Below are 57,671 nucleotides of genomic sequence, written 5' to 3'. Positions count from 1 at the left end.
GATGGGCTCATAGGTCGCGTTCAGCACGAGAACAGGCGCCTGCAACAGGCTTTCACTGGCGGCCGCCATACCCATAACCTCTCAAGGGGTTACAACCCCTCTCAGCAAGAAGATCATTATGTCCAGTCACGGCCAGCTTCGTCAACACCTCCCGGCTGGGGTAAGCCTGTCGTGTCCGGGAATTGTGGCGTCGCACGCGCCATCGCCACGGCATAGACTTTTGCAGCGCCCTGCTTCTTTAGCACGGACGCGCAGGCCGACAGCGTGGCGCCTGTGGTCATCACGTCGTCCACCAGAATTACCTGACGGCCTGTTATCAGCTCCGGCTTCGCCACCGCAAAGGCGTTGCGAACGTTTTCGCTGCGGGCCTGGAATCCCAGGCCGGCCTGGGGGAGCGTCGCGCGAGTGCGAACCAGCATCCCGGTGGCGACTGCCAGCCTCTTTCCTGCCGGTGTTCGATGGAGACTGTGCTTTAATCCCTCTGCCAGCAGACGGGCCTGGTTGTATCCACGCTCACGCTCGCGGGAATGGAAGAGCGGAACCGGAACGATGAGCCGAGATTCGCCGTTGATTGCGCCAGGAATCTTTACGCAGGCATCTGCAAGCAGCGCGCCCAACCTTCTGCCCAGACTCTCCCGGCGCCGGAACTTCAACTGGAGGATCAGCAACCGGAGGTTTCCGCGATAAACTCCAAAAGCGCGGGCAAGATCGAAAGGAGGACCGTTGGCGACGCAGGCGCCGCAAAGCACCTGGGCAGCGTCGGCGGCCCGCTCGGACGCGATGGGAAGCCCGCACCGCTCACACGAGATTCCTTCCCAAGGCTCTACCCCGGACCAGCACTTGCGGCACACACCCAGGCCGCCGGCATCAGCAACTTCACCGCTGCAGATGGAGCACGTTGTGGGGAAAACAACTGCGAAGAGACCGTCGATCAGTTCTTGAACAATGCGACGCCGATGCGGAATGGAAGGCAAACACGAAATGAAAGCGATCCTCGCTCGCCGTGGACTGCAGGCCGTTACAGCAGGCCCTTCTCCTGCTTTTCCTGACATTCAATGCAGTGGCGGGCCCATGGAACAGCATCCAGGCGCTTGATCTGGACGTCCTTCTGGCATTCCACGCAAAACCCGTACGAGCCATCATCGGCCCGCCGGAGGGCTTCCTGGATAAGCTGCAATATCCGCCGGTTATCGTTGCTTTGATGGAAAAGAAATTCTTTGGTGTACGAATTCGCCGCGCGGTCGGCAAGGTCCTGTGTGATCTCGATGTCTGCCTCGCGGCCGTCATGGTCTGACCTGACAACCATTCGGCGAATTTCTTCCTGCTTGGCCAGCAACTGCTTCCGATAGTGTTCGACTTTCCGCTTATCCATGGTCCTCTAATATAAATTCCTTCAGCGGGTCAAACCGTTCATTGTAGCTTCTGGATTTCACAGGCGTCAACACCATGAGTACCCTAAAGGGCCGATCGGGCGCAGAGCGGGCTTCATTGCAGAACCAACAGAGACAGTTAGGCTGGAGAGAGAATGGGCGTACCTGGGCCTCTTTTCAGGACATCGGATTCAGAATCTATCGGCTCTCTTGCGCAGGCCGGCGCAACGGCAGATGGGCGAGACTAGCCATTCGAAATCGGGAGCTGCACAGGCTGCTCCAAGGTAAAGTCCAGGACAGTTTCACTCGGGACGTGGACCTGCTGGCCGTGCGTCATTACGGAAACGGCTGTGCCGGCGCCTGCGCCGACACCCGCGCCGATGGCGGCTCCTTTGCCGCCGCCAGCAATGGCCCCGATCACCCCGCCGGCCAGCGCGCCAATCCCGGCCCGCTTGGCCGTCTGGTGGCCGCGAGAGCTTCCTTGAACCTCATAATCACCTGTCACGATGTTGTGGGTTGAGCCATTCAACATGATGCCAGTAAGCACCAGGCGAAGCTCAGATTGCCCCTGGATGCGTCCCGCTGATTTCACCTGCTCCAGCTTCCCATAAACCGTGGTCCCTTTGGCCGCAACTTGCGTGGAGTCTACGATGAGCGGATCTTCGAGGCTTGCCTGAAAAGTGTCGCCGACCTTGTTCTGGTCCGAATTGATACCATCAATCATCCGCACCACGATGTGCGTCCCGGCAGGAACCAGAACGTTCGCGCCGGATGTCGTGCTGGCCGTTTGAGCGGGTGCTGCAGCTTCCTTAATGACAGGAGCGGGCGCGACCGCGGGCGCTGCCGCCGAGGGAGTAGCCGCAGGCCCGCCGAATACTATAGAATCGATATCAGCAATCGCATAGTGCATGAGCTGATTGTTCGTGTAGAAGGTCACTTGAGAGTCCGTGCCACCCAGGTATTTGCCTTGGACGGTCTGGCCGTTCTTGAACTTTATACTGTCGGCGTGCAAGAGAGGGACGAGGAAGCAAACAGTGATTGCCGCCGCCCAGAAGTTTCGTGTCTTGAAAAAGTTCATACACAGCCTCCTTCCTTTACCACTACTTTGAAGCCGAAATTTCAGCCGGAGAAGCCCTGTCGCAGAGCGTGGCGCACGCGACCTGGCACGCTCTGAACTGCTCCCCTCGACTCGTTGGCCCTTCACTTAAATTACTCTTCACCGGAGGGATACAGCAAGCGATTTTCCGCGCTTGCATTACTGCGACCATTCGGTAACCTGCCGAACCCAGCGGTGCCTGGCCAGTTGCGCCTGGAGTTCTGGAGGCAGCGCGCCGGCGTCGCTGGCGGCGATGTTCGACTCAACGTGTCGAAGTTTCCGCATTCCTGGAATAATGGTGCTGACTGTGGGATTGCCCAGGATAAAGCGCAGCGCCATTTCCGGCATGGTCATTCCTCGGGGCGCCAGCGGCTTCAGCGCCTCAACATGTTCCACGCTGCTCTTCAGGTTCTCCGGAACAAAATAGGTGTTGCGCCAGTCATCCTTGGGCCATTTGCTATCGAGCGTCAGGGCGCCCGTCAGCGTGCCCTCGTCAAACGGGACCCTCGCTATCACCGCGACGTCCATCTCTCGGCATGCTGGGAAAAGCTCATCCTCGGGATTCTGGTCAAAGATGTTGTAGATGACTTGCACGGCATCCACTAGGCCGCTCCTTACGGCGCGCACTCCGTTCCACGGCTCCCAACGATTGATGCTGATCCCGACCGCGCGGATAAGCCCTTGCCGCCGCAAATCGTCCATCGTTTTCGACCACCGGTCATCCGCCACCCAGGAATCTTCCCAGGTGTGGAACTGCATCAGGTCAAAACTTTCAAGCCCGGCATTCTTCATGCTGCTGTGCGTGTATTCTTCGATGTGATCGGGCGGAAAACAGTCATCGAGCGTGTACTCGCGCCGGCTGGGCCACTGCAGGTTCTTCGGCGGAATCTTCGTCGCGGTATAAAGCTTCTTGCCAGGATTGGCACGGACGATCCTGCCCAACAGTGCTTCACTGCGGCCATCGCCGTACGCCCAGGCTGTATCAAAGAAGTTGCAGCCCAGGTCCACCGCATGCTGGAGGGAGCCGAGCGATTCTTCGTCGTCTGAACCCGTCCAGCCCGCCATTCCCCACATGCCGTATCCCATCTCACTGACCGCCCAGCCCGTCCTTCCGAACTTCCGGTATTTCATCACTCCCCCTTCAGCATTCGCATTCTCTTTTGCGCGTTTTCTTTAGCTTGACTGAACCAACCGGCACAGCAAGATGGCCGGCAACCCGTCGATCATCTTTCGAGCTTTAATTCCCGCGCAAGCTTCCGCTCATCAAACGGCGAGCAGTGGAACGTCCGGCCATCAATTTCGAACGTCGGGGTCCGCTGTTTGCCTTCATTTACACTCATGACGAATTCGCAGGCCTTGGGGTCCTTCTCAATGTCGATCTCTTCGAAGGGCACATGACGCTGCTCGAGAAATTTTTTCGCTTCGGCGGAATCTTCACACCAGCACCGCGTATAAATCCGGATCATTCCTCGCCTCCAACTTCCTCTGCCTAATTTGCAAGAGCGACCGGGATTCATCCCGGAGCGGCCGGGGAGCGCAGTCATGGCCCTGCATCACCGCATCTCGGGCACAATCCTCAAGCTGTTTATGGTAATCCGTGGTGGCTTCCTGTGACAATACGCGCAGGTTGCGCAATATCGGGCGATTTCGAAACACGCGGCATGCTGTTCGTTGTAACATGCCACTTCACATGGAGAAAACCCCAGCGAACGTCGGATTCAAGTCGGGCCTGTATTTCATCGGAGTTTTCGGCGCCGTAGCGCTGGCGCATTTCCCTTTTTTGCGCTTGCCCTATTTCTGGGATGAAGCCGGATACTACATCCCGGCGGCGCTCGACTTCTTCCGTCATGGGCTCCTGATTCCACAGAGCACCCTGACGACAGGACACACGCCGCTGATTCCCGTCTATCTTGCGCTGGCGTGGCGGCTGCTGGGGTTTTCTCCGCTGATGACGCGGCTCGCCATGGCGGCGTTCGCGGCTGGGACGCTGGTCGCGCTCTACGCGCTGGGGCGCGCCGTGGCCGGCCGTGAGGTTGCGCTCTGGGCATGCATCCTGCTCGCTGTGTCGCCCCTGTTTTTCGCCCAAACCACGTTGGCCTTTTTGGACCTTCCAGCATCGTTCACCACTACTGTGGCTGTGTGGGCGCTTCTCCGGCGCCGCCTGGGTTGGTTTGCCCTGTCTGCGTCGATTGCTGTTCTGACCAAGGAGACCGCTATCGTCATCGTTCCGGTGGCAATCGTCTTCGTCTGGCGGTCCCAAAAGCACATGGACAGGAGCACCTGGATACGGCTGGCGACGCCGGTTGCTGCGCTGGCAGCCTGGGCTGTTTATTACCATCACGCCACCGGCTTCTGGACAGGAAACCCAGAGTACCTTCAGTACAATCTCTACTCTACCCTCGGACCGGTCAGGATCGCGTCCAGCTTTGCGCGCCGCCTGTACCAAGTGTTCATTGCAGGATTCAACTGGTTGCTGGTCGGAGCAGCGCTTTTGGGTTTGCGGAGGATGAAAGCAGCTCGACAACAGAACGCTGCAGAGGGCACTACGAGGAATGAGGAAGGTCCCGAAGGCGCTCGCAAAGAATTTTTCTTTCTCGCGGCAGTGCTGGTAGCGGTTTATATCGTCATGCTCAGCGTGGTGGGTGGCGCAGTGCTGGCACGTTATCTTCTGCCGATGCTTCCCTGCTTCTATCTGGCTCTCGTGCTGCTCGTAGAATTCCTCCCGCGCCCAGTGATGCGCGTGGCGTTTGTTCTTGTTGCCGCAGGTTTTGTGACGGCATGGTTCGTCAACCCAAGCTATCCCTTCGCGTATGAAAACAATCTCGCTTACGTAGACTTCATCCACTTGCACCAGCAGGCGGCGGAGTGGCTTTCTGCCCGGCCGGAGACTCCGCGCATCCTCACGGCGTGGCCCGCCACCGATGAGCTGAGCCATCCCGAACTGGGGTACGTGAAAAAGCCGTTGCGTGTGGTTGGCGTTCCGAGTTTCGCACCCCCGGACTTCAGGAATATCCCCGGCGGTTCGTTTGACCTGGTTTATTTATACTCGCGCCAATGGGACCCGCCGGACAACTGGCTCCGGCGCATGCCATGGCTCGCCCGGGCCGGTAAGTACACGCCGCCGATCCGTCCGGCTTTTCTAGCCTTCCGCTATCAGTTGCACGAAGTCGCCTCCTTCGAGCGGCGCGGGCAGTGGGTGAAAATCTACGCGAAGAGCACGAGCGCTGCTCCGGATGCCAACCCGAATTTCTGAGGAACCGATTGCGCTCCGGTGCTGGCGGCGATAGACTCATGCGTCCGCAGGCTTGGCGTAGCAAAACATCATTCTCGTCATTATCAAGGAGGAAATTTCAAGATGGACAGCAAAAGGATCTCTCGACGCAATTTCATGGGGCGTGCCGCAGGAGCGGCCGGCGGCATCCTGGCAGGACAGGCCATTCGCCTGGAGGCATCGGCGCCGGAAGCCACACCTGCACGACCCGCTGCTCCCAGTGACACAGTGCGCTTTGGCATCATCGGCGTTGGCATGCGCGGCTCCGGGCTGCTGCGCGACGCGATCTCGCTGCCGGGCGTCGAGTGCGTTGCGGCTTGCGAGCTTTACAGCGGCCGGCAGGAGCTTGCCCGGCAGATTGTCGGCAAGCCCATCGAGGTGACCGGACGCTATCAGGAGTTGCTCGAGAACAAGGATATTGATTGCATCATCGCCCCCGTACCCGACCACTGGCACCAGCGCATCGTGCTCGACTGCTGCCAGGCCGGCAAAGACGTTTACGTCGAGAAGCCCATGACCCACGAAGCGCAACAGGGCTTCCCTATGATCGAGGCGGCAAAAAAGTACAACCGCATTGTGCAGGTGGGCAGCCAGGAACCAAGTTCCGTGATTTACCAGAAGGCCCGCGAACTGCTGCGCAAGGGAGTCATCGGCGACGTCTGCCTGGTAGAATCGTCGCTCGGACGCAACAGCGCGTGCGGGGCCTGGAACTATACCATCCCGCCGGACCTCTCTGCGGAAACCCTTGACTGGGAAACATGGCTGGGGCCGGCGCCCAAGCGGCCGTTCTCGGCGCAGCGGTTTACGCGCTGGCGCAACTGGCAGGATTACGGCGAAGGCGCTTCCGGCGACCTGTTCATCCACTCGCTGACCGGCATTCATTATTCGCTGGACGTGACCGCGCCGCCCAAACGCGCTGCCACGATGGGCGGCCTCTTCCGTTGGAAAGAGGGACGGGATGTCCCCGATGTGATCACCACCGTCTATGAATACCCTAATTTCCGCGCCACGCTTCGGGTGACGCTCAACACCAGCGATGATGAGATCTACCGATTCATGGGCACGCGCGGCATCATGCAAATCCAAGGCATCGAAAATCCCAGCGGGTTCACCATTTGGCCGCAGGACGGCGAGGACCACAGCCCTTGCACACCCGCATGGCCGCAGCCAATGTCGGGTACCTACGCGAAGAAGTGGCATGCTGAGCACGACACGGCTCCTGGCGCTGCGCAGCCGATCGAGGCCACCGGCTACTACGCTCCGCCGGACTACAACGACACGCGCGAGCACCTGTGGAATTTCTTTCAGTCCGTCAAGACGCGGCGGCCCTCGGTGGAAGACGCCGAGTTCGGCAACCATGCCGCCATCGCCTGCCACATGGCCAACTATTCCTACTTCAACAATGCCATCGCCGTGTGGAACGCAGAGGAACGGAAGCTCACTTCGGCGTGATGGGACGGTAGAGGTCCGGGCTGTGAGAAGCGGAGTCTGGCAATTGATCGAGGGCCGGACGAGCTGTGAAAGATTCAAACGAGCAGCCGGCCGAGTCCGCAGGTGTGTATTTTGGCCCAGAGGGCGGGCCATTGCGGTTGGTCTCGCGCTGGTTGTTCAGTAGCCGAAATTGCCCTGCCACATTTTCCTGATCATCTGCACGTTTCGACCTCGAATTTCCCAGCTCCTGCTGGAGCCAACGTCGGGGCGTGCACATCTGCAATCAGCGAACCACAACGGGCCAACTCACAACTCGATATGGGTCCCGGGCTTTTCCCGGCAGCGGAGTGTATCGTCTGTCTATATAGGTGGCCGGTTGTCCAGTAGTCTTGCTAGCAGTCGGTTTCCGTGCGAATAATCGACAGAGAGGCATGAAGAATTTACCGTGAAATGTTTACCTCCTGTCCAGTAACTCGCTTTATATCACCAAATCAATTCTGCAATGTAATGGCAAAGTTGTTGCAGCATTCACGGAGCGCGGCGAAAATCCAAGAATCTAAAAAGGGGGCATGAATGAAATTACGAAACATTCGGTCATGGGTCCTCACCCTGGCCTTGGCCGCAGGGCTGGTTCCGTGCTCACTGGCGCTCGGGGCACAAAACCAAAATGAACGGCAGCAACCGCCCGGCGCTCAACAACAACCGCCCAGCGCTCAACAACAGCCGCCCGAAAGTCAACAGCCAAGCGAGAACCAACCCAAGACCTATACCGGCAAAATCGTGAAGACGAAAACGGGCAAATACGCTTTGTTGACGGATCCACAGGCGGGTAAAGGCTTCTTCCTGGATAATCAACAGGAAGCCCAGAAATATGAGGAGAAGAACGTAAAGATCGTGGCAACACTGGATCCGCACACGATGGTTCTTCACATCATCAATATTCAACTTGCGTCCTGACAACGCGAAGGCGCCCACGGGCGCGCAGCAACCTGCAACTTGATGGGCTTAACCTGAAAATTCCACCCGGTAAGGTTTACACATGGGCGGACTCGCGGCGGTAGATCGAAGCAGTGTTGGCTGCCGCCGCGGGTCTTCCTGCCGTGGATAAGAAAAGGGTCGCCGCACCTGCCGCAATCAGCACCGCGTAAGGGCAGGCGTTTACGTGTGCCTGGCCAAAATCGGCATGACGGCCTGTTGAATTTCACCGGTGACGCGGGCGTCCTGTTCCTCGACATACACATTCACTTCGCTGCGCACGCCAAAGTCATCGAGATAGATTCCGGGCTCGACCGAGAAACAGACGCCGGGCAACACCTGGCGGGAATCGTGGGTCTCGAAGTTGTCCATGTTGGCGCCGTTGCCATGAACGTCTTCCCCAATGGAGTGGCCGGTGCGGTGGACGAACTTATCGGCGTAGCCCGCCCGCCCGATCACACTGCGCGCCGCGTCGTCCACCTGGTAGCCGTAAAGCGCCCTTCCCTGCTGCATGGCAGCTTTCACGAGATTGACCGCCGCATCGCGCGCTTCGCGGACGATCGTGAATATCTCTACGTAACGGCTTGGGACCGTCGCGCCCACAAAACCCGTCCAGGTGACATCGAAATATACCGCCTCGGGCTTTGACTGCTTCGCCCAAACGTCGAGCAGCACAAAATCGCCTTCGCGGATGGGCAGAGCGGATCCCTTACTGGGAGCATAGTGCGGATTGGCGCTGTTGGCATTGACAGCCACGATAGGGGCCTCGTCTGTCTCAAGGCCGCTCGCCGCAAACATGCGCAGCATCTCCTGTTGCACATCAAGTTCGGTTAGGGCCTTTCCAGCACGCACGGACTCGCGGACGGCCGCAAAAGCCCGGTCGATTGCGGCGTGCACGGCCTTGCCGGCTTCGAGGTGCGAGGCCAGGGCGGCCGCGGACCAGCGTGCCTCGAACAACTGCACGAGATCCGCGGAAGAGATCACTTCGACGCCAAAGCTGCGGACAAGTTCGATGGTTCCGGCATCCACCAGACCGACGTAAGGGATATCGTTCAACGGCGAATACTGCATGGCAATGCGCCGTTTGCCGGCGAGCATCTGGCGCAGATGTTCGCGCTGTTCGATCCAGGAGGAATAAAGATGCAGCGCGCCGGGAAGACCGTCGAGATTGCCGCGCTCGATCCGGTGAACAAGGCGGCATGGCTCGCCCGATGACGGGACCAGGCAATACCATCGGCGGGTACACATAGGAGCAGCAATCTTCAGCACACGATAAGCAATAGGGTCCCGATGATGGTGATCGTAAAAAAGCCAGCCGTCGAGGTTGGCCCTGCGAAGTTCGGATTGAATGGCGTCAAGGTCCATGGTGGATTCTCCTTGGGTCCTCCTGATTCCGGCGAGGAGATCTCATCTCTTCTCAAAATATCAGAGGCAGCTCGCGCAAAGGCGCTAAGGCGCAGAGAGGCGCCGCGGCGCTTCACCGGCCTTCCGCGGTCTTGCGGAAGAACGGCTGCCACTGCTCGGGACGCGGCGGAGCAGTGAGCAGGCTGACCCCCACCAGGCTCACGACCGACGCGGAGAGCGCGGGAAAAATCATGGGCACGATTGGATCAAGGTTAAAACTTTTCCAGGCCACCGCTACCACGGTGCCAGCCGCGATCGAACTCAGGCCGCCTGCCGTGGTCGCCCGCTTCCAGAAAAACGCCGCAACCACCACCGGCGTTATGCCGGCGCCGTAAACGTCGTATGCGTAAACGGCCGTGCGCAGGATGGACGGCTGGAAGCTCTGGGCCAGCGCCAGCAGCCCCAGCAGCACCACCACAACGCGCGACATCAGCAACAGGCTGCGGTCGCTGGATTTCTTCATGACGAAACGCTCGAGGACGTCGTGCACCACGCTGGTGGCAGGCGAAAAAAGATAGTTGTTGCCGGTGGAAATCACCTTGGCGAATATCGCCGCGAGGAAGATGCCTCCAATTATGGGCAGCACACCGTATCGGGCCGTGTAGGGAATCAGGCCCCAGGCGGGAAGCTGGCCGGACTCGACCTGGCTGTGAAACATCACCCCGCCCACAATTGCCAGCAGAACAATCACCGTTTCCAGCACAACGGTGCCGATGATCCATCCCACCACGGAAAGGCGCGCGTCTCGCTCGCTGCGGGCGGAAAAGAATTTCTGGTACATCGCCTGGTTGCCGAGCATCAACGTGAAGGTAGGCAGGAAGTAGCCAAGCGCCTCGCCCCAGGTCATAGTGCCCATCGCCGTCAGATGGCTGGAGGGAAGGGCCGCGGTCACCGCAGGCCAACCGCCCGCGTGGCTGATCATGGCAGGCAGCGCAAACAGGCATCCGATGGTCACCAACAGGCCAATCACGAGATCGGTGTAGGCCACCGAAGACATCCCGGCCAGGGCCGTAAACAGGATGACAAATACCGCAAGGATAATGGTCCCCGCGGTTTCGCTCATTCCAAATGCCAACTCCAGAATCCTCCCGCCGCCGCGGAACTGATAGCTCACAATGGCCGTGTAGGAAACGATGATGCAAATCGTGCCCAACACTCGCGCCATAGGGCTGTAGCGAACTTCAAGCAAATCCGGAATCGTGTACTGCGCAAAGGATCGTGCACGGCCGGCGATGAAATAAATCACCAGCAACCCGGCCCAGCCTCCAGCCGGCAGCCACAGTGACGCCAAGCCCTGTTTGTAGGCGAATTCGGCGCCAGCAAAAAGACTTCCCGCGCCGATCCAGGAGCAAAGCAGGGTGAAAATCAGCACCCAGACCGAAAGCTGGCGGTCGGCCACCATGAAGTCGTTGTGGGTCCTCAGCTTGACCGATCGAAGGACGCTGACGACAAGCAGCGCCAGCACGATCAACGCAAGGCTGATGGCATAAATCATCGCCTAATGGCCTTTCAGTTCCGCCAATGCTTCGAAGCGCGCAACGGTAGCGAGGCCGCTGCCCACCCAGAGAAAAAATGCTTGGAAAGAAAAGGATTCAAGGATCTCTCTCGCAAAGGCGCAAAGCACAACGGGGACTATCGCTGCCGCTCGCCAAAGATGGCCGTTCCCACTCGAACGATAGTGGCTCCCTCTTCGATGGCGATTTCAAAATCGTGGCTCATGCCCATGGAGAGTTCCCGCATTTGGACACCCGGCAGTCGCTGGGCGCCAATGCGCTCGGCCAGTTCGCGCAGCCGCCGGAAATAGGGCCGGACAGCCTGCGGATCATCGAAAAACGGCGGCAGGGTCATCAGGCCCCGCAACTCGAGCGACCGCATCATCGCCATCCCCTCGGCCATCCGAACCAGATCATCCTGCTCCACTCCGAACTTGCTGGGTTCCTCTCCCAAATGAACCTCAATAAGGACGGGCATCTTGCGACCGAGCGCCGCAGCTTCGCGGTCGATTTTTTCCGCCAGGTGCAGCGAATCAACGGAATGGATCCAGTCGAACAGCCGGCAGGCGTGTTTCGCCTTGTTGGACTGCAGATGGCCGATCAGGTGCCAAACGGCGTCAATGTCTTCGAGTCTCCGGCGCTTTGCCGACGCCTCCTGCACACCGTTCTCGCCGAATTCGCGCAGACCTGCGCCATGCGCCTGGCGGATGGCCTCTGCCGGCTGGGTTTTGGAAACGGCGATCAACCTTACATCCTTAGCGTCGCGGCCTGACCGCTGGCATGCGCGGTGGATGCCCTCCTGAACGCGTTCGATGTTTTCAGCGATATTCAAAATGAAGGTCCCCAAAGACTGCTTCGCAGCGTTCCGCCAGACAAACCCTTCCGCCTGGCAATGTGTTGTGCAAAACCGTTATTTTACCATCGCCACTACGCCAAGTTTTCGCCTTGTGGTGGAGGAACGTCCGATGTTACTATTGCAATCCGCGTCCTGGCAAATCAGGATCTCATTTCCGCTTCCACGGTCACAAAGAAAGAGTATCCGGGAACACAATTCAGGGCCAGATGTTTCAAGTCGGGGGGAAGAAGGAATGTCCCACGGGATCTTTATCACTTTTGAGGGGATTGACGGGACAGGAAAAAGCACGCAAGCCCGCCGCCTTGCAGCTTACCTCCGCAAACGCGGGATCGCTGCGGTGGCGACTCGCGAACCCGGAGGAACCAAGGTAGGCGAGCAGATCCGCCGCCTGCTGCTGGATCCAAAAATCACCCGCCTGTCATCGCTGACCGAGCTGGCCCTGATGTACGCGGCCCGAGAGCAGCATCTGGAGGAAGTTGTGCGGCCGGCGCTTGCACGGGGTCAGGTGGTGATCAGCGACCGTTACAATGACGCGTCGTTCGCGTACCAGGGTTACGGACGGATGCTCGGCTCGCAAACGGTGCGGGAAATGGACCGGATCATCTGCGGAAGAACCCAACCCGAATTGACCCTGCTGCTGGACCTCGAACCGCAGTTGGCGCTGAAACGCGCGCGCAAGAGGAACAAACACCAGCGGATGAAGAATACTCGTTTTGAAAACCATGGGCTAAAATTCCAGCAGAGGGTCCGCACGGGTTATCTGGCCTTGGCACGGCAGCAGCCGCGAAGAATCAAGCTCGTCCAGGCTGATCGGTCCATCGCCGAAATCGAGGCCGAAATCCGCAAGATTGTGGATCCATTACTGGCGCGGCGCCACGTGCGCGTGAAGTCGAATGGCGGATTGCGCCGAAGGTAGAGTGGCGTGAAAAAGCGCGCCAGGCACCAATAAGAGATCATGAGATTTGATTCTTTCCTGGGGAATACCAGAGCGGTCCAGTCGGTGCGCGACATGCTGCGTCGCGGCCGCGTACCGGGATCGCTCCTGTTCACGGGGCCGGAAGGGACCGGGAAAAAGACACTTGCCCTGATGCTGGCCAAGGCATTGAACTGCGAACGGCGCGGTCCCGAGGGCGACGACTTCTGTGGCGAGTGCAGCCGTTGCCGCAAGGCCGATGAGTTTATTGCCACGAGCACAGAGGACCTGGCGCGGCGGCGCGAAATCAAAGACGCACAGAAACGGACGGAGGGCCTGGTCTACCTTGACGTTCAACTGATCGAGCCGATCACACGGTACATTCTGATCGAGCAGATCCGCCAGCTCCGCGCAACGGCCTATACGCGCCCCTTCAACTTTTCGCAACGGGTCATGATTGTGGACCAGGCGCAAGCCATCCATTGGCAAGCCGCTGACCTGCTGCTGAAAGTGCTGGAAGAGCCGCCGGAAACCACCACCATCGTGCTGATCTGTCCCAACGCCTATGAACTGCGCCCAACCCTCCGGTCGCGCTGTCTGACTCTGCAATTTGCGCCGGTGGAAGAAGCGGTGATCGAGCAAATCCTGCGGGAAGAACGCGGAATTGGGAACAAGGACCTTGCTCTGGCGCTGCGAGTGGCGAACGGAAGCATCGCGGCGGCCAGGAGCCTCGACCTGAAATCCTACGTGGAACAGCGAAGACCGTGGCTGACATTGCTGGACACGGTAGCACGGCCATCCAGCCGTAGCCTGGCGCCGCCGCAGTGGAAAGCCCTGTTTGATGCTACAAAGCAGTTGGCCGATGAGCGGGACCGTGTTGAGGAATCGCTCAGGACGGGATCTATCCTCCTGCGCGATGTCATGCATGTGCTGGTGGGCGCGGAAACCGGCGCGGTGACGAATGTCGATCTGCTGCCGCGACTCGAGAGCTGGGCGAAGGCCCTCGGCCTGACGCGCATCCAAAAACTCGAGGAGGGCATCGAACGCGCCCACAGCCTGCAGAACCGCAACGTGAACCAGCAGCTCACCTACGACGCGCTGACCGCAGAAGTGCTCAGTTCCCCGCCCCTGTCCTGAGGAAAATTGGCGAACTTCAGATGCCGCCCCTTCCGAACCGTTCCATCTGAAACACCGGGCACGTTGTGCCGGCCAGCCACTAAAGAACGCCCGCAGACGCGAAGTTGTGGTGCGGCCCTGGATGTGTTATAAATACTTCAGACGTAAGTCCCATTTCTTCTGGTCAATTTTTCAATTGCGAAGAAACCGGAACGCGAAAATTCTCATCTACTAGTACGGGACTTTACGCAATTCATCCTTTCGCAAGACGCTGAGGGGCTTGCATTATGGAACAGTTCAAGGAGTATCAAGCTGTGAATCGAAAACTAATTCGCCCATCACTCTCCGATGTTCAAGAACAAATGTCCGGGCGGGTGCAGAGAAAGAAGCCGGCGCCACCCGACCAGACCAACGCTGAAAACTTCTATTACCTGAAACAGATGCAGTCCAGGACTCCCATGGTTGTGGTGCTGGACCAGGGGGAAACCGTCCATGGCGTCATCGAATGGTACGACAGGCAGTGCATTAAAGTGCATCGCGCTAACGAACCGAACCTTCTGATTATGAAGAGTTGCATTCGTTACATGTACAAGGAGTCAGACGCCAGCAATAATGGCAATGGTTCCTACGGTGGCGATATTGAAGTGGAATAACACTTGCGTCGGATCGGGTCCTTACTCCGGGGTTGCACCATCTTCCGGTAATAGAAACTTCGCGTAAGCGGGGAATGCCAGCATTGGCTGAATGGCATCGCAGTTTTGCTTCACGGCACTATCGCTGGAAGCGCCTCTGCGTCTGGCGCACGATTGAAAACCGCTTGACACGAGGCTTTGAGCCTTCCTAGCATGTGAGGGGAGGTTGCTGCCTTGGGTAGTTCCATGAGTCATCGCAAAAGTTCGGCTCCAACCCGGGACCTGCCGCGGCACAACTTCGGGGGCGGTAAACTGCACGGAAAAAGCGCCGGCGAATGCGCGCTGGCCGCGCTGCTGGGCGTCTGTTTGTTTCTGGCCTTTCAGACGGCGCCTATTCATGCCCAGGAGCACCGGACCAAAGTCCCCATCGTCAGCAAGCTGACTACCAGCAACCGCCCGGCGGCTTACAGTGGAAAGATCCAGTCGCTTGACATGAAGCAGGGGATAATGAACGTCAATCCCATCGAGGGCCGGGGCAGCGAGATCTTCCCTTTTAAGAAGAATGTTCGCATCCAGAATCTCAACGGTGGCAGGATGGACCTGAGCGCACTGATTCCTGGAACGGCAGTGCTGATTTACTTTGACCAGAAGTCCGGCGAGCGCACGATCAAGAATATTGTTGTTCTGAGTTCCGGAAAAGAGCAGGCAAAAGACAAACCGGCGCCTGCCTCGTAGTAATCGCGCCGGAATCGGCCGACCTCCTGACACTCCATGAAAATTGGAATCACCTGTTACCCAACCTATGGCGGAAGCGGCGTAGTAGGCACGGAACTTGGCCTGGAACTGGCCGCGCGCGGCCACGATATCCACTTTATCAGTTACGCTCTTCCGGTGCGCGTTCTTGAACTCTCTGAAAACATCCATTTCCACGAAGTGGAAGTGTTGAATTATCCGCTATTTGACCATCCGCCGTACACCCTTGCGCTGGCCTCGCAGATGTACAACGTGGCGGTCAACGAGCAGCTCGACATCCTGCACGTCCATTACGCCATTCCTCATTCCGTCAGCGCTTACCTGGCCCGCGCCATGATGGACGAGCGCAGGATTCCTTTTGTCACGACGCTGCACGGCACCGACATCACGCTGGTGGGCTCAAACCGCTCGTATTTGCCCATCACACGTTTTGCCATCGAGGAGAGTGACGCGGTCACCGCCATTTCGGAATATCTCCGCCAGACAACCCTGAAGGAATTCGGCATCACGCGGCCGATTGACGTGATTCCGAACTTCGTCAACTGTGATGTGTTTCATCCGCAGGACAAACATTCTCGCCGGCAGGATTTCGCGTCGCACGGCGAAAAGGTGCTGGCGCACCTTTCCAATTTCCGCCCCGTCAAGCGAGTTATGGACGTCGTGGAGATTTTCGCCCGGGTCCGCAAGAAGATTCCGTCCAAGCTGTTGATGATCGGCGATGGTCCCGACCGCACGTCTGCGGAGTGGCTGGCGCGTGACAAGAAAATTTCAGATGATGTTCTCTTCCTTGGCAAACAGAACCAGGTGCAGGATCTGCTGTCCTGCGCTGACGTGGCTTTGCTGCCCAGTGACCTGGAGTCGTTCGGGCTGGTGGCGCTGGAGGCCATGGCGTGCGCGGTCCCTTGCATCTGCTCCAAGGTGGGCGGACTCCCTGAGGTTGTCCAGGACGGAGTGGAAGGTTTTCTGGTGCCGGCAAGGGATGTGGACACCATGGCTGCCCGTGCTTTGGATATTCTTACCGACCCCGACCTTCAGCACAAAATGGGAGAGGCGGGCAGGCGCCGTGCTCTGTCCGAGTTCTGCGCCTCGAAGATCATCCCGCAATACGAACAGCTTTACCAACGCACTCTGGAAAACAGCTAGCCGCAAGCCTCCTCCACACAACCCGATTTGAAAATTCGGCCACGCCAGTCTGCAAATGACATGCAGAAAGCATCGGATGGGAATCGCAGACCAGCGGCGATTCACGACCCTCTTAAATCACATTAAATCATATAGAGTCATATTATTTATTGCGTATTATTTGACTTATTCAGGCTATTCTTCTTATGATCGCTTTTGTCCCCGTGCGTTGGATTATCCGCATGGAAGGCTTCCCGCCTCTGGTACGGGCATCGAAAATAGGAGAGAAATGATGCGATTTTTGGCGCGATCGGGAGAAATGCCGTTAAGGACAGTTGTTCTGCTGATTTCCATCGCTGCATGCCTGGCGCTGCCGGCGCGGGCGCAGGTTACGGCTGAAGTTCTTGGGACCATTATGGACCCCTCGGGAAGAGCCGTCGCGAATGCACAGGTCAAGGCGCAAGAACAGCAAACCGGCTTCGTCCGTTCAACGGTGACGGATACGGAAGGCCGTTACGATCTCGTTGCGCTGCCAGCCGGACAATATCAGGTGACTGTCCGGAAGGAGGGCTTTCGGACTGCGGTCCACACGGGGATTGTGCTGGCCGCGGCGGAACAGACGGTGATGAATTTTTCTCTCCGGCTGGGCGAATTCCGCCAGCAACTCACCATCCAAGGCCAGGCCCCCCTGGTCAACTTGTCCGCGAACTCGAATGCGGGCATGGTGGGCACCCGAGAGATCAAGGACCTGCCCCTCAACGGCCGCAGTTATGACGAACTGCTCACGCTGAATCCCGGCATTGTGGACTATACGTCCGAAAAGCGCGGTGGCGTTGGAGGTTCGAATTCGGCCGTGGGGAACATGTTCGCGGTGCTCGGCCGCAGGCCCCAGGAAAACCTGTTCCTTCTGAACGGCGTTGAATACACCGGCGCGGCCGAGATCAACATGCAGCCAGCCGCAACCAGCGGACAGTTGCTGGGTGTCGATGCCATCCGGGAGTTCAATGTTGCCACGGGCGTCTATGGCCCCGAATACGGAAAGAGGCCAGGAGCGCAGGTAAGCATCCTTACGGACTCGGGAACCAATCAATGGCACGGAACGGTTTTCGAGTTTTTGAGAAACGGCGATCTGGATGCCCGGAGCTTTTTCGATCACGGATCCAAACCTTCTTTTCAGAGAAACCAGTTCGGCGGAGCGGTCGGCGGCCCCATCCAGAAGAACAAAACCTTCATTTTTGGCAACTACGAAGGCTACCGCCAGCATCTGCGGCTCAGCAGCGTGGGACTTGTCCCGGACGGGGGGGCACGCCAAGGCTACCTGCCCGGGTCAGACGGCACACTGGTTTACGTTGGGGTCGCGCCGGAAGCAGCGCCTTTGCTTTCACTCTGGCCGCAAGCGAATGGTCCCGAACTGGGCGGTGGAATTGCGGAGGCATTCAACCATCCTCTCCAAACCATCCGGGAGGATTTCGGCACGACGAGACTTGACCGCCAGTTTTCCGTCAAGGATTCTCTGAGCGCCATCTACACCATCGATGATAGCGACGATTTTACCCCCAGCGCCAATCCGCTCAGCGTGGACGTTGAGAGCCTGCGGGAGCAGGTCGCAAGCCTGGAAGAGACTCATCTGATTTCGCCCACGGCGTTGAACGTCGCACGTATTGGCTTTTCCCGCGCCGCTTACTTTTTTACGGGAAAGTCAGCCGTCGATCTGCCCGGCTTCATTCAGGGCAGGCCCATTGGGGCAGTCGTCATCGGGGGCGGCGCGTCGCCCAATGCCGCAACCCAGATCAGCCAGGCGGGAAGCAATATCGGAAGCAACTTGTTTATCAACCGGAACCTGTTCACCTACGAAGACCGGTTGGCCGTTCACAAAGGGCCCCACCAGATGACCGCTGGCGCCTGGTTCCAGCAGATCCAGTCGAACGACAGACTGGCGCTTTCCCAGTACGGCCAGGCGTCGTTTTCAAGCTTGCAGGATTTTCTGCAGGGAAACGTTTCGACCTTCGTTGCTGTCCCGTCCCCGACAGCGATGGCCTGGCGGTCGCTGGAAGGCGCGTGGTACGTGCAGGACAACCTGCGGCTCCGGCGGAACCTGACTGTCTCGCTGGGGTTCCGGGACGAATTCACGAACGGCTGGAACGAAGCCAGAGACCGGGCCGCAAACTTCGTTTTCGACTCCCAGGGAGTCATCGAAACCAGCCCCCGCGTCGCAAAGTCCGTCTTCACCGTCAACCGTGCCAGGTTCCTCCCGGAACCGCGCGTCGGGCTTGCCTGGGACCCATTCGGCGACGGGAAAACGGTTGTCCGCGCCGGTTTCGGATTGTACGCCCATCTTCAGGACGCTTTGAGCTATCGGCTGGACCAAAATGCTCCATTCAACACGACCCTCCACATGAAGAATGTATCTCTGGGGTCGTTTCCGCTGGTCCCCGGCGGCCCGCTGCCCGTCGCGGCCCTGGTTGAACCGGCAGGCGCACAGCCCAGCCTGCAAACACCCATGATCGAAGCCTACAGCCTCGCAATTGAACACGCCCTCGCCCGCAACACTGTCGTACGCGCAAGCTACGTGGGGTCGCACGGCTATCATGAGATCGTCAGCCTTGACGCTAACATCCCGGTCCCGGTTACGTGCCCAGCGATTCCCTGCCCGGCAACATTGCCTGCAGGGACCATTTACACGCCGCGGGGCGCTCCACTGGCCAACCCGGAACTGGCGAATACGTGGACGTGGTTTTCCGAGGGCGTCAGTTCGTATAACGCGCTGCAGGCTGAAATCCGCCAGCGGTTTTCTCGCGAGCTTGAATTCCGCGGAGCCTATACGTGGTCAAAGAGCCTCGATAATGGCGACACGCTGAATCCCAGTGCCGCCACAAACGCTCCCGGGCTCGCCATGAATCCCCAAAACCTGGCCATGGACTACGGCCTTTCCACTTTCGACGTTCGACACATTGCGGTGGTCAGCGGCAGTTATCAACTTCCGTTCGGGGAGAGCCGCCGGTTTCTCGGCGGGGAGACGGGGTGGAAGGGGAAGCTGGTAAGCGGCTGGACGCTGGATGCCATCATAACAGCGCGATCTGGCTTTCCTTTCACGCCGCAGATGAGTTTCAATCCCTCGAACAACGGGGACAGTCGGAATTCCGTTCGGCCCTCGTTTAATCCCGCGTTCGCCGGACCTGTGGTCCTGGGGGGGCCGAACCGATACTTTGGTCCCAACGCCTTCATCGTTCCGCCCAACGGAACTTATGGCAATGTCGGACGAGACACATTCATCGGACCAGGCCTCGAAACTTTTGACTCCTCCCTCATGAAGGACACGTCCCTGACGGAAAGCCTGAAAATCGAGCTGCGGGCCGAGTTCTTCAATGTCCTTAACCGGCCGAATTTTAACACCCCCAACCTGATCGTCTTCACCCAGCCGGCGGGCGTTCCGGCAACAACGGCGGGCGTCATCACCAGCACATCCACCAGCGCGAGGCAAATCCAGTTCGGGCTGAAGCTGTTGTGGTAAGATTCATGGTTTCGAAATTGCCGGCTGTTGCGGTCCTCCACATGGGATAGCCGGTAACGTCGAGACCGAATGAAATCACAATTCCCGCAATCGCGGCGTTCTCTGCCCACCGAAGTCATTCTGGTTGCTGCTCTTGGTCTCATTCCGGGAGCAATGTTCTGCCGGGCACAGGACCCGCGACCGCGTCATGACTTCCAGGCGTGGGCTGACCTGTACGGAACCCATCCACTCAATGAAAAAACCGATTTTCAGATAAGCGCCGGAATCCGCTACGGCGATGATCAGGGGCACTTGATCTACCATCGAATCGCTTCGGGCTTCGCTTTCCACTGGCACAAGCTTCTCACAATCGCGCCTTACTACCAGTATTCGGTGAGTGACACGATTTTCAGGCCTCAGCAGTCGGAAAATCGACTGGCCGTGGCCGCCACTGCTGCGGCTTCCTGGAAGCACTGGGAAATCAGCGACCGCAATCTGGGTGAAAGGCGTTTCATAGAAGCCGCGCGGGACTGGCGGTATCGCAACCGGGTGGAGTTGCGGCGGCCTGTTAAGGTGTTGCGCAAGCAGATGAGCGTTTTTGCATGGGATGAAGTTTTTTACAGCTCGACTCTGAACAAGTGGTATCGAAACCGCATTGCTCTGGGCGCGGGTCGAAGGCTGAGCACGAAGCTGTCTATCGACCTGTATTACGTCCACCAGAACGACGGGTATTCACGACCTGGCGATCTGAACTCCCTCGGCATCAGCATCAAGACACGATTTTAGGAAATCGGGCAGGAAGTGGATGGGGCGATAGAGGAGCCATCGGCTCAACTTGCCGCAGAGAAACCCGGGAGGACTTGGGCATCTCTGCGGCAAGCAGGTTGTTGCGTTGCCTTCAGTTATTCATGAATCAACCGTATAGGAACCGGGGAGCTACCGCCGGATGCGACGACAGGGGTGCCGCCGCTGCCAGGGCTGCCGCCGGCCGCCGGGCAGGGGATTACATTCATGACGGTGGCATGGACAGTCCCGCTGGTCTCATTATTGAGAAACAGTTGCAGGTATCCCACCACAAAAATGTTAGTTTGGGAGCATGATCCGCCGGGACACAGCGGCGTGCCATCGTAAAGAGGCACTGTCACGATGGAGTCAGAAGTTGAAATGGGACCGCTCAAGCCATAGGGGTTGTTCGATCCCGCTGTAATCGTCCACAAGCCACCCCCCGAGCCTGAATTGACCGCCATGGTGTCCTGTCCTGACGACCCTTGCTGATGAATGAGGCAATCAACTCCTTGCCCTGTTGGGCCAACCATGTTGCCGGTGATCGGCTGGACCGTCTGGCTGCCGCAATTGATTTGCGTGGTATTGCAGCATTCGATGTTCTGCCTATAAAGCGCCGCGTTGTTGGCGCCGGCGCCTCCGCCACCGTTCGCGCAGGAAGGGCAAGCACTCGCCACGCTCCCTGCAGGAAGATAAACGGGATAAAATTTGCTCGGACCTGCCGCCTGCGAGGGGTCGCTGGACTTCACCGTAATCGGCTCACCTTGGACACCACCCGATGAATACAGCCCCGGATTAACGAGGTCTGTACTGTATTCCTGGCTTGGAGGATTGTTATTGAGAAACTGAGCATGGTGGGTGGGAGGACTGGTCGTCGAATCGATACATGCAGGGTTGTCGTATGTTTGTTTGCTTGAGACGAAACTGTGCGCCCAATCACAATTCGGCATCAGCCAGGGCTTAAGGCACGTTGCTCCGACCGGAGGACCGCCGCCCGCAGGATTGAATGCTTCTGCCACAGCCGTGGCTGAAACGTTCGCCGAGTTAATCCCAAAAATTTTGACAAAGAAAGTCGGCATAGCGTTGCTGTGGCCTGTGTCGCGCCCGGCGAGGACCTGCACTTGCGGATCGCTGGCGCTGGTCTCGAGAAATGTAACGTCATCGGTGGTGATGTTGGGCGCAACCCCGGCAATCAGGTTGGCGTTGGTTACTGCGACGGCCCGTTCTTTGGCAGTGGCCTCGCAGTCCGCGGAAATCGAGCCGCTTGAAGCGGTGCAACTTTGCGCGAGATACTGCGCTGCTGCCAGGGCGCCGGCATCGGCCGCGCGCTGGGCCTGGCTTCTTCCGACATAAAGCGATGCGAGGTCAATACCGAGTCCTGCCATCCCGAGGACAAAAATCATTGAGACGGCAATGATCAGGATGCTGACTCCCCGATCGTCGTGGCTACTTCTACTGGCGTATAGGTTCTTCATGATTTGCAGCCCCTCCTGCTGCTCCCCGCACACAATTACACGGTACTCACGGTGCGAACGCGTCTGTACCTCTGCGGGTCAAACACAATAAATTTCAAACCCGGACCCCGTTTGGCCCCCGGTGCCCAAACAAAACTGGTTTTTGTGCTGCGATTAAGACGATGCTTTAACAGGAGAAACCAGGCGTACAAGGCGCCAGGCAAGTCATGCACGATCGACCATCCACGCAAAGCATCATTAACTAGTTGATCAAAACGCTCTGCCATAAACTCACCTAAAGAAGCACAGCCCGGTTCATCTACCCCTATTAGAGAGCGGCGTACGTGCCCGCTTCGTATTCACGTATTAAGCAACCTGCGTTCCAAAGCAGTGCGCTGGAGGTACTGGCAAAGTCGCCGTTTTCACCGTCCTATTTATCGGGGGATGCTGCTGATTGCTTGAGAATTCCTGACCCAAGATTGAGCAACTCTCACATTTGCAGCGCTATGCAACCGGCGCGAACTTGTTGCCGCCGCGGATTTTTAATCAGTGAGCAAAATCCAGGGAAACCGGCCTGAGGCCCTTACCAGTTCTCAGGCGGCTGTAGGCAATCACAAGAAAGGAAGGTCCTTAGGCGGGGCGTCAGGGCAGCATCACGCAGGGTCCGCCGAACTCTAAACGGGAGAGGAATTCCGGCAAGGAAGCATGGTTCTTTCGCGTTTTTAGCTCGAGCATCCGGGCAGCGAGTGAACGCATTTGCGCAGTGGCTTGCGTCCGAAATGAAATCAAGTGCATGCAATGTTTTGCACGTTATCTATCTCGTTAACACCTTCCACTGCCAATACCGGCGCAGGTCCCTGCCCTCAGCAGCTTCTCCCAACCCCGCCCCAGAACCAATAGGATCACCTTCAGTGGGACAGGCCGTTGAGGAAATTCTTCACTGCTTGCTCGTACATTTCATTGCCGGAGGTAAAACCTTCTCCGTGACGGCGGCCGGGAACCACAAGAATGGCTTTGCCGGGGCTTGTGGATTGGGAATAGAGTTCGCGTGCAACTTCAGGCGTGATGCGCCGGTCGCCCTCGACCGCAATAAACAGGATGGGACGCGGGTTGACGCGTTCGACCGCTTTCCTCAGGTCAAAATCCGAAGGCCAGAAGCCGCCTCGCCAGGCAGACCAGTAGATGACCTCATCAACGATCGGAAAGGCTGGAAGGTGAAAGAACAGCCAGGCGTGGTGAGCGATGACGTGGCTGTACGAGAGGAAGGAGCTGTCGGAGATCACGGCGGCTGCATCCTGCGTCTCAGCGGCAGCCATCAGTGCGGCAGAAGCGCCCATCGAAACGCCCCACAGGACGATAGGGCGCTCGGCGTGCTCATCGTTCAGGGCGAAATGCACAGCCGCAATGGCATCAAGCCGCTCCTGATACCCCAGCGTCCCGACGTTTCCGCCGCTCTCGCCCGAGTGGCGAAAGTCGAAGAGCAGACCGTTATATCCCAGGCTGTGGCCGTAAATCTCCATCGGCAGCATTTCAATCCGGGTACGGTTGAGACCATGGCAATAGATGATGGTTCCGCGGGCATGAGGGCCTGCCGGAACGTACCAACCTTTCAGCGAAATGCCATCAGAGGAACGAAATTCGATGGACTGGTAATCAAGGCCGTAGGACTGCGGCGTCTTGCCGTCGTTCCGGTCGTGAAAGTGGAACCTTCGCTGGGTGACGATGCCGGTCAGAAACCACGGCACGACCACGAGAAAGAACAGCGCCGCCAGGGCCAACAGAACAAGGATGATGTTTCGAATGATTCGACGTTTTGACAATGCCGCCTCCCCCATGGGCTTATGGTCCCACGGGCTGGTCCATTCCATTGTGCGGGCCGAGCGAGGGCTTGCCAGGCTCAACGATATGTGTCGCCAGGAGGACGGCAACCACGCCCGTCATCACTGCGCATACTGTCGTCACTGCCAGATAGCCGCGTCGCTCATAAATGGCGCCGCCCGCCAGCACCACCAGCCCGATACCCATCTGCGAAAAAACGTTTCGGAGAGCGATGAACGAGCCACGCTCAGACGTTGGGACCAGCTCGGTCATTAACGCTGCCAGCGGCCCCTGCCGGGAAGCGGCGCCAAGGCTGGTGAAGGCAAAAACGATCAGCAGGCCGGCGCCCCAGGGGAAAAACGGGACCAGGGCCACCGAGAGCGCCAGAAGCACGTTCCCTGCAATCGAAACCGGTCTCTTCCCCCAGCGGTCCGAGAGGACGCCGGCCAGCGGCGCGCTGACCAGGGCCACGAGACCTCCCAGCATAAAGACCCAGCCAATGGTTCGCGTCGGAACGCCGAACGAGGAATTCATCCATTGACCGATGTAATAGAGAAAGCCGTACAGCCCGCCCGAGACAAGGAAGGCGATGACGAGGCCTGCGCTGGTGTCCCGGCGCCTGAAAAATGACTGGCAGGCGCGAAACGTGGTCCGCCACTTTTCCGATGCCTGAGTGGCTTCCCGCCGGTCGCGCGGCAATCGCAGGGAAAGCAGAGCGACCACTGCGGCCAAAGCGGCGAAAAAGTAGAATGTGTTACGCCATCCCAAACGGTCCGCCACCTGGGCGGCAAGAGGAACACCCAGAATCGGAGCGGCAAAGTAGGCCGTCGAGATCCAGCTAAGGGCCCGGCCACGGATACTGTAGTCGAACCAGTCGCCCGCAAAAGCGATGGAACAGGTGGAAATGGCCCCAGCGCCCAGGCCGGTGACACCGCGGGCAACCGTAAGTCCCGTAAAACTTGCGGCATGCGCGGACATCCATGAGGCGCAGCCAAACACGAGCGCTCCCGCAAATAGAAAATGCTTCCGGCCATAGTGGTCTGAAACAATTCCCGTGACCAGGGAGGCGAGTGCCGCCGCCACCGAATAGAAGACGGCCAGCAGTCCTGCCTGCTCAACAGTAATGTGGAGGGAATCTATCAACAGGGGGAGAAGCGCAGGAATGGTCTGGTTGTCAGCCAGCCCCAGAAACAGCAGAAGAAACAGAATACCGATGATCAGAAAGTCCACCCGTCGTCCTCGCAAAATGGTAACCGACGGCTCTGAGGCCTTCAGAAGCGCCAAAGTGTTCTTCAGTCTGGAGTCTTGATGCCACCCTACTCCGAGGGACTCTGCTGCCTTGGCTATTCGAAGTGATGAAGATCCAGGTGGGTCGCAGCCTTGTCGGTCATGTCAACAATACTGGCAGCACCGATTCCAACCGCCACAACAATGGCGTCCGAAATCTCTTCCTTGGTGGCTCCGAGTTCCAGGGCCTTCTTGATGTGACCTCTGGTACAGCCCTCACAGTGTGCCACCAGTGAGCACCCGATTGCGATCAACTCTTTTGTCTTGGCATCGAGCGTGGTGGTGGTGTAATAAGTCTCTTTGTAAAAAGATTTATAGATATTGCGAAACCGGGGTTCAATCATGCCCATTGAGCTGGGGGTAGTTCTCACTTTGTCGGAGTCACGTTTAGCCATCAGCCTTCCTCGGACATTTGGATTTGCGGGCGACGAAACCAGCGCCCTGACCGATCAGCCGCTTGAATTCGCCAAGGCTGGAACGGATTACAGAAATCCAGGGGCAAAAGCTTGATCTTAACACAGATTAATTCCACGTACAGGCAGCGGGGCATTCAGCAGCTTCCTAAGACTCTGCCGACGGACCCGCTTTCATAGACCGGGCATCGACGGCGGCTCGTAACTCGTCTGCAATCCGCTCCGAAGTCAGTTCGGGCGCGGTTGAGGAGACCCAACCCGACGCCGGCAGAGGCTGTGGTGTATACTGTCCCAACCCTGTTCTTGAATCCCGATCAATTTTTAGAAGAGGAGAATGCCATGGTGCCAGAAACAGCGGGACGATCCATCAAGGTCGGTGTGATTATGGACATAACAGGTCCACTTTCGTTCATGGGGATCGCCAGCGCAAATGTTGCCAGGATGGTGATTGACGACATCAATGCGAAAGGTGGGTTGTTAGGGCGACATATCGATCTCCTCATCGAAGACAGTGCAACGACTGACGGCGTAGCCGAAGCCAAAGCTGCCAAGCTGGTTCAGCAGGATCAAGTGGATCTAATCCTCGGCGGCATTTACAGCTCGACGCGCCAGGCGATCAAAGGCCCGGCCGTTGTAAAGGGGAGGAAGCTATATATCTACCCGGAGCAATACGAGGGGCAGGAATGCGACCCGCTCATCTTCTGTACTGGCCCCGTGCCGGCGCAACAGGTTGAACCGCTCATCCCCTGGCTGATGGAACAAACTGGGGCAAAGAAATTCTACCTGCCATCCGCTGACTATATCTGGCCGCATACGATGAACAAGAAGGTCCGTCAGGTTGTCACTGCCGGCGGCGGCACAATCGTTGGAGAGGAATATTTCCCTCTCGACCACGCCGACTACGGCAAGACTATCGAAAAGATCACGTCCAGCGGCGCAGAAGTGGTCTTCAATACGACTGTCCCTCCCGGGCTCACGCCCTTCCTCGAGCAGCTTTATAATTCCGGCTTCACAAAGCGGGGCGGCTACATGGTTTGCACGTACTTCGACGAGAACTTCGTGAACCTGGTGCCACCCGCGCAGGTGGAGGGATTGTACAGTTGCCTCGATTACTACCAGACCATCAGCGACCCCTTCAGCAAAGAGATGCTCAAGCAGTACAACAAACTCTATTCTGGGAGCGCCAAGTTGACGGCCGGCAGTTCGTGTTCGGGCATGTACCGCGGTCTGAGGTTCTGGGAGGCCGCCGTGAAAGAGGCGGGGTCGCTGAATCAGGCAGAGGTCATCAAGGCGCTGGACCATGCAAAGATTACTAAAGGGCCGGGAGGCCCGGCCGAAATGGTGCCCGGCCAGCACCACGCTCGAATGAACATGTACATCGCCCAGGCAAAAAACGGCAGCTACGAGATTGTTAAGAGTCTGGGAGTGGTTGAACCCAGGGAGTGCACCCAAGGCACCAGGTAAGACACAGAAATTCGGCCCGCACCAGGCATTTCACTCGTTGGGAATCGTCACCGGGTTTTGGAAAGGAATGGTGATGATGAAAATCCGCATTACGGTCGCGAAAGTGCAGCCTAACGCCTCACTGCCGCGATATTCTCATTCAGGACCTTTCGGCGATCTGGCCGCGGACCTGTCGGCAGCGGAGATGGTTTCACTTGCAGCCGGGGAAACGAAAGCGATCGGCACGGGATTGGCCTTTGAGTTCCCTCCTGAATTCGGCGCGCTGGTCGAAGACCGATCAGGCTTGGCGCTCAAGGGCATCACCACGCTGGCAGGCGTGATCGATCCCGGATATCGGGGGGAACTCAAAGTGGTGATGGCGAACCTGGGCAGCAAACCCTTCAGTATCCAGCCGGGAGACCGCATCGCCCAGCTCCGTATCGTTCGCCGGATTGAAGCGGAGTTCATCGAAGCCGAATCCGTGTCCGAGACGCAGAGAAATACGCGAGGCTTCGGAAGCACGGGCAACTAACGCGGCCCAATCTGCCACGGGAGAATGCAGCGTAGGACCGCGCAAGGAGACGGCGCAGCGGCCTCGCGAACCTGAGCTAAGGCTCGGCCTGCGCCGCTTCCATAGAAACCGCTTCTTCAGCCGCCACCACCTCCGGCAGCTCAAAGCGGACCGTCGTTCCCTTTCCCGGTTCGCTTTCGACCTTCATGGAAAACTCCTGGCCGTAAAGCACCTTCAGCCGCTCCTGCACGTTTGTGATTCCAATGCCGGAAGCATAAATTTGGGGCAACCGGCTTTTGGGAATGCCCAGGCCGTCGTCGCTGACCTGGATGGCGATCCTGCCGTTGCGGCGGGTGGCGCGCAGCGTAATAGTTCCTCCTTCGATTTTCGGTCCGATTCCGTGGCGGATGGCATTTTCCACCAGCGGCTGCAGAATCATCGAGGGTACAATCACGTCCAGCGCTCCCGGATCAATTTCCTGCACCACCCGAAGCTTATCGCGCCCGAAACGCACGACCTCAATGTCCAGGTAGTCGGCGATGAAGTCGAGTTCCTGGCGCAGGGGCGCAAAGTGGGTCTGGGTCTTAAGCCTTCGGCGCAGTATGCTCGAGAGCTTCACCAGCACCTTGCGGGCAGTGTCCGGGTCCAGTCGAATCAGCGACGAAACGGTGTTCAGCGTATTGAAGAGAAAATGGGGGTTGATCTGGCTGATCAGGCTGTCCATGCGGGCCTGAATCAGGCTGCGTTCCTTCTCCTCCAGTTTCTGCTCGATGCGGGTGTTGTTCCAGATGCGCAGCGGGAGAGCTACGGCAATCGCGGTCGCAAAAAGGACCAGGATTTCCGTCCACAGGCCGGTCGGGTTCAGGAAAAAGAGGTTACCATTGGCAACCCGCCCCAGCTCGACACGCGATAGCTCTAAAAAGACGCAAATCAGAAAAAACAGGATCTGCCAGTCCATGGAAGGTTGCTTGAACCGCTGTTTGATGGAGCGATACAAACTGAGGTCGATGAAAGGCGAGAACTTCCAGACTTCTTCTTTGTTGGGGCAGAGCCAGCGCGCCGAGCCGGCCACCACCGCGTAGAGAACCGCCATCGGAACGGCAAGGAGTTCGTGCCGCGCAGGCATCACAAACCCCATCGGCAAAGTAAACACATGAGGAATGAGCACGGCCGGCAGACTGACCATCATGCCGACCACCAGGCCAACCATGGTGCCGCCCAGCAAGCCGCCGATGACCGTGATTTCCAGACTCAGGTCGCTGCCCTGGTAGCCAGCCACAAGGCGCGTGAGGACGCCCAGCATGAAAGGCACGCCAAGGAAGGCGGCGAAAAGAAGCTTTTGTTTGGGTGTCCGGATTTCAACCAGCAACAGGCGGCGGAACTTGTCAAACCGGGCAATGATGCTGGCCAATGAGGCTATGACGCCCAGCTTGATCAGCAGAGTGACAAGAACGAGCCCGGAAGTGCTGGTTACAGTGGGAGGCATGGACAATCCCCATGGCACAGGTCGATAGGGCGCCCGCCCCCGACCATCCGGACAATCTCAAGCCGGTCGCCGTTCTCCAGCCGCGTTTCGGTCCAATTCGCTCTCTTGACAACTTCCAGATTGCGCTCGATTGCAACGCGATCGGCGGGAAGCTCCAGCCATTCGACCAGACCTGCGAGGCTCAGGCCGTCCGGGACTTCACGCTGCTCGCCGTTTAACTGCAGGACCATGATGCTCCCGAAGGAATCTGAAACCGGAGCCGCCACCAACGGCGGCTCGAATTCTCCGGTACGAATCCGGGCAACACACCCAAGCTTGTAAAAATGGTAGCGATTCGGGCATTGCAAGGCAACAGAAAACTCAAGCAGGGCCCGGCACTGGGCGAGTAGCCCTGGCAGATGGAAGGTGGCAGGGGTTAGGTCACGACGTGTGCAGGTGTCGGAGCCGTACAATCTCGACGGTCATGATCGGCTGCAATGGACGCAGGCCATCGTGGTCGGCGTACATTTCACTGCACAGCCCAACTTCCTGCAAAACGCCACTCATCGTCGGAGGGGAGCCGCCTCACGAGAGAGTGGGAGGCCAAACCTCCCACCCTCCGCGAAACCGTTCAGGACTATCGACTTTTGACGAAGATGACCGCCAGCGACTCGAACGCGGTCTCGCACTGTAACCGCCCTGTCCACCAGACTTCGGCGGCTTGCGGTCGCAGCGGCAGGCCCGCAGCACTTCCGCCAGCCCTGCCTCGGATCGCCTACTTCACTTTGAGGAAAATAATCACAAATGTGTACAGGGCCAGGGACTCGATGAAGATTAGTCCCAAAATCAGGAACAGAAAGATTCCCGGCCGAGCGCCGGGATTGCGGGCGACACCTTCACAAGCGCCAGCAGCGGCCCTTCCTTGTCCTAATCCGCAAAGTCCCGAAGCGATTGCCATGCCCACGCCCGCACCGATCGGCACCCAGTCGGTGCCGCCCCCCGCCGAACCGGCGGACCCCTGCGCCGCGAGCAGTGGGACCGTGTAGAACAGCCCCATCGCTATACCAATCAAACCAACTACCTTCGCTTTCATCATTCCTCCTGAAACTCTCCAGGTTGCCTCTGGAGAGTTTTATGAAATTTCCGCCAGTGGGTGGTTACCCGCCACCGCTGGGGCAGGGCGGGCCTCACGCTTACGGATAAAGCCGAATTAAAAGACAGGTGGCCGTTAGTGCTCCTCCGACGTCGCCAAGCTGATATAAAGTGCCGGGAGAATCATAAAAACGTAGGCTTGCAGGAGTGCTTCGAATACGTGCAGCGCCATGAATATCACCGGGGCCAAAACCGCGATTAAAAGTCCGACAGGGCTCAAGATAACGTATCCCGCATGCACCAAGTAGCCATAGAAATTCAAACCGAGCGACATAAAGAGACCGGGCACCGTCACACTGGCCAACATGTTGCCCCACAAACGCGCGGTGAGGGAAAGCATCCGCAGGAAGTTGCTGAACACTTCAATGGGGAAAAATAGCCAGGCGATCGCGAGCATTGGCCCGCTCAGGTGCCGCAGATACCCGAAGATTCCTTTCACGCGGAATCCGTGGAAATTGTAATGAAGGAAGGCGGCCACCGCGCACCCCAAAGGCACATAAACGGTCGCCGTGGGTGTGATGAGTGTCGGAACCAAACCCTCAAGATTGCAAAGCAGGATGAAAAGTCCGAGAGTGCCGACCATGGCAACGTAGCGCCGGCCGCCGTGCCCGACCACTTCATCCACCAGGTTGCGACTAAACTCGAGATAAACTTCCATCGCCATCTGGAACTTCCCAGGGTGCTCCATGGACAGCCGGGTCCGAAGAATGATCGCACCCACGACAATGATCAGGAGTACGAGGATTTCACCCGCAACGTAGTCCGGAATGGGATGCACCGGATCTGCAGGCCGCGCGAAGGCCATGTGCGGAAGGTACGAAATCGCCACAAGGAGGGCCGCGACCGCATGCCCGAAAAGCTTATTCAGGATGGCTGTGAACCAGAGGTCATGCCCCATAGTCGTCTGACCGAATCAACCTTCCCAGCAAATTCAGGGATTCAGCAAGGGTCCCCGCAAACGGCACAAACAGACCCGCTAGAATTCCCGTGAACGGAAGCCAATGCGTTTCATAAAAGATGAGCACAGCTCCGAATGCGATAGGATACCGCAGGACAAGACTTATCAAGACCCGCTTGGGCGCGGCTCGTTCGCCGGCATTGAGCGCAGCCTTCACAGCTTGCGCCAGCCAGTGATAACCCAGAATGGAAATTCCCGCACCCACAGCGAAAGCGCCAGCCATCTGCGTCCGGCCAAGAACCAGGAAAACGAGAATGCCGAGGCCGGCGAGAGATCCCATCCATCGCGGCAGCCTGACTTCAGCGCCGTCCAGAATTGCTGGATTCATTGTCCCGCTCTGCATTTTTTTCTGTCCGGGCCAGAATTTGGAGGACCTCGATAATGCCTCCAGCCGCCCCTGCCAAACCTCCAATAATAACTAAAACCGGCGACGTGTGCAGGTGGTCATCGAGAAACCAGCCCAGCAGGACGCCTCCTACCATAGCGCCTGGAATAATAAAGCCCAGGCTCGAATAGAAAGCAACCTGCGCCCAAATGCTTCCGGAATTCGGTTTTTGTGGGAACGCCATTCCCACGCCTCAATCAAAAAAACAACGGGCCGGCCATCGCGCTGCCACGATAAGGGCCTCGGCGATTCATCAAAAACTACCGATTGGGAGGGCGGCCGTTACAGGCCGCACAGCTTCCACCGCTCCCCGTCGGTACCCTTTCGGGGGGCCTTGTTCATCATCATCCTTGCGAGATGTCCGGAGTTCAGAACTTAAGGCAGCGATCCTGTCCGTGACAGCCAGGAATTATAGAATACAATGAATCGACCCGATCAGCGAAACAAAAAAACAGGTGCAATCGAGGCGTTGGACCTGGGACGACGCGCCCTTGGGACCCATCCCTCACGTCTGCATCGCCTTCGGAGGTTCAAAACCCGCATCAGGCACACGGACCGATTCAACGAGCCTATTTATTTCCATGCCCCGTAATCCTCTCCAATTCGTCAATCAATGCAGTCTGAGCGGGATTGATTCTTTTTCTCGCCTCCTCCGGCGTAAAAAAGGCGGCCCGATCGATTTCGGGAAATTCCTGTTGCTTTCCCGAACGCGGCGGCCATTCCATGGTGAAGGTGTTGCTTTTCAGGACCGCCGGATCGCAATCGGCTTGGAAGGCCCATGCACGGACAACTTTCCCGCTCTTTTGGATAATCTGGCCCAGCAGGATGAATTGACCTTCAGGGGATATGCCTGTCTCTTCGAAGAATTCGCGCCGGGCGGCATCCAGATTATCCTCCCCGGCGGAGACCTCACCCTTGGGTATGCTCCATGCCCCAGCATCTTTCTTTTTCCAGAAGGGGCCGCCGGGATGGACCAGCAGCAGTTCGACCCGGCCTTCTCGCACCCGATACATCACCAATCCTGCGCTGAGTTTTGGCATGAAGCCAGTATAACGGGTTGAAACCACCTGACGAAATCTGGAAGGACCGGGGATTCGTTGCCGTGCAGTACCTGACTCGCGCCCTGGCGCGGCACGACTCGCCCACAGACGGTCGCGCGCCGGTTACCATTTTGTGAGAAAATTCAAGGGACCAGATTACCAAAGCAAGCTTGAGGAGGCACGAGCATGGCTAGTTCGACGGCGGCAATCCGATCCGTGGAACCCTGGGGACGTTCCCTTTTGAGAATCGTGGTAGGTCTCACTTTCTCTGAGCACGGATTTCAGAAACTTTTTGGGCTTTTGGGAGGGCACAGACAAACCCATCTGTTCTCTCTGTTCGGGCTGGCCGGCGTGCTGGAATGCTTTGGAGGAATCCTGCTGATTCTCGGGCTCTTCACAGTCCCGGTGGCATTCATCCTCTCGGGCGAGATGGCGGTGGCCTACTTCAAAGCCCATTTTCCCAGAGGAGGTCTGCCGATTCAAAACGGCGGCGAACTGGCCATCGTGTATTGCTTCGTCTTCCTCTATCTGTTTATGGCCGGCGGCGGGCCGTTCAGCCTCGACCGCCTGATCCGGAAGAAGCATTAGTGTCGTGCACCGGGGATCTTGGCACATGCAGCGCCCACTTTTAAGCTCGGCGCTACCTGGGGCGCCAGAGGATTCATGGTCTGTGGAGTAGGGCGCTGGCGGGAATCAATGAGGCGCGGAATTCGCCTGCTCATTCTGACGTTTTTCAGTCAGCACCGCCTTTCGCGTGGCCGTCAGCATATCGGTCACCGCTTCGCGGGCGACCCTGCGGATCAGGGGATCGACAAACCAGGCGACTAGAAACGGCACGTCCCGCGAAAGCGAGATCGATTCCCACTCGATAATCACGCCGTTGTCGCGTTTTTGATAGCGCCAGTAGGAATTAATGCGCCATAGATAGCCACTGTCCTGCCCAACCGGTTCAAGGCGCTCGTGTGGAGTTCCGGCGTCCTCCACCTGCTGGATGCGGCTCGAAACGCTTCGGCTGTACCCGCTGTCGTGGCCGACTGGCGTAAAATGGATGTCATACCACGTGTCGAGCGTAACCGTCACAACGCTCTTCTTCTGCAAGCGCATATAGACCTTGTAGTCATCCTCGTCAATTCTCCCCACCAGCCGCGAGCGGATGACCTCAGGATGGTAGATATTCTTAAAGTTGTCGTAGTCGCGCAGAATATCGAGCGCAGAAGTCACTGACTTTCCCGGGATGAAAACATCGCCAACCCAATGATGGATCATGGCGTCGGGAACGTCGAAGGAGTCCTTGCCGGCGGCGTGCGTCTGAATTGGCTGCACGAAAACGTCGCCCCTCTTGAGACTTTTCATGATGGAATCATATTCAGACTTGGGCAGTGATTCGATATACAAGAAGTCATCCGGATGGCTTTCATCACGCTTCATGCGCGCCTCAGCCAGCGCGACATACTGGTTGAACGCCTGCACGGTCTTCGGCTTCAATTCCGCCGCGGCAAGCTCGGAGGGACTTGCAGCGTGCAACCCAATCGCTGCAATTAGAAATGCTGGAACCAGTTTCCATCTCGGGCGCCCGACGACCCCTTCCACCTCTGCTGCCATATATCTGAATGTTAACACGTCCGAGTGGCCAACACCGATTCCTGCTCCACCACGCCTCGAATACCACGCCGGAAGATCGGCTCCGGCGGGTCCCCCAATTCGTCATGCAATCCTACTGAAATCTTGCGATCTGCATCACATCTGTAAAACCCCTCAACGGGATTTTTGTGATACACTCCCCTCGGAAATCGAATTAATGGGGCAGGCGGTCATGGCACAAATCAAAAAACCTTCACGAGTTTATGACGCAATCATTGTGGGATCAGGCGCCGGCGGCGGCATGGCGGCTTATGTTCTGACCAGGGCCGGAGCCAAGGTGCTGATGCTCGAGGCAGGCGGCTGGTATGACACCGCGAAGCAATCCAAGATGTTTGAATGGGATTATCAGGCCCCGCACCGTGGCGCCGTGAAGCCCAACACCACTTTCGGCTATTTCGACGCCGCGGTAGGTGGATGGCAGATACCCGGCGAGCCTTACACCAACGCGCCCGGAACCGATTGGACCTGGTTCCGCTCGCGCATGCTTGGCGGGCGCACCAACCACTGGGGCCGCATCTCGCTGCGTTTCGGGCCATACGACTTCAAGCCCTACTCGCGCGACGGCAAGGGCTTTGACTGGCCGATCACCTATGAAGAGCTGGCGCCGTATTACGACAAGACGGAAGAGTTAATCGGTGTTTACGGCTCGATCGAACACGTTGAAAACGCGCCGGACGGAAAGTTCCAACCGCCGCCAGCCCCTCGCTGCTACGAGCTGCTCATCCAGAAGTCTTGCCAGAAACTCAATATAACCTGCATACCTTCACGCCTCTCGATCCTGACGCGGCCGCTCAACGGCCGGCCCGCCTGCCACTACTGCTCTCAGTGCGGACGGAGTTGCGCAACTTCATCGAACTTCTCCTCGCCAACGGTGTTGATTCCGCCGGCCATGGAAACGGGAAACCTTGACATCATCTGCAACGCCATGGTGCGCGAGGTGCTGACGGGAGCTGACGGCCTGGCAACCGGCGTCTCCTACATCGACAGGACAACGCGCAAGGAAGTGCAGACGCGCGGCAAGGTTGTGGTCCTGGCGGCCAGCAATTGCGAGACCTGCCGGCTGCTGCTGAATTCCCGCAGCCCACGGCATCCGGACGGCCTGGCCAATTCCACCGGAGTGGTGGGTCGCTACCTGATGGATACCGTCGGAGCAGATGGTACGGTAGGGTTCTTCCCCGTGCTGATGGACCTGCCGCCGCACAATGACGATGGCACCGGCGGGATGCACCTCTATATGCCCTGGTGGAATTATGAGAAGCAGTTCAAGCACCAGATGCCTTTCTCCCGCGGTTACCACATCGAGTTCGGAGGCGGGCGCGATATGCCTGGCGCCGGCAGCTTCGGCCATTCGGAACGGTTCCTCGGCGGTGGTTATGGCGAGGAGCTGAAAAAGGGCTGCAGGAAGCTGTTCGGAGCGTTTGTCGGTTTTTCCAGCCGTGGCGAAATGATCCCCAACGACGATAGCTGGTGCGAGATCGATAAGAACGTCGTCGATGAATGGGGCATCCCGGTGCTGAAGTTCCACTTTAAGTGGACCCAGGATGAGATTCTGCAGGCCCGGCATGCGCGGGAAACTTTCCGCGAGATTATTGAAACCGCCGGCGGCGAAGTTGTGCGGACGTACGGAGCCGAAGAAAACTGGGGCATCTCGCGCGGCGGCGAAATCATCCACGAAGTGGGCACAGCAAGGATGGGGTCAGACCGCAGCACTTCAGCTCTGAATCCCTATTGCCAGGCGTGGGACTGCAGGAACCTGTTCATCACCGACGCCGCTCCGTTCGTCAGCAATGCCGACAAGAATCCGACGCTCACAATTCTGGCTCTGGCCTGGCGGACTTCGGAGCACATCGTGGACGAGATGAAGAAACGCAATGTGTGAGAGGCGACATGTGGTACGTGGCATGTCGTAGGTGGTAGATGGCAGATGGGGGCTGGAAGTGCAGCATGAGCATCGAGCGGTTCGAGCAACTCGAAGTATGGCAGGTGGCTCACCAGATTGTGTTGGATGTTTACAAAGGGACAACGCACTTGCCGCCAGAGGAGAAATTCGGTTTGACTTCGCAGATGCGCCGGGCGGCAGTCTCTGTGCCAGCCAATATTGCCGAAGGTTTCAAAAGGAGAGGCGCGGCCGACAAGAAGCGTTTTTACAATATTGCGCAGGGTTCGCTCGAAGAGCTCAGGCACTACGCACTTCTCTGTCACGACCTTGGTCTTCAGATGGAGCCGGATCATCTTCCGGAGCGAATCGACCAAGCCGGCCGGATGCTGACAGGCCTGATCCGATCCATCAGGATCTGATGAATATGAGTGCGGCCGCCTTCCAACCCCATATGCCGTCTACCATATGCCACCTACTATGCAAGGAGTTGACATGAAAAAGAACACTGCCGACAACGGAACACCTATCAAACGGCGCGACATACTGAAAGTCTTCTCGGCTGTTCCAGCGGCGGCGTTGGTCCCGCTGAGCGCCGTCGCGGCGCCGCCTCAGAATACCGCCGCGAGCGCGGCAGGCAAAGCCGCATCGGGTTATCAGCGGAAAGTCTTCAACGACCATGAATGGGAAACCGTCAAACTGCTGAGTGACCTGATGATTCCCGCCGACGAGCGAAGCGGCAGCGCCACCCAGGCTGGCGTTCCGGAGTTCATCGATGACTGGCTCGATTTCAGAGGCGGCAGGCTCAAAGCGGAAATCCTGGGAGGCCTCACCTGGCTCGATTTGGAATGCAACCGGCAATTCGGCCATGATTTCATTGGCTGCGCGCCGGCCGAGCAGAAAAAAATCCTGGACCGCATCGCATATCCCGACAAGGCCGCGCCTGAGGATGTGAACTACGTGGCATTTTTCAACCGCCTGCGGGACCTGGTTGTGGGCGGATTCTTCTCAAGCGAGCAAGGCGTGAAGGACTTGCCTTATCAAGGCAACAAGATGGTTGCAGTGTGGGAGGGCTGCCCGTCCAGCGTGCTGGCCCAGATCGAGAAGAATCTCAAGACAAACGGCGTGGCGCTGAGCATGGAAGGCGACAAAACTTCTGCCTGAATCGGCGGTCCGGGCGGTTCCTGAATTTCCGGTCTACTGAGGATTACAAAATCAAGAACGTTTGTAGCGCCGCCTTCCCGGCGGCAATTTTCAGTGCCGGTTCCGCTTGGCGGGACCGGCACTACGGAAGTTCGTCACCCTATTATCCAATCCTCATTAGATGCAGGGTGCCTGTTACGCCTGCTTGTCGCTGAGGGCAACGCGGTTCCCGCCGTCCACCGTGCGCGGGCACACTTCAATCACCTCAAATTCAAAAGTCTGAAGAGCGCGGCGTGCGTGGCCCGGCCCGCGAACTGAGCCTGGTCCACAAGGATCACTTTCTTAGCGTCCATTCAGCCATTGCACGCTACGGGGCCCCTCGACGCCCGGCCGGTGGCGCCAGCCTACCTGCAATTTCGCTGGTAAGCGCAGCGAAGATCGCGCACGTAGTGGTCGGCCTCGCGCGTCGGCCTGGGGATGCGATATCCGTCAATGCAGTTGATGACCACTTTCACCGCGGTTGCGAGCGAGATGCGGTGCCCCTGGGTCACAAAAATGGGTCGCGTATTGTCACGAGTCCGCAGCGCCGTGCCCACGATTTCGCCCTGGTAGTTGAGCGCCGCGGTTGATCCAGACTTCAAGCCAGGCTCGCCAGCTTCACCCACCAGCAGGGACTTTGCGCAGCCGATAGACGGCTTGTCAAACAGCACACCGATGTGGCAGGCGATCCCGAAAAGGCGTGGGTGCGCGCGGCCGTGGCCGTCAATCAGCAACAGGTCAGGTTCGGTCTTCAAGCGCGCGAAGGCCGCCATCAGGATCGGGGTTTCACGAAACGAGAGCAGTCCGGGCACGTAAGGAAATTGCAACCTGCGCCGGGCCATCCGGCGTTCAACCTCTTCGAGCGACGGAAAGCGGTAAACAATGACTCCGGCAAAGGCCTCTTCGGTTGCCGGATCAAACGCGATATCAGCTCCCGCCACATATCGGATCTGGTTGAAAGTGTCTTCCAGCACCACATGCTCGCGGAGGCGGGCCTGGAGTTGAATTGCCTCGCGCGGAGTGATTTTCCACCTGTTTCGGAGTACGGTCCGCATGGTCTTTTCAAATCCTGATCATACTTCATATCACTCATGTGTTAGGAACGGCCATCGCAGGTTGAGGTGTGTTTGGGGTGCAAACGCAGCCAGTTGGCACCAGCCGGAAATCGCGCTACACTCTATGAACTTAGCTTCTTGCATGAAGGACTGTTCGGTTTTGTACCTTTCCCGGAAGCCTTAAGAGGACCCTAAGCGGCGGAGCGCATCCGCGGCCGAAAATCTCCTATGAAGAGCGACTTTCATCTGCAAGCCAGTCTTTTTCAGCTCCTTGAGGAAGTATCGCGCCATCCGTCCATCGAAGCGCGCGCACTGGCCGAAAAGCTGAACCTGAACCTCGCCGCGGTCAGGAGCCAAACGGCGAGGCTGCGCCGCGCCGGACTTGTGGTCCCTTCTCGAGACCGCCGCGGAATGACGCTGAATCCTGATTTCGGCTGCCTGGTGGGAATCGATATGGGAGCGAGCCATCTCCAATTTGCGCTGGCTGACTTTGCCGGCGAGATTATTGCCGACACCACGGAGAAGGTCCGGCCCGAAGACGGGCCCAGAAGAACCATCAGCCAGATCAAGAAAGGCATTCACCGGCTGGTTCCGGCAGGCAAACGCAACACGCTCCGCGCCGTCGCGATGGCGGTCCCCAGCGCCGTCGATCCGCGCAACGGCCTGGTGCTGATGGCCAACAATCTTGAGGGCTGGAGAAACATTAACCTGAAACGCGAATTGGAGAAGGAATTCCGGCTTCCCGTCTGCATCGATAATGACGCCAACATGGCCGCCATCGGCGAACACTGGCGAGGAGTCGCCCGCGGTCTCGACAATTTTGTCTTCATTGCGCTGGGCACCGGCATAGGCTCCGGGATATTCGTCAACGGCCAGCTCTACGTTGGCCGCACCGGCGCAGCGGGCGAGCTGCAGTTTCTGCACGTGGAGTGGCCGCGCTGGAACGAAGATTTCGGGGTCACGGGATATTTTGAAAGCTACGCCTCTGGGCAAGGCATCGCAACCCTCGGCCGCAAGCTCATGAAGCCGCCGCCGGGCGGCCGGTCAGCCGGGCTCGCGGAAACGCGCGACGCCTACTTTGTGTTCGACGCCTTTCGCCGGGGCGATCGAAGAGCGCGCAAGACACTGGAAACCATCTTCACCATTCTCGGCGTTGGCGTCGCAAACATTGTGGGCGTGCTTGACCCCGACATGATCGTGCTGGGAGGAGGCATCAGTCGGGGCGCTCCTGAGTTCATGCTGCGAACGGTTGCCGACGTGGCAAAGAAGATCCAGCCGAACTGCCCGCCAATCCGCATCAGTGAACTGGGCAACCAGGCGCAAACCTGCGGAGCGGTATACTCAAGCCTGATGGCCGCCTGCAAGGCTACCGTTCGCAAAAGCAGGTAAGACAAGGAAAGCTGCCGTGAAATCTATTGCGGTTGGACAATACCCTTTTTTACAGCGTAAAGCACCAGCTCCGCCGTGCGGTGAAGCCCCAAGGTTTCCATCAGCCGCGCGCGATGGACGGCCACCGTGTTGATGCTGATGTCCAGCAGCACGGCGATTTCCTTGTTGGACTTTCCCTGGGCGATGAGCTGCAGGACTTCCTTTTCTCTCAGTGTCAGGCGGTCGTAGGGATCTCCACCCGCTTCCTGCATCGTTCCCGCCTTGAGACCTTCAAGCACCAGGTTTGAAACTGCTGAGCTCATGTAAGCGCCGCCCTGCGCGAGCACCACCACGGCCTGGGCCAGATCGACCTCAATCGCGTCCTTCAAAATATAACCCTTGGCGCCGGCTTCGATGGCCTTGCGAACATACGCTGGATTGGAATACATGCTGAGGATCAGCACCCTGGTTTCCGGATTGGCCTTCAGGATTTCCGCCGTAGCCTCGAGCCCTCCGATTTCAGGCATCAAAAGGTCCATCACAACGACGTCCGGTTTGAGCTTCGCGCATTGCTCGATGGCAGAAAGCCCGGTGTTGGCTTCACCCACGATCGTGATGCGGGCATCGTCTTCCAGCAGACGGCGGAAGCCCTGGCGGACCAGCGCGTGATCGTCAGCCAGAAAAACTCGGACCTTTTTTTCGGCGGCAGCGGGCGGCATGATGTTTATCCTACCTTTTCAGCGAAGCGTGATTCCGGCGCTTCTTTCAGCGGTATTCGGACGTTGATGGCAGTGCCCTTACCCGGAGTTGATTGTACCTTAAGCGTGCCGTTCAGGTGTTCGGCGCGCTCGCGCATCCCCATCAAGCCGATACCGTCATTCGGAGACCGTTCCGCCGGGTTGCCTGTTTCAAATCCTACACCATTGTCGCGGACTTCCAGGCGCAGTTCGCGTTCGCGCTCTTCCATCTCCACCCACGCTTCGGTGGCCCGGGAGTGGCGCGCCACGTTGTTAAGCGCCTCCTGGACGATGCGATAAACGTGGATGGATTCTTCCGGAGGCAACCGTCCGCTTCGCAACGCGCCGCTGAAATGGATGTTGATTCCTGCCTGGCGCGAGAACTGGCGCGTGAACCAGTCGAGCGTCTGGTCAAGCCCGAAATCGTCCAGGACGCCGGGACGGAACATCTGCGACTGGTCACGGACTTTCGCGAGCGTCTCTTCAACAATGTTCTTGACGTACTCAAGCTCCGCAATCAGGGCGGGATCGGGATGGTGGGCCTTGCGCCCTGCCCGGTTCAGCATGACGCCGATGGCAGTGAGGATCTGCCCGAACTCGTCGTGCAGGTCCCGGGCGACGCGCCGAAGCGTCTCCTCCTGGACCTCGATCAGCTTCCAGGAGAGCTTCCGCAATTGCCCGGATTGCTCCTGGAGTTGCTCGGCCAGATGCTGCAGCTTTGCGAAGGTCTTTTTATTAGCTGCAAACGTGTAAAGGCCGGTCCCCAGCGCCAGCAGGAACAACAGGGCCGTGATCAGCAGGATGTCGGTCTTGACGTTTTCATACGTCGCGTTGATGCGGTCGGCGGCATCGGACTGCGCCTGGTCATTCAGCTTCAGGAGGCTGAAAATGATCTCGGAAATGACGGCCCGCTTGTTCTCAAGCTCTGTCTGGATCAATGTTCGTGCTTCTGCAGTTTTGCCTTGCCGCGCCAGGCCAAAAATGCCGTCTGCAGTGGTGCCGAAATCCGCCAGGACCTGGCGTAATTGCATCCGCTTGTCGTGGCTGGCGGGCGTGTCAACAGCATATCGGCCCTCAAGCATCGCGGCATTTTCCATATCGTTCCGGAGGCGCGTGAATTCCGGTTCCCAGTCGCGGATGGGATAACGGCTTTTGGAGAACGCTACGCCTTGCAGTGAGATCGCCAGCAAATAGGCATCGTTCTGCAGCCGCGAAAGCTGCAATGAGGCCTTGCGGTTCTTTTGCACCACGTTGACCTGGAAGTCTTCAAGCCAGCGGATCTGGCGGCTGCTGTACACGACAAAAATGAGGAAGATGGAAAGAATAATGCAGAGGCCGATCCACAGGCGCGTGGAGGGCGATGGAATTTTCCGCAACTGCTCGTACTGCGAGGCCGACTCGCTCATGGGCTTAAGTCATACCGTGGAAGGGAACATCGCCGATGATGCCCTTACCTTCCTGGACCACATACGTGCGCCCGGCTTGCAGCCTTCCGAGTTCCTGCTTCTCCCCGCTCGGCCACTCCAACAATGCTCTTTCGATATACCGGTGAGGGCCAAGACCGAAAGTGACTCTCGGATCGGAGCAGGACAGATAACTCGACCCGCTCTTTACCGTCAGCCAGCGTTTTCCCTGAGGCGCCCAGATGTGAACATTAGTTCCAATTCCATCCCGGTTTGAGCGGACGCCGACCGTGGAAAACCTGATGCTGTGGTTCTCTCCCGCATCGTTGCGATAAAGATACGCGGCCCCGTTATTCGTCGTCATCAGCACGTCGAGGTCGCCGTCGTTGTCAAAATCTCCGTAAGCGGCGCCCCGGGCCACTTTCGGCTGGTCGAACGATTTTCCCACCAGCGCGCTGATATCACGGAACTTGCCACGCCCTTCATTATGAAACAAGCGCGGCGGCTCTGCATAGGTGATACTGGCGTCAACCCGGCTGATGGTGGCGTCGATATGGCCGTTGGCCACCAGCAGGTCAAGCATGCTGTCGAGATCAACGTCAAAAAAGAAGCAGCCGAAGCCAAGCATCATTCGCGTGGATTGTCCCACTGCGGTCGAGGGCGCCTCGTCAATAAAGAAGCCGTGGCCCTCGTTCCGATAGAGGCCCACCATCTGCTGCGAAAAGTTGGTGACCACCAGGCTGGGCATGCCGGAGTTGTCGTAGTCGGCGGCGTCAGCGCCCATTCCGGCCCTGGCCACGCCGTCTTCGCTGAAGGCGACTCCTGCCGAGACTGCAACCTCCGTGAAAGTTCCGTCGTGGTTGTTGTGATAAAGCTTGTTGGGCTGCGTGTCGTTGGCGATGAAGACATCGGGCCAGCCGTCAAGATCGTAATCGATCATCGTGATGCCGAGCGACTTGGAGGTGGGATCGTGCAGGCCGGACTCGCCGGTGACGTCCTCAAAGGTACCGTCGCCGCGGTTATGGAAAAGCCAGCAGGTTGTTCCCGGATATGCCTCCGGCGTGCAATACGACTTGGTCTTTCCATCCAGGCTGCAGAAGATGTCCGTTTCCGGAGACCACTTGACGTAGTTGGCCACCAGCAAGTCCAGATGGCCGTCCCGATCATAGTCAAACCACAACGCGGAGGTGCTCAGGCTCGAGTAGCCGCTGAGGCGCGCGGCTCGCGTTACGTCCGTAAAGGTGCCGTTACCGTTGTTGCGGAAAAGCCGGCTCTGGCCATACGTGGTAACGTAAAAATCGTCAAATCCATCGTTGTCGTAATCCCCCACCGCCACGCCGATGCCGTACATTTCAACGTCGAGGCCGGCCTCGCGTGTAACGTCCGTGAAGGTTCCGTTTTGGTTGTTACGATAGAGCTTCATCGTGGTGCGGCGGTTGCCGTGCCCCGGCCAGTCTTTTCCGTTGATCAGCAGGATGTCCAGCCAGCCATCGTTGTCATAGTCCAGGAAGGCGCAGCCGGAACCCAGAGTTTCCGGCAGATATTTCGCCCCGAACGCGCCGCTGTTGTGACTGAAGACGATGCCAGCTTGCGCGGTAACATCAACGAGTTGGTTCTGAAACGAGTGGCTGGGGGGATTTCGACGCGTCAGCCGCACGAGTTCCTCCCGGATGCGCGGTGACTCGTAAACCAGGCCGCCCGCGCCGCCTACAGCCCCAATCCCCGCAAGCAGCTTGAGCAAATTCCGACGGTTCATTGCGTGTACATTCCGGACCCGACGCCTGAGTGAATTCACAATAACGGCGTCCTGTGCTTGAGGGCAAGCGCTTTTCCGATGGTAGAACTTTTTAGCGGATCGTCTAATCGAATCTGTGCAGCGATGTAGTAGGTTCAGACTAACACGGAGTGGGACGAGCATCGAAGACCCGCAAGAAAACGTGCCGCTCTTTTTATCTTCCGGGCCGGCCCGCGTGCCTAATCCAAAAAAACCAAGTTCGTAGTGGTTTAAAATCATCTGGCAGGTACAAAACGACCTTGCAATACCCGGGCGGAATTCGATAAGGTAAAGCCCTCGGCGTCGCGGTCGGGGCAAGAAGGACGCTTTCAATTGCACATGAGTGCTGATCCCAATGGCAGTGGTCGCCGTCGCGGTCTGAGCAGGGTCCTGTTCGTTCTTGGGCTGGTGCTGGTATTCAACGCCGCCTATCTGGCTGCGTACGCCACGCCGGATCTCTTCTACGTCGCCAATGCGCTCCTGCATCCCTTCCTGGGCGTGCTGGCCGCCGTTCTCTTCGTCATTTATCTCAATCGGCATCGGGAATACATCAGGGGCGTTTCAGGCTGGATTTCCATCGTCTGTCTCGCGCTTGCCGCGGGCTTCGGAGTTTACCTGTTCTTCGCCGGAATGACGGTCCCTCACAGCCTCGCCCTTTACCTCCACGTGGGATTTTCAATCGCCGGCCTTATCTTCCTGCTGGTCCGTCTGCGCTCCTGGCTGCGCGGCCGCGAAATTCAATTCGCTCGCAATCCGTGGCGGATTGCCGGAGCCGGATTTGTTGCAGCTCTGATCTTCTATGGCGTGGTTTCCCTTTACCATCACTATTTCCCCAACCCGGAATATATGATCAAGAACCCGCCAACCGCGCCCGTCAGCATGTACCAGGAAGGTGGAGGCAAGAACAGCCTGATGTGGCCCAACTCCGCGCAGACGGCTGACGGCAGGACCATTCCCAACCAGTTCTTCATGAATTCGGAGACCTGCCAGCCGTGCCATAAGGACATCTATTCCCAATGGCAGCACTCGATGCACCACTTCTCGTCCTTCAACAATCAGTGGTACCGCAAGTCGATCGAGTACATGCAGGACACCATCGGGATCAAGCCGTCGATGTGGTGCGCCGGTTGCCATGACCATGCAGTCGCCTTCACCGACATGATGCAGAAACACCCGGTCCGCCAGATCGAGTTCACGCCGGAAGGCCAGGCCGGTCTGGGCTGCATGTCGTGCCATGCGATCGCGCACGTCACCAGCACCATGGGAAACGGCAGCTACGTGATGAAATACCCGCAGCTCGACCGCCTGGTGGCCAGCAAGAGCCCGCTGATGCGCTACATCGCCAATTTTTCAATCCTTCTCAATCCCAAGCCGCATCGGAAGGTCTTCCTAAAACCCTTTCACCGCGATCGCCGGTACGTGGCAGAGTTCTGCTCATCATGCCACAAGGTCCATCTGGACGTTCCTGTGGACCACTATCGTTGGCTACGCGGATTCAACGACTACGACAACTGGCAAGGGAGCGGCGTTTCGGGCAACAGCGCGCGGTCGTTCTACTATCCCCCCAAGCCGATGGTCTGCGTTGATTGCCACATGCCGATGGTCAAATCCGGCGATTTTGGAAACATCGACGGCTACGTCCATTCGCACCGCTTTGTGGCGGCGAATACGGCCGTGCCGACTTCCCACGGCGATGCGTCTCAGGTGGCAGATGTTGAGAAGTTTCTGAAAGGCGCGGTGACAGTGGACATCTTCGCCATCACCGATGAGCCCAAAGGCCAGTCCGAGCAGTTATCCCGCGCGCCGAGTGGAGCCCCGCAGGCTTCCACCATGTTCGCCGTCGGCGAAGAGTCGGCCCGCGGCCTGGAAGCGGCACAGGTTAGTGCTGCGCCTCCGGCAAAGCTGATGGCGCCGGTCAATCGCGGTGTCGCCTATCTGCGCCGGGGCGAAACCGCGCGGGTTGAAGTGGTCGTGCGCACAAAATCCCTTGGACACTTCTTCCCAGGCGGCACCGTCGATGCATTCGATTGCTGGGTGGAACTTAAGGGAGTGGACGACAAGGGCCACACCATCTTCTGGAGCGGCGAAGCGGCCGATAACGGCAAAGGGCCTGTCGATCCCGCGGCCCATTATTACCGCTCGCTTTCGATCGACCAACAAGGGCACTGGATCAACAAGCGCAACGCCTGGTCGGCGCACGCCACGGTTTACGCGCATCTGATACCTCCCGGCGCGGCCGACGCCGTCCATTTTCGAGTGAAGGTCCCGGACGATTGCGGCGGCAAAATCACTTTCACCGCCAAACTGAATTACCGCAAGTTCGACTGGTGGAACACTCAATGGGCCTTTGCGGGACGGCCCGATCCGCATCAGAAAGACCGCCAAACGACGCCGTATTATGACAACACCGACTGGCTCTTCGATGGCGACCTTTCGAATGTTTCGGCCAGGGTGAAGCAGGTTCCCGACGTTCCCACCATAGTAATGTCAGAGGACACCGAGACAGTGCCGGTGCTGCCAGCCTCCTCGAAACCTTTCGAGCAAAATACCAGGCTGCTTCCAGACGACGTTTACCGCTGGAATGATTACGGCATCGGCCTGTTGCTGCAGGGCGACCTGAAGGGCGCTGCGCGAGAGTTCGAGATGGTCACAAAAATCGATCCAAAATATGCCGATGGCTGGGTGAACGTGGCCCGGGCGCTTGTCCAGGAGGGCGACGTGGACCAGGCCGTCCCGTTCCTGAAGACGGCGATGTCGCTGAATCCTAACCTGGCGAGCTCGCATTATTTTCTGGGACAGGTTTACCAGACGCAGGGCGACTACGAACAGGCCTACTCGGAATACAAGAAGGCCCATGACCTCCATCCCGGCGATCGCGTTGTCAGCAATGAAATGGGCCACATTCTTTTTCTCCAGCGCAAGTACACGGAAGCCGTGAAGCAGTTCCAATATACGCTGAGCATCGATCCAGAGGACCTGATTGCGCACTACAACCTGATGCTCTGCTATCGCGGCTTGCAGGACAACGCCAAATCGGACCACGAAGAGAAGCTTTACATGCGCTTCAAGGCGGACGAAAGCGCCAACGCCCTCCTGGGCCCGTACGATCGGAGCCATCCGGAGGATAACATCGAGGCCCAGCCCATCCATGAGCATGTCTCGATCAACGACGAGAATGCCGAAGGTCTCCAGTTCTACTGGAACTACGGCCAGCAGTGGAACTGGCTGCCGGGCAGGCTGCAAAAAGCGCAGCAGATTGCGCTCGAGCGCTACAAGAAGGACGGCAGCTACGGCTACCTCGCCGCCACGAGACGCGATAATCTCCACATGCATGCGGCGCACCGGACAATGACGCAGCAGAAACGCCTCGCGCACCACGCCACCAAAGTTGCCGCCGGTAAGAAACTACACGCGCGCCCCGCGCACAAGATTGTGGCGGAAACGCGGGCTGCTCGGTAAGCATCGCTCTTCGGCAGCGGAGCAGCTATCATCAACTGCGGCTTCCCTCTTCTCGGGGCTGAATTCTTGAAAGGTTTCTGACCGATAATGATGAATCCATCTTCGCGCCGCGATTTTCTCAAGAACTTGATGTTGATGGCTGGTGCGGCGCAGATCGGCGGTCCGCGCCTCGTTTCCGCCGCGGCTGCCACGCCCGCCAGGCATTACGTCAACATCGCGCCCCAGGCGGGCATTCATTTCATCCACAACAACGGCAGTTTCGGCAAGAAATTTCTGCCGGAAACGATGGGCTCGGGCTGCGCCTTCATCGATTACGACAACGATGGAAATCAGGACATCCTGCTGATCAACGGGACCGATTTCCCCGGCTACGTCCGCCGGCAGACGACCATGAAGCTCTACCACAACAACGGCAACGGCATGTTTACCGACGTCACCGCGCGCGCCGGCCTGAATATCCCGATGTATGGAATGGGAGTCGCCATCGGCGATTATGACAATGACGGCTGGGACGATATTTACGTCACCGGGCTCGGCGAAGCGCGCCTCTTCCACAATGAGCATAACGGCAGGTTTCGTGACGTTACCAAAGCCGCGGATGTGAACAACACGGGCTTCGGCGCCAGCGCAGCCTGGGTGGATTACGATAAAGACGGAAAGCTCGATCTGTTCGTCTGCAATTACGTCGAGTGGTCGGAGAAAACGGATATTTACTGCTCGCTCGACGGGCAACACAAGTCCTATTGCACTCCCGGCGCCTACAAGGGACAAAGCTGTCGCCTGTTCCACAATCTCGGCGGCGGACGCTTCGAGGACGTCACCAAAAAGGCCGGCATCTACGACCCTACCGGCAAAAATCTGGGCGTGGCCGTCGTCGATTACGATATGGACGGCTGGCCGGACCTTGCCGTGTCAAACGACACCGAACCCAACAAGCTCTATCACAATAATCATGACGGGACGTTTACGCAGGACGCCGTCCAGGCCGGAATCGCCTACGACGCCAACGGCATCGCGCGCGGCGCCATGGGCATTGACGCCGCTGATTTTGACCGCTCCGGCTACCCCAGCCTGGCCATCGGCAATTTCTCAAACCAGATGCTGGGGCTTTATCACAACGAGAAGCACAATTTCTTTATCGACGTCGCGCCGCAGTCAGCCATCGGGCAGGAAAGCCGCCTGTCGCTGTCGTTCGGCCTTTTCTTTTTTGATTACAACCTCGACGGCCTTCAGGACCTTTTTGTTGCCAACGGCCACATCGAGCCCGACATCGCGCGCATCCAGGCCCAGGTGACCTACGCGGAACGGCCGCTGGTTTTCAAGAATGATGGCCAGGAGCGCTTTGATGAGGTGGGAAAAGAGCTCGGCTTCAGCAGGCAGATCGTGGCGCGCGGCGCGGCGTACGCCGACATCAACAATGATGGTTACCTGGACGTTCTGGTCACCACTAACAACGGCCCCGCGTATCTGTTCAGAAACGAGGGCGAAAATTCCGCCAACGCCATTCGCATCAAGACCGTCGGGACCCGCTCAAACCGCAACGGCATCGGAGCGCGAGTCTGGGTGCGCTCCGGCGGCGCCGCCAACTGGCAGACCGTCCACTCCGGCTCCAGCTACTGCTCGCAGAGCGAACTGCCGCTGACCTTTGGACTCGGCAAGGCGGGTTCGGCCGAAGAAGTACACATCATCTGGCCCAGCGGCCACGAAGATGCCCTCAAAAACCTGAAAGCCAACACCTCCTACACCATCCAGGAAGGCGGCAAAATCCTCTCCACCCGCCCCTTCAAGCGGTAGCGTCGTGTCCCACGTAATTGTTTACTGCACGCCGTCATTCCGAGGACCGGTGCCCTTCCGGCCCGAGGAATCTGCTTCTGCACCCAACCAAAAGCTGGTAGCGCGGTCCCCCGATTTTGGGGTCCGCGGCTCTTCTTTCTGGAAGCCAGCCCTCCACGGGTCATTCCGAGAGCCGACGGGCGACGAGGAATCTGCTGTGCGTCCAAAGAGAGCGAAACCGTAGCGGCGGCTTTACGCCGCCACGTGTGTAAGATAGCCGGCCCACGGCGGAACACCAATCTAAAAACCCTCGCCTTCCGGGAGAGGGTAGTCCTCCCGCCTTGCGGGGCGGGACCGGGTGAGGGCATCTTGCGTGCGCCAGCGTTCCCCGTTTGTGCTATCCTTTTGCGCAAATGGATTGGAAAAACAAGCTCTATTTTGGCGACAACCTCGGAATCCTCCGCGAGCATGTGGCGAAAGAGAGCGTGGACCTCATCTATCTCGATCCACCCTTCAACTCAAGCGCCACCTACAACGTGCTCTTCAAGGAAAAAAGCGGAGAAGAGTCCGCCGCCCAGATCACAGCCTTTGAAGACACCTGGCAATGGAGCCTCGAATCGGAAGCCGTTTATAACGAAATTGTCCAGAGGGGCCCGGAAAAGCTCCTCAGCCCTGATCGTGCTCCACTTTGCTAAAACGTCATCGCACGTTTTCGATCATGCCGATGTTTTCTTCCCACACCTGGGCCGCGTCAAAAACGAGGTAGCGCCCGTCGGGAGACACGTCAAAAACGTTGACCGTCTCCAAGTGTTCATAGCTCCCAGCATTGTTGAGAATTGGGAGAACCCGAGGCGTGCGTGTCAGGCCTTGGCCGTTCCAGTTCAGCTTCCACAGGACGCCATTCAAGTCCGGCTTTCCTTCAAGCAAGTAAAGCTCATTCCCCGAACCGCGAGCAAACCAAACGACCCAGCCGTGGAAAATTTGCCGTGGAGGATTCTTGAGGTCATCCACCCACAGCCCGGCATTCGGGTCGTCTTCTTTACCTGGTCTTATCATGTAGGCCACGGAATGCTCGTCCGGCGACCAGAGCAGAGAGCGCCATGGCACGGTCTTAGAGAGACTGCCAATCACGTGACTCTTTCCCGTGTTCGTATCGAAGACTTGAACTTTTCCTGTTGCACCCATAAAGAGTAAACGCCCATTGCGCCCGACATCCGGCTTGCTCCATATTGGAATGCTTAGCAGCGTCTCCGGCGTCCCACCCGATATGGAGACGCGGCGATAGTCCGATTCCCGGGAGGCCGGGTCACTGCTCAAGGACGAGTAGACGAGGTTCTTGCTATCCGGTGTCCATGCCGGGAAGATATTGATCCGCTCATCCTGCGCCAGCGCCGCAGCGTTTGAGCCGTCGGCGTCTGAAACCCAGATTCCTTCCCTTTCCACGCCTTTGAAATTGGTGAAATAAGCCAGATGCTTCCCGTCAGCGGAGTAGGCAGGCGCAAACTGATTTCGCGCCGGATCGGCGGTAAGGACCTGCACGCTTTGCTCGCCCGGCTTTGCCCGAAGATCCAGGCGAGCGGTGCCGATTTTCTGCCGCATCGTCCCGAAAACGATCTTCTTGCCGTCCTTTGAGATATCGAGATCGGCGTCATCGCCCTCACCAGCCGTGATCTGATTGGGTTCGCCTCCGGTGACGGCAATTTTCCAAATGTTGACCGTGCCGCCGCGGTTGGAGGCGAAGTAAATAGAGCGTCCGTCCGGAGACCAAGCAGGCGAACGCTCCATCGAACGATCGCGTGTCAAGAATCGGGTTTTCCCTGAGTCGAGGTCTGCAACTGCCATTCTGCCGGATGGCCCGCCGTCGGGGCCGCTGGCGATAAACGCAATCTGGCGCCCGTTCGGAGAAAAGCGCGGCTGGGTATCCCACCCCAGGACCCACCCCTGGACGGCCCAAGGCGGCGCGGCTTGACGCGCATTTTCACCTGAAATGCCGGAAATCCAAATTCCCCCGTACCCTTCCTGCGACAGGTTCGTGTAAGCGAGCGAATGCCCGTCAGGCGACCAGTCAGGGTCAGTGGCGTTCAGGATGACTCGACGCGGGATTCCGCCCAGAGCCGGAACTTCCCAGATGTCCCAAGTGCCCCAGTCGTTGAGCCGCGTGAAAGCGAGCGTGGCGCCGTCCGGTGACCAGCTCGGTCGCCATTTTAGATTGGGATCGTGGGTGATCTGGACCAGGCTGCCGCCACGCACCAGGCCCACGTAAATATTGAAATGACCCTCACGGTTGGAAACGAACGCCACCGAGCGGCCATCGGGAGAAATCGCTGGCGCGGCCTGCACCCCAGCAAAGTTGGTGACCATGCTGAAGTGCATGGGGGATTGCTGCACGGGAGCGGCGAATTTCCATATATACATGACGACCCCCAGCGCGGCGACCGCAACGCTGGCGACGACCCACGGCAAGACGCGGCGGAACGTAGAGACCCCCACCCGGTCCCGTTCTCCGGGACCACCCCCACCCGGTGGGAGAGGGCTTGTGAGTAAGGGGAAACCCCTCAGCGTTTCCTCGATCGCAATCCGCGCTTCGCCGATATCGCGCAGGCGCTGCTTCGGGTCTTTATTCAGACAACGGCGGACGAGTCTCTGAATGTGTGGTGGAGTTCCTGCCGGCAGCGCCGTCCATTCCGGCTCGGCCCGGATCACCGCCGCCAGCACGTCGGAAATCGTTTCTCCGTCGAAAGGCTTCCGGCCCGACAGCATTTCGAACAGCACGCAGCCAAACGCCCAGATGTCACAGCGGCGGTCTACACGCTGCCCCTTCGCCTGTTCCGGGCTCATGTAGGCCGCCGTCCCCAGAATCATTCCTCCTTGGGTCGCCATAGCACTCAGCGTGGGCGAGTTGGCCATATCCGTCGTGGCCGTGGAGTCCTGTGCCTCCAGAACCTTGGCCAGACCAAAATCCAGCACCTTCACCGTGCCTTCCGGCGTGATCTTCACGTTCGCCGGCTTCAGATCGCGATGGATCACACCGTGCTCATGCGCGTATTCCAGCGCTTCGACAATCTGCCGGGCCATGGGCAGGGCGTCTTCGTACGGGAGCGCCCCGCGCTCCCGCGGTAGTGTAGAGCCCTCCCCTACGCGAGTCGTAATCCTAAGTCGTTCCGCCAGCGTCTCGCCTTCCACCAGTTCCATCACCAGCGCGCGGACGCCGTTCGATTCTTCAAGGCCATGAATGGCTGCGATGTTGGGGTGATTCAAGGAGGCAAGGACCTGCGCTTCGCGCTCAAACCGCGCCATGCGCTGGGGATCACGGGCCGTGGTTTCGGGCAGGATTTTGAGGGCGACGTCGCGCTGGAGTCTTGTGTCCCGGGCGCGATACACCTCCCCCATGCCGCCTGCACCAAGTGGCGAGACAACCTGGTAAACCCCGAGCCGTGTCCCCACCTGTAATGCCATGTTTTCTTCGCATTATACACCCCAATTCGGAGCGTCAACGCGGTTTTGAATTTCTGGGAAAATCAAGGTGCGGCACCCAAGGCGAGACGCCCGTGCCACATCAACCCATCTTTGCTAGGAAGCGCCAGGTGTGTGGGGCGAGGCGGCGGGCGGCGGGATTCGAGGCCAGCCATATTTTCAGCGCGGCCAGGTCCTCCGGGCGGTCGATATCGGGGCAAGGTTCGAGCACTGAGCAGGAAAGTCCATGCGCCAGCAGGCTTGCGAGCGTGTCGCCAAAAGCAAACTCCGTTCCGAGGCGCAGGCCGGTGAAAAGGCCGGGTACGGCGCGCCGCAATCCGATGAGATAGTAGCCGCCGTCCGGGCACGGCCCCAGCACCGCATCGACTGTGCGCAGCTCTTCGAGCGCGAGCCGCAGCACGGCAGGAGCGAGCGTTGGCGAGTCGGTGCCGATAATCACCGCTCGTGAATGGGCGCGAAGAAGCTGCGTAAAGGCCCTGCTGAGCCGCTCGGCCAGGTCGCGGCCCCGCTGCCGCCGGCGCTCGAAAGCGCGCGGAACCATCCGCTCTGGCAGGGCGCCGCCTGCCGTAAAGACGTAACACCCTGCCTTGCCCGCAAGCCCCGCCACCTTGCGGAGAGCGTCAGAGACCAGCGCCTGGTGCAATTCCGCCGCTCCCTGCGGACCGAGCGCGGGAATCAGCCTTGTCTTGGTTTTTCCGGGATGAACGGCGCGGGCAAAGGTGGCCACGGCAGGCAGCAAACGTACTCTTTTAGGCAGAGAAATCGCGCGTTTCGGCGCTCGCGTCGGGCGCGCCGGGCGCGACGGGAGGGATGGTTCAGCTCTGCTTTTTCCTGGGCCAGCCGCTCCTGAGGGCCGCTGATGGCGGGACAAGGATTTCTCTCTTGCCGGAGTTGCCTTGCGTGTGGAATGGGATGAACGTTTGAGCAAGCGGGATTACGTGTGGCACGGCCATCCCGTTCGCTTCGCTCGGGGTGGGCCTGGCCGTGATCCGTCAGGGGCGGGGCGCGCGTGCCACCCCTGCGCTTTTTGAAGACTTTTCGGACCGCTCCACGCCACCAGCTCCTGGGAGCCCCGGCGGCCGCGGTCTCCAGGTCCGGTGTCATGCTGAGCGTCGCGAAGCATCCCAGTATTTGTCTGAATATAAATGCCCAGATTCTTCGCGCAGTCTACCTTCAGCCCCTTCTCCCGCTCTGCGGGACCAGCGCCGTTCGCAGGCGGAGGGCGAGCGGGCCCGGAGTGACAAACCAATCCACTAGATGAACATCTGCTCATCTTGCGGGACGTCGCTGGTGTAGGCCTGGCGGCGGCGTGACAAGAAGAAATCGAGCCCCGCCTGGACGCCCTTCAGAACGGCGGACGCTTCCGAGACGGGAGCGATGATGTTGCGCTGGACGGCGGTGGTGGTCCTGTCCACTTTTTCCAGCACGTCAGTGATGGTTTGGTCAACGCGGATGACCTGCAGCCGGAAGCGGTCCAGCAGGTCATCGATGACTTCGTCCACGCTCCCGGTGCGTTCGCGCAGGACGCGGGCGACCTCCGCCAGGTCGGCAGTGATGGATCGTAGAGGATCGCGGGAATTCGCCACGATTTCGACGAGAGAGTCGGCCAGCGGATCGATGTGGCTTGAGACCTCCGCCCGCAAGGATGATACCTCACCATGCATGCGCTCGACCACCTTGTACAGTCCGAACATGGCAAGGCCCTGCAGAACAAGGGCTGCGGCGGCAATGATAATGAAAACTGTCAACAGGGTCTCATGAACCATTACGCTACTCTCGGCCGCCTGTGGCCTACAGCGGTTTACTGAGCCACCTTGCCCTTTTCCTCCCGGTAAGCTTGTTTGCCGGCTTCAAGCGCGGCGGACAACTGTTCCTTCTGCTTGGCAACCGTGCCCCGGGCCCGGTCGACGTAACCTTCGGCCCTCTGGCGGTATTCCTTGCTCTTTTCCGCGACACGGTCCCTGCTTTCACTGGCCCGCTGCGCGATGTAGTCGCGCGTCTCCTGGCCCGTTTTGGGAGCAAAAAGCAAGGCCAGTATCGCCCCAATCCCTGCTCCAGCCAGAAAGAAAGCCAATTTCGACCCTCCGTTGCTTTCGCTCATAGAATATCCTCCTGAATTCTCTCAGGCAACCAGCCTGGTCGCCAGATCCTTACCTCGCTCAAATGCTTCCTCGGCCTGCCGGCAAATGTCACGACTCCGTTCCGCAACAAAATCAGCACCGTCTTCCGCGGCCCTGGAAATCAGCTTCCTCGTTTGACGTCCGCTCTGAGGAGCGTAAAGGAGACCCATCGCAGCACCAATGCCCACGCCGGCGGACAGGATACCCAAGCCGTAAAGCATGCTTTTCGTCTTCATGGTAAACCTCCTTTGACAAGAGAAAGATATCAAAGTCCGGTTGGATTTTCAACTACAAAGTTCATTATATCTAAAGCAATTATTAATATTACGACTGGACTGTCTATTTATTAATTGCGGGTTCGCGCCGCCAGATACTCCATTATCCTCATAGTCTGCTTTTGTGTCACAATCTGGCACAGTTCCTCTTGACTAACGGATTCGAGCTTGGCCAGGCTGCCAAAGTGCTCTAGCAGCCTTCTGGCCGTGCGCTCACCCACGCCGGGGATTTCAAGTAGTTCTGAGGTGAGATCCCGGCGCGTGCGGCGCTTTCGATGGAACGTAACGGCAAACCGGTGCGCCTCGTCCCTGATGCGCTGGATCAGGTGAAGAGCGGGCGAGTGATGGTCAAGGACCACTGGCTCATCTTCACGCCCGTAGACGTACAGGATCTCCTCCCTTTTTGCGATGCTGGCCAGCGGCTGGTTGATGATCTCGAGTCCGGCCAGTGCGTCTGCTGCGGCATGGAGCTGCCCCACGCCACCGTCGATCAAGACCAGATCGGGGAGCTTTTTGTTTTCCTGCTGCAAGCGGCGGTAACGCCGACCCACGACTTCGCGCATGCTGGCAAAATCGTCATTCTGCGGGACCGTTTTAATGATGAACTTCCTGTAATCGGACTTTGTCATGTGGCCATCTTCGCATACGACCATCGAGGCCACAATGTCAGTGCCCTGGATGTGCGAAACGTCGAACGCCTCGATCCGCCGGGGGGGCTTATCGAGATCGAGGACGTCGGCCAGTTCGCCGAGCATCTCCTCCGTCCTCGGTTTGAGGACCCGGAACCTGCGTTCGAAAGAGTGGCGCGCGTTTCGGGCGACCAGCTCCAGCAACCCGCGCCGCCTGCCGGCCTCTGGAGTGTAGATGTGCACGGAGCGCCCGCGTTTCTCCGACAGGATTTCCGCAAGCAATCCCTGGTCTTCAAATCCGACCGGCACGTAGATTTCTCCCGGCACGTACTGCTGATCGAGGTAGACCTGTTTCACCAGCGCTGCGAAGACATCGCCGAGGTCAGGCTCAGCGAGGTCTTCCCAGAAAAATTCCCGGCGGTCCACCGTGCGGCCGTTGCGGAAGTGGAAGAGGTCCACGGCCATTTGCGCAGCTTCTCGATGGAACCCGAAGATGTCGAAATCTTCGCCGGACGATGCGGCCATTTTCTGCCGCTCGCGCAGCTCTTCGACAGTGAGCAACTGATCGCGATAGCGTCCGGCCTCTTCATAGCGCTGATCTTCTGAAGCGCGCTCCATGCGATTGTGCAGGTCCCTCATCAGCTCGCTTTCGCGGCCTTCCAGAAACATACGCACGTCGCGCACCGCTTCGGCATACCGTTCCGGAGTGGTCAAGCCTTCGACGCACGGTCCCAGGCAGCGCTTGATGTAGTACTGAAGGCAGGGGCGTGGATGGTAACGTGTCAGGTCCACTTTGCACGATGGCACAAAGAACCGGCGGTGGATCAGGTCCACAATCCGGTAGGCAAGCCCGCCGGGAAAATATGGCCCGTAATAGCGAGACCCGTCTTTCCTTAATCGGCGGGTGACATACACGCGCGGAAAGCGCTCGTGCAAAGTGAGCTTGATGTAGGGATAGGTCTTGTCGTCGCGCAGCAGCACGTTGTAACGTGGCTTGAACTGCTTGATCAGATTATTTTCGAGCGCAAGGGCTTCTTTCTCATTGTCCACCAGAATGGTTTCGAGCTCGGCGGCCACGTCGAGCAGGCGGTCGCGCTTTTCGTCGCTGGGACGCGAATCCTGAAAGTAAGACCGCACACGGTGGCGCAATGACTTGGCCTTCCCCACGTAAATCGGCCGCCCGGCAGAGTCCTTAAAAAGATATACGCCCGGCCGCGCCGGAAGTTCTTCCGCTCTTTCCTTGAGATGTTCGTTCATGTCCCTTTGTCAGATGTTTCTATTATCGCCGATCTTAATGAATTGCGGAAAAGCCGCGGAGCCGCCCTGGACTTCGCACTCCATCGCAGTGCGGTGGATTTCCCGCCCAGCGCACCCTTGCGATGATAGCTGGTCAGGCGAAGAATCTTTCTGCGGGCGCTTAAAGCGTTAGTTGCGTTTTCGAAAATTTGTGCTTGACATGTAATCTTCTCAGGTGCTATTAAGTTTCCCAACATTTCTTTGATCGTATTGCGCACTCAAGAAAGACCGCACTAGAAGCTGCGCGCCGGAGGTGACGTGTGCCTGCTCGCTCGTGGATTGCTAACGTTCCTGCTCTTTCTTTCTTGTCCGGCCGGATTCTTCGGGTTTTCCCCAAAGCGACAAAGTTGGAACTCCGTCGGCTGGCCTTCGGCGGCCTTGCCGCTGCATTCTTTTGCCTCACGGATTACGTATTTCAAGACGGCAACGGAATGCCTCACGCCCTAGGGTTGGCCCCCCTGGGGCGCCATCGACACGATGTGCGGGGGTCAAGGCTGCGCACAGTCCCAGGAGACGCGCCAGTATAACAATCGGCTTCAACCGACGCTGATGGAACTGGGCAATTCGAGCAATCTGTCAGCCGATTATTCTCTGACGTACAGCTACGCGCCAAGCCCGAATCCGCCGTGCTCGCTGCCGCAAGGTGCGGGCGACAACGGCAGCATTACGGGCGAAACCTACACGGACAATGTGAATGCGGGTTACAGCCACACCTTCACCTACTGTTATGATGCCGTGAATCGGCTGACGCACGCCGTAGCTTCGGGGAGTCCGGCCTACGATCTGATGTACAGCTACGACCAGTACGGGAACGGAACGTGTGTTCCGGGCTCGGGCGGTGGTTTGTGCCCAGCGATGAGCTATAATTCAAGCACGAACCGACTCACGAGCATCGGAAGCACTGCCGTCAGTTACGACGCGGCCGGCAACCAGTTGAACGACATATGGTCCACCTACGAGTACGACGCCGAGGGGCGG

52 protein-coding genes (1 of these 52 running past the window's edge) are annotated in these 57,671 nt (G+C 58.5%); 21 read left to right on the top strand and 31 right to left on the bottom strand.

Annotation, left to right across the window (positions count from 1 at the left end; translation table 11 throughout):
• The 6 genes from VFQ24_18490 to VFQ24_18465 all read right to left on the bottom strand — a co-directional run.
• Positions 1–69, bottom strand: partial view of an HNH endonuclease gene (locus tag VFQ24_18490; GenBank protein HET9180350.1) — the 5' end (the start) only. 465 nt of this gene lie to the left of the window's left edge; only the first 69 of its 534 coding nucleotides appear in the window; it begins with the start codon at positions 67–69; its stop codon lies beyond the left edge, outside the window.
• Between the two features lie 47 nt (positions 70–116).
• Positions 117–974 (bottom strand): ComF family protein, encoded by an 858-nt coding sequence (locus tag VFQ24_18485; GenBank protein HET9180349.1) that lies wholly within the window; start codon positions 972–974, stop codon positions 117–119.
• A gap of 44 nt (positions 975–1,018) precedes the next feature.
• On the bottom strand, positions 1,019–1,372 hold the full coding sequence (locus tag VFQ24_18480; GenBank protein ID HET9180348.1) for a TraR/DksA family transcriptional regulator: 354 nt from the start codon (positions 1,370–1,372) through the stop codon (positions 1,019–1,021).
• A 242-nt stretch (positions 1,373–1,614) separates the two neighbouring features.
• Positions 1,615–2,448, bottom strand: coding sequence for a YMGG-like glycine zipper-containing protein (locus VFQ24_18475; GenBank protein HET9180347.1), 834 nt, complete (start codon positions 2,446–2,448; stop codon positions 1,615–1,617).
• Positions 2,449–2,625: 177 nt separating this feature from the next.
• On the bottom strand, positions 2,626–3,597 hold the full coding sequence (locus VFQ24_18470) for an aldo/keto reductase (protein ID HET9180346.1): 972 nt from the start codon (positions 3,595–3,597) through the stop codon (positions 2,626–2,628).
• A 92-nt stretch (positions 3,598–3,689) separates the two neighbouring features.
• Positions 3,690–3,932: a glutaredoxin domain-containing protein gene (locus VFQ24_18465; GenBank protein HET9180345.1), complete on the bottom strand. Its 243-nt coding sequence runs from the start codon at positions 3,930–3,932 to the stop codon at positions 3,690–3,692.
• A gap of 224 nt (positions 3,933–4,156) precedes the next feature.
• Here VFQ24_18465 and VFQ24_18460 point away from each other — a divergent pair, with 224 nt between their 5' ends.
• From VFQ24_18460 to VFQ24_18450, 3 genes are all read left to right on the top strand, one after another.
• The gene (locus VFQ24_18460; protein ID HET9180344.1) at positions 4,157–5,719 is read left to right on the top strand and encodes a glycosyltransferase family 39 protein; all 1,563 of its coding nucleotides are present in this window, start codon (positions 4,157–4,159) and stop codon (positions 5,717–5,719) included.
• Positions 5,720–5,821: 102 nt separating this feature from the next.
• Positions 5,822–7,189 carry a Gfo/Idh/MocA family oxidoreductase gene (locus VFQ24_18455; protein HET9180343.1) on the top strand — a complete coding sequence of 456 codons (1,368 nt, stop codon included), beginning with the start codon at positions 5,822–5,824 and terminating at the stop codon, positions 7,187–7,189.
• Positions 7,190–7,741: 552 nt separating this feature from the next.
• Complete coding sequence (locus VFQ24_18450) at positions 7,742–8,125, top strand: hypothetical protein (protein ID HET9180342.1); 384 nt, start codon at positions 7,742–7,744, stop codon at positions 8,123–8,125.
• Between the two features lie 201 nt (positions 8,126–8,326).
• On the opposite strand, the gene VFQ24_18445 is transcribed toward VFQ24_18450, so the two are convergent.
• From VFQ24_18445 to VFQ24_18435, 3 genes are all read right to left on the bottom strand, one after another.
• Positions 8,327–9,508, bottom strand: a complete 1,182-nt coding sequence (locus tag VFQ24_18445; protein ID HET9180341.1) for a M24 family metallopeptidase — start codon at positions 9,506–9,508, stop codon at positions 8,327–8,329.
• Between the two features lie 112 nt (positions 9,509–9,620).
• Positions 9,621–11,042, bottom strand: coding sequence for a sodium:solute symporter family protein (locus tag VFQ24_18440; protein HET9180340.1), 1,422 nt, complete (start codon positions 11,040–11,042; stop codon positions 9,621–9,623).
• 137 nt (positions 11,043–11,179) lie between these two features.
• A complete protein-coding gene (locus VFQ24_18435) occupies positions 11,180–11,872 on the bottom strand; it encodes a YggS family pyridoxal phosphate-dependent enzyme (protein ID HET9180339.1) in 693 nt (230 codons plus the stop codon).
• Positions 11,873–12,128: 256 nt separating this feature from the next.
• Here VFQ24_18435 and tmk point away from each other — a divergent pair, with 256 nt between their 5' ends.
• From tmk to VFQ24_18400, 7 genes are all read left to right on the top strand, one after another.
• Positions 12,129–12,812, top strand: a complete 684-nt coding sequence (tmk, locus tag VFQ24_18430; GenBank protein HET9180338.1) for a dTMP kinase — start codon at positions 12,129–12,131, stop codon at positions 12,810–12,812.
• 39 nt (positions 12,813–12,851) lie between these two features.
• Entirely contained in the window at positions 12,852–13,946 is a 1,095-nt protein-coding gene (locus VFQ24_18425) for a hypothetical protein (protein ID HET9180337.1), read from the top strand.
• Positions 13,947–14,239: 293 nt separating this feature from the next.
• Positions 14,240–14,578: a hypothetical protein gene (locus tag VFQ24_18420; GenBank protein HET9180336.1), complete on the top strand. Its 339-nt coding sequence runs from the start codon at positions 14,240–14,242 to the stop codon at positions 14,576–14,578.
• A gap of 225 nt (positions 14,579–14,803) precedes the next feature.
• Positions 14,804–15,292, top strand: coding sequence for a hypothetical protein (locus VFQ24_18415; protein HET9180335.1), 489 nt, complete (start codon positions 14,804–14,806; stop codon positions 15,290–15,292).
• 36 nt (positions 15,293–15,328) lie between these two features.
• Positions 15,329–16,453: an N-acetyl-alpha-D-glucosaminyl L-malate synthase BshA gene (bshA, locus tag VFQ24_18410; GenBank protein ID HET9180334.1), complete on the top strand. Its 1,125-nt coding sequence runs from the start codon at positions 15,329–15,331 to the stop codon at positions 16,451–16,453.
• A 268-nt stretch (positions 16,454–16,721) separates the two neighbouring features.
• Entirely contained in the window at positions 16,722–19,943 is a 3,222-nt protein-coding gene (locus VFQ24_18405) for a carboxypeptidase-like regulatory domain-containing protein (GenBank protein HET9180333.1), read from the top strand.
• Between the two features lie 69 nt (positions 19,944–20,012).
• On the top strand, positions 20,013–20,708 hold the full coding sequence (locus VFQ24_18400; GenBank protein HET9180332.1) for a DUF2490 domain-containing protein: 696 nt from the start codon (positions 20,013–20,015) through the stop codon (positions 20,706–20,708).
• Between the two features lie 116 nt (positions 20,709–20,824).
• Here VFQ24_18400 and VFQ24_18395 read toward each other — a convergent pair whose 3' ends face one another.
• The 4 genes from VFQ24_18395 to VFQ24_18380 all read right to left on the bottom strand — a co-directional run bounded on the left by VFQ24_18395 (position 20,825) and on the right by VFQ24_18380 (position 25,659).
• Positions 20,825–22,180, bottom strand: a complete 1,356-nt coding sequence (locus VFQ24_18395) for a Tad domain-containing protein (protein HET9180331.1) — start codon at positions 22,178–22,180, stop codon at positions 20,825–20,827.
• Positions 22,181–23,067: 887 nt separating this feature from the next.
• Positions 23,068–23,979, bottom strand: a complete 912-nt coding sequence (locus tag VFQ24_18390; GenBank protein ID HET9180330.1) for an alpha/beta hydrolase — start codon at positions 23,977–23,979, stop codon at positions 23,068–23,070.
• 19 nt (positions 23,980–23,998) lie between these two features.
• Entirely contained in the window at positions 23,999–25,207 is a 1,209-nt protein-coding gene (locus tag VFQ24_18385; protein HET9180329.1) for an MFS transporter, read from the bottom strand.
• A gap of 113 nt (positions 25,208–25,320) precedes the next feature.
• Complete coding sequence (locus tag VFQ24_18380) at positions 25,321–25,659, bottom strand: carboxymuconolactone decarboxylase family protein (protein HET9180328.1); 339 nt, start codon at positions 25,657–25,659, stop codon at positions 25,321–25,323.
• A gap of 357 nt (positions 25,660–26,016) precedes the next feature.
• On the opposite strand from VFQ24_18380, the gene VFQ24_18375 reads away from it, so the two are divergent.
• Together VFQ24_18375 and dut are read left to right on the top strand one after the other, a co-directional pair.
• Entirely contained in the window at positions 26,017–27,141 is a 1,125-nt protein-coding gene (locus VFQ24_18375) for a substrate-binding protein (GenBank protein ID HET9180327.1), read from the top strand.
• Positions 27,142–27,214: 73 nt separating this feature from the next.
• Positions 27,215–27,652: a dUTP diphosphatase gene (dut, locus tag VFQ24_18370; protein ID HET9180326.1), complete on the top strand. Its 438-nt coding sequence runs from the start codon at positions 27,215–27,217 to the stop codon at positions 27,650–27,652.
• A gap of 76 nt (positions 27,653–27,728) precedes the next feature.
• Here the strand turns inward: dut and VFQ24_18365 are convergent, their stop codons facing one another.
• The 7 genes from VFQ24_18365 to VFQ24_18335 form a co-directional block, all read right to left on the bottom strand.
• Complete coding sequence (locus tag VFQ24_18365) at positions 27,729–29,117, bottom strand: histidine kinase (GenBank protein HET9180325.1); 1,389 nt, start codon at positions 29,115–29,117, stop codon at positions 27,729–27,731.
• Positions 29,102–29,347, bottom strand: a complete 246-nt coding sequence (thiS, locus tag VFQ24_18360) for a sulfur carrier protein ThiS (GenBank protein HET9180324.1) — start codon at positions 29,345–29,347, stop codon at positions 29,102–29,104. The genes VFQ24_18365 and thiS overlap by 16 nt, the downstream gene beginning before the upstream one ends.
• Positions 29,348–29,871: 524 nt before the next feature.
• Complete coding sequence (locus tag VFQ24_18355) at positions 29,872–30,192, bottom strand: ATP synthase F0 subunit C (GenBank protein ID HET9180323.1); 321 nt, start codon at positions 30,190–30,192, stop codon at positions 29,872–29,874.
• A gap of 132 nt (positions 30,193–30,324) precedes the next feature.
• Positions 30,325–31,146, bottom strand: coding sequence for a F0F1 ATP synthase subunit A (gene atpB, locus VFQ24_18350; protein ID HET9180322.1), 822 nt, complete (start codon positions 31,144–31,146; stop codon positions 30,325–30,327).
• Positions 31,136–31,534 (bottom strand): hypothetical protein, encoded by a 399-nt coding sequence (locus tag VFQ24_18345; protein ID HET9180321.1) that lies wholly within the window; start codon positions 31,532–31,534, stop codon positions 31,136–31,138. Before VFQ24_18345 ends, atpB begins: the two co-directional genes overlap by 11 nt.
• Positions 31,506–31,775 (bottom strand): AtpZ/AtpI family protein, encoded by a 270-nt coding sequence (locus VFQ24_18340; GenBank protein HET9180320.1) that lies wholly within the window; start codon positions 31,773–31,775, stop codon positions 31,506–31,508. Before VFQ24_18340 ends, VFQ24_18345 begins: the two co-directional genes overlap by 29 nt.
• Positions 31,776–32,160: 385 nt before the next feature.
• A complete protein-coding gene (locus tag VFQ24_18335; protein HET9180319.1) occupies positions 32,161–32,631 on the bottom strand; it encodes an NUDIX domain-containing protein in 471 nt (156 codons plus the stop codon).
• Positions 32,632–32,817: 186 nt separating this feature from the next.
• Between VFQ24_18335 and VFQ24_18330 the strand changes: the two genes are divergently transcribed.
• On the top strand, positions 32,818–33,219 hold the full coding sequence (locus tag VFQ24_18330) for a DoxX family protein (GenBank protein ID HET9180318.1): 402 nt from the start codon (positions 32,818–32,820) through the stop codon (positions 33,217–33,219).
• 105 nt (positions 33,220–33,324) lie between these two features.
• Here the strand turns inward: VFQ24_18330 and VFQ24_18325 are convergent, their stop codons facing one another.
• On the bottom strand, positions 33,325–34,233 hold the full coding sequence (locus VFQ24_18325; GenBank protein HET9180317.1) for a hypothetical protein: 909 nt from the start codon (positions 34,231–34,233) through the stop codon (positions 33,325–33,327).
• Positions 34,234–34,444: 211 nt separating this feature from the next.
• Here VFQ24_18325 and VFQ24_18320 point away from each other — a divergent pair, with 211 nt between their 5' ends.
• The 3 genes from VFQ24_18320 (at position 34,445) to VFQ24_18310 (ending at position 37,312) form a co-directional block, all read left to right on the top strand.
• The gene (locus VFQ24_18320) at positions 34,445–36,151 is read left to right on the top strand and encodes a GMC family oxidoreductase (GenBank protein ID HET9180316.1); all 1,707 of its coding nucleotides are present in this window, start codon (positions 34,445–34,447) and stop codon (positions 36,149–36,151) included.
• A gap of 65 nt (positions 36,152–36,216) precedes the next feature.
• A complete protein-coding gene (locus tag VFQ24_18315) occupies positions 36,217–36,570 on the top strand; it encodes a four helix bundle protein (GenBank protein HET9180315.1) in 354 nt (117 codons plus the stop codon).
• Positions 36,571–36,643: 73 nt separating this feature from the next.
• The gene (locus VFQ24_18310) at positions 36,644–37,312 is read left to right on the top strand and encodes a gluconate 2-dehydrogenase subunit 3 family protein (protein ID HET9180314.1); all 669 of its coding nucleotides are present in this window, start codon (positions 36,644–36,646) and stop codon (positions 37,310–37,312) included.
• Positions 37,313–37,695: 383 nt separating this feature from the next.
• On the opposite strand, the gene nfi is transcribed toward VFQ24_18310, so the two are convergent.
• The gene (gene nfi, locus VFQ24_18305; GenBank protein ID HET9180313.1) at positions 37,696–38,385 is read right to left on the bottom strand and encodes a deoxyribonuclease V; all 690 of its coding nucleotides are present in this window, start codon (positions 38,383–38,385) and stop codon (positions 37,696–37,698) included.
• Positions 38,386–38,613: 228 nt separating this feature from the next.
• On the opposite strand from nfi, the gene VFQ24_18300 reads away from it, so the two are divergent.
• Complete coding sequence (locus VFQ24_18300; GenBank protein ID HET9180312.1) at positions 38,614–39,774, top strand: ROK family transcriptional regulator; 1,161 nt, start codon at positions 38,614–38,616, stop codon at positions 39,772–39,774.
• A 23-nt stretch (positions 39,775–39,797) separates the two neighbouring features.
• On the opposite strand, the gene VFQ24_18295 is transcribed toward VFQ24_18300, so the two are convergent.
• Genes VFQ24_18295 through VFQ24_18285 form a run of 3 tightly spaced genes read right to left on the bottom strand, consistent with a single transcriptional unit; the run spans position 39,798 to position 43,649 of the window.
• Positions 39,798–40,472, bottom strand: coding sequence for a response regulator transcription factor (locus tag VFQ24_18295; GenBank protein HET9180311.1), 675 nt, complete (start codon positions 40,470–40,472; stop codon positions 39,798–39,800).
• A gap of 5 nt (positions 40,473–40,477) precedes the next feature.
• Positions 40,478–41,896, bottom strand: a complete 1,419-nt coding sequence (locus VFQ24_18290; GenBank protein ID HET9180310.1) for a sensor histidine kinase — start codon at positions 41,894–41,896, stop codon at positions 40,478–40,480.
• Positions 41,897–41,900: 4 nt separating this feature from the next.
• Positions 41,901–43,649, bottom strand: a complete 1,749-nt coding sequence (locus tag VFQ24_18285) for a CRTAC1 family protein (GenBank protein ID HET9180309.1) — start codon at positions 43,647–43,649, stop codon at positions 41,901–41,903.
• A 357-nt stretch (positions 43,650–44,006) separates the two neighbouring features.
• On the opposite strand from VFQ24_18285, the gene VFQ24_18280 reads away from it, so the two are divergent.
• The 3 genes from VFQ24_18280 (at position 44,007) to VFQ24_18270 (ending at position 49,594) form a co-directional block, all read left to right on the top strand.
• Positions 44,007–47,126, top strand: a complete 3,120-nt coding sequence (locus tag VFQ24_18280) for a tetratricopeptide repeat protein (GenBank protein ID HET9180308.1) — start codon at positions 44,007–44,009, stop codon at positions 47,124–47,126.
• 87 nt (positions 47,127–47,213) lie between these two features.
• Positions 47,214–48,920, top strand: coding sequence for a CRTAC1 family protein (locus VFQ24_18275; protein ID HET9180307.1), 1,707 nt, complete (start codon positions 47,214–47,216; stop codon positions 48,918–48,920).
• Between the two features lie 392 nt (positions 48,921–49,312).
• A complete protein-coding gene (locus tag VFQ24_18270) occupies positions 49,313–49,594 on the top strand; it encodes a modification methylase (GenBank protein ID HET9180306.1) in 282 nt (93 codons plus the stop codon).
• 4 nt (positions 49,595–49,598) lie between these two features.
• Here the strand turns inward: VFQ24_18270 and VFQ24_18265 are convergent, their stop codons facing one another.
• The 6 genes from VFQ24_18265 to uvrC form a co-directional block, all read right to left on the bottom strand.
• Positions 49,599–52,355, bottom strand: a complete 2,757-nt coding sequence (locus VFQ24_18265) for a protein kinase (GenBank protein HET9180305.1) — start codon at positions 52,353–52,355, stop codon at positions 49,599–49,601.
• Between the two features lie 100 nt (positions 52,356–52,455).
• Positions 52,456–53,112, bottom strand: a complete 657-nt coding sequence (locus VFQ24_18260; protein HET9180304.1) for a TIGR04282 family arsenosugar biosynthesis glycosyltransferase — start codon at positions 53,110–53,112, stop codon at positions 52,456–52,458.
• 514 nt (positions 53,113–53,626) lie between these two features.
• Positions 53,627–54,139 (bottom strand): hypothetical protein, encoded by a 513-nt coding sequence (locus VFQ24_18255; protein HET9180303.1) that lies wholly within the window; start codon positions 54,137–54,139, stop codon positions 53,627–53,629.
• 35 nt (positions 54,140–54,174) lie between these two features.
• Entirely contained in the window at positions 54,175–54,474 is a 300-nt protein-coding gene (locus tag VFQ24_18250; protein ID HET9180302.1) for a YtxH domain-containing protein, read from the bottom strand.
• Between the two features lie 21 nt (positions 54,475–54,495).
• Positions 54,496–54,729 carry a YtxH domain-containing protein gene (locus VFQ24_18245; GenBank protein HET9180301.1) on the bottom strand — a complete coding sequence of 78 codons (234 nt, stop codon included), beginning with the start codon at positions 54,727–54,729 and terminating at the stop codon, positions 54,496–54,498.
• A 110-nt stretch (positions 54,730–54,839) separates the two neighbouring features.
• The gene (gene uvrC, locus VFQ24_18240; protein ID HET9180300.1) at positions 54,840–56,654 is read right to left on the bottom strand and encodes an excinuclease ABC subunit UvrC; all 1,815 of its coding nucleotides are present in this window, start codon (positions 56,652–56,654) and stop codon (positions 54,840–54,842) included.
• A 516-nt stretch (positions 56,655–57,170) separates the two neighbouring features.
• On the opposite strand from uvrC, the gene VFQ24_18235 reads away from it, so the two are divergent.
• Positions 57,171–57,671 (top strand): hypothetical protein (locus tag VFQ24_18235; protein ID HET9180299.1); only part of this gene is annotated, 501 nt, incomplete at its 3' end.

The organism is Terriglobia bacterium, from assembly GCA_035712365.1.
Lineage (GTDB): Bacteria > Acidobacteriota > Terriglobia > UBA7540 > UBA7540 > SCRD01.
This window is presented reverse-complemented; position numbering and strand designations above follow the sequence as displayed.

Coding starts and splice junctions, on each gene's coding strand:
- VFQ24_18480 (HET9180348.1), bottom strand. CDS start 1,372: ATGGATAAGCGGAAAGTCGAACACTATCGGAAGCAGTTGCTGGCCAAG.
- VFQ24_18475 (HET9180347.1), bottom strand. CDS start 2,448: ATGAACTTTTTCAAGACACGAAACTTCTGGGCGGCGGCAATCACTGTT.
- VFQ24_18470 (HET9180346.1), bottom strand. CDS start 3,597: ATGAAATACCGGAAGTTCGGAAGGACGGGCTGGGCGGTCAGTGAGATG.
- VFQ24_18465 (HET9180345.1), bottom strand. CDS start 3,932: ATGATCCGGATTTATACGCGGTGCTGGTGTGAAGATTCCGCCGAAGCG.
- VFQ24_18460 (HET9180344.1), top strand. CDS start 4,157: ATGGAGAAAACCCCAGCGAACGTCGGATTCAAGTCGGGCCTGTATTTC.
- VFQ24_18455 (HET9180343.1), top strand. CDS start 5,822: ATGGACAGCAAAAGGATCTCTCGACGCAATTTCATGGGGCGTGCCGCA.
- VFQ24_18450 (HET9180342.1), top strand. CDS start 7,742: ATGAAATTACGAAACATTCGGTCATGGGTCCTCACCCTGGCCTTGGCC.
- VFQ24_18445 (HET9180341.1), bottom strand. CDS start 9,508: ATGGACCTTGACGCCATTCAATCCGAACTTCGCAGGGCCAACCTCGAC.
- VFQ24_18440 (HET9180340.1), bottom strand. CDS start 11,042: ATGATTTATGCCATCAGCCTTGCGTTGATCGTGCTGGCGCTGCTTGTC.
- tmk (HET9180338.1), top strand. CDS start 12,129: ATGTCCCACGGGATCTTTATCACTTTTGAGGGGATTGACGGGACAGGA.
- VFQ24_18425 (HET9180337.1), top strand. CDS start 12,852: ATGAGATTTGATTCTTTCCTGGGGAATACCAGAGCGGTCCAGTCGGTG.
- VFQ24_18415 (HET9180335.1), top strand. CDS start 14,804: ATGAGTCATCGCAAAAGTTCGGCTCCAACCCGGGACCTGCCGCGGCAC.
- bshA (HET9180334.1), top strand. CDS start 15,329: ATGAAAATTGGAATCACCTGTTACCCAACCTATGGCGGAAGCGGCGTA.
- VFQ24_18405 (HET9180333.1), top strand. CDS start 16,722: ATGATGCGATTTTTGGCGCGATCGGGAGAAATGCCGTTAAGGACAGTT.
- VFQ24_18400 (HET9180332.1), top strand. CDS start 20,013: ATGAAATCACAATTCCCGCAATCGCGGCGTTCTCTGCCCACCGAAGTC.
- VFQ24_18395 (HET9180331.1), bottom strand. CDS start 22,180: ATGAAGAACCTATACGCCAGTAGAAGTAGCCACGACGATCGGGGAGTC.
- VFQ24_18380 (HET9180328.1), bottom strand. CDS start 25,659: ATGGCTAAACGTGACTCCGACAAAGTGAGAACTACCCCCAGCTCAATG.
- VFQ24_18375 (HET9180327.1), top strand. CDS start 26,017: ATGGTGCCAGAAACAGCGGGACGATCCATCAAGGTCGGTGTGATTATG.
- dut (HET9180326.1), top strand. CDS start 27,215: ATGATGAAAATCCGCATTACGGTCGCGAAAGTGCAGCCTAACGCCTCA.
- VFQ24_18365 (HET9180325.1), bottom strand. CDS start 29,117: ATGCCTCCCACTGTAACCAGCACTTCCGGGCTCGTTCTTGTCACTCTG.
- thiS (HET9180324.1), bottom strand. CDS start 29,347: ATGGTCCTGCAGTTAAACGGCGAGCAGCGTGAAGTCCCGGACGGCCTG.
- VFQ24_18355 (HET9180323.1), bottom strand. CDS start 30,192: ATGATGAAAGCGAAGGTAGTTGGTTTGATTGGTATAGCGATGGGGCTG.
- atpB (HET9180322.1), bottom strand. CDS start 31,146: ATGGGGCATGACCTCTGGTTCACAGCCATCCTGAATAAGCTTTTCGGG.
- VFQ24_18345 (HET9180321.1), bottom strand. CDS start 31,534: ATGAATCCAGCAATTCTGGACGGCGCTGAAGTCAGGCTGCCGCGATGG.
- VFQ24_18340 (HET9180320.1), bottom strand. CDS start 31,775: ATGGCGTTCCCACAAAAACCGAATTCCGGAAGCATTTGGGCGCAGGTT.
- VFQ24_18335 (HET9180319.1), bottom strand. CDS start 32,631: ATGCCAAAACTCAGCGCAGGATTGGTGATGTATCGGGTGCGAGAAGGC.
- VFQ24_18330 (HET9180318.1), top strand. CDS start 32,818: ATGGCTAGTTCGACGGCGGCAATCCGATCCGTGGAACCCTGGGGACGT.
- VFQ24_18325 (HET9180317.1), bottom strand. CDS start 34,233: ATGGCAGCAGAGGTGGAAGGGGTCGTCGGGCGCCCGAGATGGAAACTG.
- VFQ24_18320 (HET9180316.1), top strand. CDS start 34,445: ATGGCACAAATCAAAAAACCTTCACGAGTTTATGACGCAATCATTGTG.
- VFQ24_18315 (HET9180315.1), top strand. CDS start 36,217: ATGAGCATCGAGCGGTTCGAGCAACTCGAAGTATGGCAGGTGGCTCAC.
- VFQ24_18310 (HET9180314.1), top strand. CDS start 36,644: ATGAAAAAGAACACTGCCGACAACGGAACACCTATCAAACGGCGCGAC.
- nfi (HET9180313.1), bottom strand. CDS start 38,385: ATGCGGACCGTACTCCGAAACAGGTGGAAAATCACTCCGCGCGAGGCA.
- VFQ24_18300 (HET9180312.1), top strand. CDS start 38,614: ATGAAGAGCGACTTTCATCTGCAAGCCAGTCTTTTTCAGCTCCTTGAG.
- VFQ24_18295 (HET9180311.1), bottom strand. CDS start 40,472: ATGCCGCCCGCTGCCGCCGAAAAAAAGGTCCGAGTTTTTCTGGCTGAC.
- VFQ24_18290 (HET9180310.1), bottom strand. CDS start 41,896: ATGAGCGAGTCGGCCTCGCAGTACGAGCAGTTGCGGAAAATTCCATCG.
- VFQ24_18285 (HET9180309.1), bottom strand. CDS start 43,649: ATGAACCGTCGGAATTTGCTCAAGCTGCTTGCGGGGATTGGGGCTGTA.
- VFQ24_18280 (HET9180308.1), top strand. CDS start 44,007: ATGAGTGCTGATCCCAATGGCAGTGGTCGCCGTCGCGGTCTGAGCAGG.
- VFQ24_18275 (HET9180307.1), top strand. CDS start 47,214: ATGATGAATCCATCTTCGCGCCGCGATTTTCTCAAGAACTTGATGTTG.
- VFQ24_18270 (HET9180306.1), top strand. CDS start 49,313: ATGGATTGGAAAAACAAGCTCTATTTTGGCGACAACCTCGGAATCCTC.
- VFQ24_18265 (HET9180305.1), bottom strand. CDS start 52,355: ATGGCATTACAGGTGGGGACACGGCTCGGGGTTTACCAGGTTGTCTCG.
- VFQ24_18255 (HET9180303.1), bottom strand. CDS start 54,139: ATGGTTCATGAGACCCTGTTGACAGTTTTCATTATCATTGCCGCCGCA.
- VFQ24_18250 (HET9180302.1), bottom strand. CDS start 54,474: ATGAGCGAAAGCAACGGAGGGTCGAAATTGGCTTTCTTTCTGGCTGGA.
- VFQ24_18245 (HET9180301.1), bottom strand. CDS start 54,729: ATGAAGACGAAAAGCATGCTTTACGGCTTGGGTATCCTGTCCGCCGGC.
- uvrC (HET9180300.1), bottom strand. CDS start 56,654: ATGAACGAACATCTCAAGGAAAGAGCGGAAGAACTTCCGGCGCGGCCG.